57 protein-coding genes and 4 tRNA genes (2 of these 61 running past the window's edge) are annotated in these 57,671 nt (G+C 34.5%); 48 read left to right on the top strand and 13 right to left on the bottom strand.

Annotation, left to right across the window (positions count from 1 at the left end):
• The 14 genes from F1Z66_RS00855 to F1Z66_RS00790 all read left to right on the top strand — a co-directional run.
• Positions 1-29 carry the 3' portion of an urea transporter gene (locus tag F1Z66_RS00855; RefSeq protein WP_149861702.1) on the top strand. 1,108 nt of this gene lie to the left of the window's left edge, so the window shows 29 of its 1,137 coding nt (coding positions 1,109-1,137); its start codon lies off the left edge, out of view; the stop codon is at positions 27-29.
• 109 nt (positions 30-138) lie between these two features.
• Positions 139-717, top strand: a complete 579-nt coding sequence (locus F1Z66_RS00850; RefSeq protein WP_149861701.1) for a hypothetical protein — start codon at positions 139-141, stop codon at positions 715-717.
• 107 nt (positions 718-824) lie between these two features.
• The gene (locus F1Z66_RS00845; protein ID WP_149861700.1) at positions 825-1,127 is read left to right on the top strand and encodes an urease subunit gamma; all 303 of its coding nucleotides are present in this window, start codon (positions 825-827) and stop codon (positions 1,125-1,127) included.
• A 64-nt stretch (positions 1,128-1,191) separates the two neighbouring features.
• On the top strand, positions 1,192-1,569 hold the full coding sequence (gene ureB / locus F1Z66_RS00840) for an urease subunit beta (RefSeq protein WP_149861699.1): 378 nt from the start codon (positions 1,192-1,194) through the stop codon (positions 1,567-1,569).
• Positions 1,570-1,585: 16 nt separating this feature from the next.
• Positions 1,586-3,313, top strand: a complete 1,728-nt coding sequence (ureC, locus tag F1Z66_RS00835; protein ID WP_149861698.1) for an urease subunit alpha — start codon at positions 1,586-1,588, stop codon at positions 3,311-3,313.
• Between the two features lie 420 nt (positions 3,314-3,733).
• Positions 3,734-5,293: a TCP-1/cpn60 chaperonin family protein gene (locus tag F1Z66_RS00830; protein WP_149861697.1), complete on the top strand. Its 1,560-nt coding sequence runs from the start codon at positions 3,734-3,736 to the stop codon at positions 5,291-5,293.
• A 6-nt stretch (positions 5,294-5,299) separates the two neighbouring features.
• Positions 5,300-5,677, top strand: a complete 378-nt coding sequence (locus tag F1Z66_RS00825; protein ID WP_149861696.1) for a hypothetical protein — start codon at positions 5,300-5,302, stop codon at positions 5,675-5,677.
• 142 nt (positions 5,678-5,819) lie between these two features.
• Positions 5,820-6,407 (top strand): urease accessory protein UreE, encoded by a 588-nt coding sequence (locus F1Z66_RS00820; protein WP_149861695.1) that lies wholly within the window; start codon positions 5,820-5,822, stop codon positions 6,405-6,407.
• Complete coding sequence (locus F1Z66_RS00815; RefSeq protein WP_149861694.1) at positions 6,397-7,131, top strand: urease accessory protein UreF; 735 nt, start codon at positions 6,397-6,399, stop codon at positions 7,129-7,131. Before F1Z66_RS00820 ends, F1Z66_RS00815 begins: the two co-directional genes overlap by 11 nt.
• Positions 7,132-7,149: 18 nt before the next feature.
• Positions 7,150-7,806, top strand: a complete 657-nt coding sequence (gene ureG, locus F1Z66_RS00810) for an urease accessory protein UreG (protein ID WP_149861693.1) — start codon at positions 7,150-7,152, stop codon at positions 7,804-7,806.
• Between the two features lie 20 nt (positions 7,807-7,826).
• Positions 7,827-8,756 (top strand): urease accessory protein UreD, encoded by a 930-nt coding sequence (locus tag F1Z66_RS00805; RefSeq protein ID WP_149861692.1) that lies wholly within the window; start codon positions 7,827-7,829, stop codon positions 8,754-8,756.
• 90 nt (positions 8,757-8,846) lie between these two features.
• Positions 8,847-9,863, top strand: a complete 1,017-nt coding sequence (locus tag F1Z66_RS00800) for a metal ABC transporter substrate-binding protein (protein ID WP_149861691.1) — start codon at positions 8,847-8,849, stop codon at positions 9,861-9,863.
• Positions 9,864-9,910: 47 nt separating this feature from the next.
• Positions 9,911-10,651, top strand: a complete 741-nt coding sequence (locus tag F1Z66_RS00795) for a metal ABC transporter ATP-binding protein (RefSeq protein ID WP_149861690.1) — start codon at positions 9,911-9,913, stop codon at positions 10,649-10,651.
• Between the two features lie 9 nt (positions 10,652-10,660).
• The gene (locus F1Z66_RS00790; RefSeq protein ID WP_230207390.1) at positions 10,661-11,560 is read left to right on the top strand and encodes a metal ABC transporter permease; all 900 of its coding nucleotides are present in this window, start codon (positions 10,661-10,663) and stop codon (positions 11,558-11,560) included.
• Positions 11,561-11,772: 212 nt separating this feature from the next.
• Here the strand turns inward: F1Z66_RS00790 and F1Z66_RS00785 are convergent, their stop codons facing one another.
• Entirely contained in the window at positions 11,773-13,032 is a 1,260-nt protein-coding gene (locus tag F1Z66_RS00785) for an NAD(P)/FAD-dependent oxidoreductase (RefSeq protein ID WP_149861689.1), read from the bottom strand.
• 14 nt (positions 13,033-13,046) lie between these two features.
• Positions 13,047-14,396, bottom strand: a complete 1,350-nt coding sequence (locus F1Z66_RS00780; RefSeq protein WP_149861688.1) for a cytosine permease — start codon at positions 14,394-14,396, stop codon at positions 13,047-13,049.
• Positions 14,397-14,527: 131 nt separating this feature from the next.
• Between F1Z66_RS00780 and F1Z66_RS00775 the strand changes: the two genes are divergently transcribed.
• From F1Z66_RS00775 to F1Z66_RS00750, 6 genes are all read left to right on the top strand, one after another.
• A complete protein-coding gene (locus tag F1Z66_RS00775; RefSeq protein WP_195907439.1) occupies positions 14,528-15,163 on the top strand; it encodes a zinc ribbon domain-containing protein in 636 nt (211 codons plus the stop codon).
• A gap of 29 nt (positions 15,164-15,192) precedes the next feature.
• Positions 15,193-15,585, top strand: coding sequence for a zinc ribbon domain-containing protein (locus F1Z66_RS00770; RefSeq protein ID WP_149861686.1), 393 nt, complete (start codon positions 15,193-15,195; stop codon positions 15,583-15,585).
• A 466-nt stretch (positions 15,586-16,051) separates the two neighbouring features.
• Positions 16,052-16,408 carry a hypothetical protein gene (locus F1Z66_RS00765; protein WP_159357311.1) on the top strand — a complete coding sequence of 119 codons (357 nt, stop codon included), beginning with the start codon at positions 16,052-16,054 and terminating at the stop codon, positions 16,406-16,408.
• On the top strand, positions 16,409-17,152 hold the full coding sequence (locus tag F1Z66_RS00760; protein WP_230207389.1) for a 7-cyano-7-deazaguanine synthase: 744 nt from the start codon (positions 16,409-16,411) through the stop codon (positions 17,150-17,152).
• Complete coding sequence (locus F1Z66_RS00755) at positions 17,139-17,972, top strand: 7-carboxy-7-deazaguanine synthase QueE (RefSeq protein ID WP_230207388.1); 834 nt, start codon at positions 17,139-17,141, stop codon at positions 17,970-17,972. Before F1Z66_RS00760 ends, F1Z66_RS00755 begins: the two co-directional genes overlap by 14 nt.
• Before the next feature lie 122 nt (positions 17,973-18,094).
• A complete protein-coding gene (locus F1Z66_RS00750) occupies positions 18,095-18,367 on the top strand; it encodes a hypothetical protein (protein ID WP_149861684.1) in 273 nt (90 codons plus the stop codon).
• A 15-nt stretch (positions 18,368-18,382) separates the two neighbouring features.
• On the opposite strand, the gene F1Z66_RS00745 is transcribed toward F1Z66_RS00750, so the two are convergent.
• Complete coding sequence (locus tag F1Z66_RS00745; protein WP_195907438.1) at positions 18,383-19,387, bottom strand: replication factor C small subunit; 1,005 nt, start codon at positions 19,385-19,387, stop codon at positions 18,383-18,385.
• Between the two features lie 144 nt (positions 19,388-19,531).
• On the opposite strand from F1Z66_RS00745, the gene F1Z66_RS00740 reads away from it, so the two are divergent.
• The 10 genes from F1Z66_RS00740 (at position 19,532) to F1Z66_RS00695 (ending at position 30,534) form a co-directional block, all read left to right on the top strand.
• Positions 19,532-20,116 (top strand): hypothetical protein, encoded by a 585-nt coding sequence (locus tag F1Z66_RS00740; protein WP_149861683.1) that lies wholly within the window; start codon positions 19,532-19,534, stop codon positions 20,114-20,116.
• 28 nt (positions 20,117-20,144) lie between these two features.
• Complete coding sequence (locus tag F1Z66_RS00735; RefSeq protein WP_149861734.1) at positions 20,145-22,241, top strand: minichromosome maintenance protein MCM; 2,097 nt, start codon at positions 20,145-20,147, stop codon at positions 22,239-22,241.
• Positions 22,242-22,358: 117 nt separating this feature from the next.
• A complete protein-coding gene (locus F1Z66_RS00730; protein ID WP_149861682.1) occupies positions 22,359-22,949 on the top strand; it encodes a hypothetical protein in 591 nt (196 codons plus the stop codon).
• A gap of 1,504 nt (positions 22,950-24,453) precedes the next feature.
• Positions 24,454-24,885 carry a translation initiation factor IF-2 subunit beta gene (locus F1Z66_RS00725; protein WP_149861681.1) on the top strand — a complete coding sequence of 144 codons (432 nt, stop codon included), beginning with the start codon at positions 24,454-24,456 and terminating at the stop codon, positions 24,883-24,885.
• Between the two features lie 134 nt (positions 24,886-25,019).
• A complete protein-coding gene (locus F1Z66_RS00720; RefSeq protein WP_149861680.1) occupies positions 25,020-25,697 on the top strand; it encodes a nucleotide exchange factor GrpE in 678 nt (225 codons plus the stop codon).
• Complete coding sequence (gene dnaK / locus F1Z66_RS00715; protein WP_149861679.1) at positions 25,698-27,623, top strand: molecular chaperone DnaK; 1,926 nt, start codon at positions 25,698-25,700, stop codon at positions 27,621-27,623.
• A gap of 32 nt (positions 27,624-27,655) precedes the next feature.
• Positions 27,656-28,786, top strand: coding sequence for a molecular chaperone DnaJ (gene dnaJ, locus F1Z66_RS00710; protein ID WP_149861678.1), 1,131 nt, complete (start codon positions 27,656-27,658; stop codon positions 28,784-28,786).
• A gap of 32 nt (positions 28,787-28,818) precedes the next feature.
• A complete protein-coding gene (locus F1Z66_RS00705; protein WP_149861677.1) occupies positions 28,819-29,745 on the top strand; it encodes an ABC transporter ATP-binding protein in 927 nt (308 codons plus the stop codon).
• Positions 29,746-29,796: 51 nt separating this feature from the next.
• Positions 29,797-29,911, top strand: a tRNA-Leu gene (locus F1Z66_RS00700).
• A gap of 506 nt (positions 29,912-30,417) precedes the next feature.
• Positions 30,418-30,534 (top strand) — tRNA-Met (locus F1Z66_RS00695).
• Here the strand turns inward: F1Z66_RS00695 and F1Z66_RS00690 are convergent.
• Entirely contained in the window at positions 30,532-31,905 is a 1,374-nt protein-coding gene (locus F1Z66_RS00690) for a tRNA(Ile)(2)-agmatinylcytidine synthase (RefSeq protein WP_149861676.1), read from the bottom strand. The genes F1Z66_RS00695 and F1Z66_RS00690 overlap by 3 nt on opposite strands.
• Positions 31,906-32,098: 193 nt before the next feature.
• On the opposite strand from F1Z66_RS00690, the gene hisI reads away from it, so the two are divergent.
• The 4 genes from hisI to F1Z66_RS15740 all read left to right on the top strand — a co-directional run bounded on the left by hisI (position 32,099) and on the right by F1Z66_RS15740 (position 35,980).
• Positions 32,099-32,428, top strand: coding sequence for a phosphoribosyl-AMP cyclohydrolase (hisI, locus tag F1Z66_RS00685; RefSeq protein WP_149861675.1), 330 nt, complete (start codon positions 32,099-32,101; stop codon positions 32,426-32,428).
• Positions 32,429-32,514: 86 nt separating this feature from the next.
• The gene (gene thrC, locus F1Z66_RS00680; RefSeq protein WP_149861674.1) at positions 32,515-33,741 is read left to right on the top strand and encodes a threonine synthase; all 1,227 of its coding nucleotides are present in this window, start codon (positions 32,515-32,517) and stop codon (positions 33,739-33,741) included.
• A gap of 39 nt (positions 33,742-33,780) precedes the next feature.
• The gene (locus F1Z66_RS00675; RefSeq protein WP_149861673.1) at positions 33,781-35,127 is read left to right on the top strand and encodes a ThiF family adenylyltransferase; all 1,347 of its coding nucleotides are present in this window, start codon (positions 33,781-33,783) and stop codon (positions 35,125-35,127) included.
• Positions 35,128-35,200: 73 nt separating this feature from the next.
• Positions 35,201-35,980, top strand: a complete 780-nt coding sequence (locus F1Z66_RS15740; RefSeq protein WP_195907437.1) for a hypothetical protein — start codon at positions 35,201-35,203, stop codon at positions 35,978-35,980.
• Between the two features lie 21 nt (positions 35,981-36,001).
• On the opposite strand, the gene F1Z66_RS00665 is transcribed toward F1Z66_RS15740, so the two are convergent.
• The 4 genes from F1Z66_RS00665 to F1Z66_RS00650 are packed head-to-tail and all read right to left on the bottom strand — an operon-like array spanning position 36,002 to position 39,903.
• The gene (locus F1Z66_RS00665) at positions 36,002-36,889 is read right to left on the bottom strand and encodes a DNA glycosylase (protein ID WP_149861672.1); all 888 of its coding nucleotides are present in this window, start codon (positions 36,887-36,889) and stop codon (positions 36,002-36,004) included.
• Positions 36,890-36,949: 60 nt separating this feature from the next.
• Positions 36,950-38,212: an MBL fold metallo-hydrolase gene (locus F1Z66_RS00660; RefSeq protein ID WP_149861671.1), complete on the bottom strand. Its 1,263-nt coding sequence runs from the start codon at positions 38,210-38,212 to the stop codon at positions 36,950-36,952.
• Between the two features lie 42 nt (positions 38,213-38,254).
• Positions 38,255-39,070: a class I SAM-dependent methyltransferase gene (locus F1Z66_RS00655; protein ID WP_149861670.1), complete on the bottom strand. Its 816-nt coding sequence runs from the start codon at positions 39,068-39,070 to the stop codon at positions 38,255-38,257.
• Entirely contained in the window at positions 39,070-39,903 is an 834-nt protein-coding gene (locus F1Z66_RS00650; RefSeq protein ID WP_149861669.1) for a class I SAM-dependent methyltransferase, read from the bottom strand. Before F1Z66_RS00650 ends, F1Z66_RS00655 begins: the two co-directional genes overlap by 1 nt.
• Positions 39,904-40,040: 137 nt before the next feature.
• Between F1Z66_RS00650 and F1Z66_RS00645 the strand changes: the two genes are divergently transcribed.
• From F1Z66_RS00645 to F1Z66_RS00620, 6 genes are all read left to right on the top strand, one after another.
• Positions 40,041-40,262 carry a hypothetical protein gene (locus F1Z66_RS00645; protein WP_149861668.1) on the top strand — a complete coding sequence of 74 codons (222 nt, stop codon included), beginning with the start codon at positions 40,041-40,043 and terminating at the stop codon, positions 40,260-40,262.
• A 100-nt stretch (positions 40,263-40,362) separates the two neighbouring features.
• The gene (locus tag F1Z66_RS00640; RefSeq protein ID WP_149861667.1) at positions 40,363-40,656 is read left to right on the top strand and encodes a 4Fe-4S dicluster domain-containing protein; all 294 of its coding nucleotides are present in this window, start codon (positions 40,363-40,365) and stop codon (positions 40,654-40,656) included.
• Positions 40,657-40,728: 72 nt separating this feature from the next.
• Entirely contained in the window at positions 40,729-41,139 is a 411-nt protein-coding gene (locus F1Z66_RS00635; protein WP_149861666.1) for a transcriptional regulator, read from the top strand.
• Between the two features lie 52 nt (positions 41,140-41,191).
• Entirely contained in the window at positions 41,192-42,520 is a 1,329-nt protein-coding gene (locus F1Z66_RS00630) for a phosphomannomutase (RefSeq protein ID WP_149861665.1), read from the top strand.
• Positions 42,504-43,520, top strand: a complete 1,017-nt coding sequence (thiL, locus tag F1Z66_RS00625) for a thiamine-phosphate kinase (RefSeq protein WP_195907436.1) — start codon at positions 42,504-42,506, stop codon at positions 43,518-43,520. The genes F1Z66_RS00630 and thiL overlap by 17 nt, the downstream gene beginning before the upstream one ends.
• A gap of 38 nt (positions 43,521-43,558) precedes the next feature.
• Entirely contained in the window at positions 43,559-43,963 is a 405-nt protein-coding gene (locus F1Z66_RS00620; RefSeq protein ID WP_149861663.1) for a 30S ribosomal protein S11, read from the top strand.
• Between the two features lie 64 nt (positions 43,964-44,027).
• Here F1Z66_RS00620 and F1Z66_RS00615 read toward each other — a convergent pair.
• Positions 44,028-44,101 (bottom strand) — tRNA-Pro (locus F1Z66_RS00615).
• Positions 44,102-44,202: 101 nt separating this feature from the next.
• Between F1Z66_RS00615 and map the strand changes: the two genes are divergently transcribed.
• A complete protein-coding gene (gene map / locus F1Z66_RS00610; protein ID WP_149861662.1) occupies positions 44,203-45,096 on the top strand; it encodes a type II methionyl aminopeptidase in 894 nt (297 codons plus the stop codon).
• Between the two features lie 2,105 nt (positions 45,097-47,201).
• On the top strand, positions 47,202-48,692 hold the full coding sequence (locus F1Z66_RS00605; protein ID WP_149861661.1) for an FAD-binding oxidoreductase: 1,491 nt from the start codon (positions 47,202-47,204) through the stop codon (positions 48,690-48,692).
• A gap of 190 nt (positions 48,693-48,882) precedes the next feature.
• Here F1Z66_RS00605 and F1Z66_RS00600 read toward each other — a convergent pair whose 3' ends face one another.
• The gene (locus F1Z66_RS00600) at positions 48,883-49,290 is read right to left on the bottom strand and encodes a VOC family protein (protein WP_149861660.1); all 408 of its coding nucleotides are present in this window, start codon (positions 49,288-49,290) and stop codon (positions 48,883-48,885) included.
• Positions 49,291-49,478: 188 nt separating this feature from the next.
• On the opposite strand from F1Z66_RS00600, the gene F1Z66_RS00595 reads away from it, so the two are divergent.
• Positions 49,479-49,991: a hypothetical protein gene (locus F1Z66_RS00595; protein ID WP_159357309.1), complete on the top strand. Its 513-nt coding sequence runs from the start codon at positions 49,479-49,481 to the stop codon at positions 49,989-49,991.
• A 1,308-nt stretch (positions 49,992-51,299) separates the two neighbouring features.
• Here F1Z66_RS00595 and F1Z66_RS00585 read toward each other — a convergent pair.
• Positions 51,300-51,428 (bottom strand) — tRNA-Trp (locus F1Z66_RS00585).
• A gap of 349 nt (positions 51,429-51,777) precedes the next feature.
• Here F1Z66_RS00585 and F1Z66_RS00580 point away from each other — a divergent pair.
• Together F1Z66_RS00580 and F1Z66_RS00575 are read left to right on the top strand one after the other, a co-directional pair.
• On the top strand, positions 51,778-53,421 hold the full coding sequence (locus F1Z66_RS00580) for a nitrite/sulfite reductase (protein WP_438502932.1): 1,644 nt from the start codon (positions 51,778-51,780) through the stop codon (positions 53,419-53,421).
• Positions 53,418-54,281, top strand: coding sequence for a sulfurtransferase (locus tag F1Z66_RS00575; RefSeq protein ID WP_230207384.1), 864 nt, complete (start codon positions 53,418-53,420; stop codon positions 54,279-54,281). The genes F1Z66_RS00580 and F1Z66_RS00575 overlap by 4 nt, the downstream gene beginning before the upstream one ends.
• A 15-nt stretch (positions 54,282-54,296) precedes the next feature.
• On the opposite strand, the gene F1Z66_RS00570 is transcribed toward F1Z66_RS00575, so the two are convergent.
• Positions 54,297-54,683, bottom strand: a complete 387-nt coding sequence (locus F1Z66_RS00570; protein ID WP_149861656.1) for an RNA-binding domain-containing protein — start codon at positions 54,681-54,683, stop codon at positions 54,297-54,299.
• Positions 54,684-54,690: 7 nt separating this feature from the next.
• On the bottom strand, positions 54,691-55,260 hold the full coding sequence (locus F1Z66_RS00565) for an AAA family ATPase (RefSeq protein WP_255437872.1): 570 nt from the start codon (positions 55,258-55,260) through the stop codon (positions 54,691-54,693).
• A gap of 127 nt (positions 55,261-55,387) precedes the next feature.
• On the opposite strand from F1Z66_RS00565, the gene thpR reads away from it, so the two are divergent.
• The 3 genes in view from thpR to F1Z66_RS00550 are tightly spaced (each overlapping or abutting the next) and all read left to right on the top strand, a layout consistent with a single transcriptional unit that may run on beyond the window.
• Positions 55,388-55,972 (top strand): RNA 2',3'-cyclic phosphodiesterase, encoded by a 585-nt coding sequence (gene thpR, locus F1Z66_RS00560; RefSeq protein WP_149861655.1) that lies wholly within the window; start codon positions 55,388-55,390, stop codon positions 55,970-55,972.
• The gene (cca, locus tag F1Z66_RS00555; protein ID WP_149861654.1) at positions 55,969-57,369 is read left to right on the top strand and encodes a CCA tRNA nucleotidyltransferase; all 1,401 of its coding nucleotides are present in this window, start codon (positions 55,969-55,971) and stop codon (positions 57,367-57,369) included. Before thpR ends, cca begins: the two co-directional genes overlap by 4 nt.
• On the top strand, positions 57,353-57,671 hold the 5' portion of the coding sequence (locus tag F1Z66_RS00550; RefSeq protein ID WP_149861653.1) for a hypothetical protein. 440 nt of this gene lie beyond the right edge of the window; only the first 319 of its 759 coding nucleotides appear in the window; its start codon is at positions 57,353-57,355; its stop codon lies beyond the right edge, outside the window. The genes cca and F1Z66_RS00550 overlap by 17 nt, the downstream gene beginning before the upstream one ends.

Genomic DNA, 57,671 nt, shown 5'->3' with positions numbered 1-57,671 from the left:
GGATAGGGTGGTCTAGACCCGAAGGCTAGTTTTTTCCTGGTTCTTCGATCACGATCAAGACTTATTTTTTCTCTAATTTGAAAATCTAGCCATTTGTTTTTAAAAGTAATATTTCACCTTCTATAACTTGCCTTGTTGTTGGTTGATATCGAGGGCGATTTGAAAAAGATCAAATCTGATTCTACATTGTCAGATACACAAAAGATCAAAATGTTTTGCGATCTCATGTATGAACGCAATGTAGAACCAATTATTTTGAGACTCTCTGGATACATAAAAAAGAAGCCGATGAAAGTAGACTATCTTCTAACCTTTACACCTAGTAGGATAATTCTTTTGAGAAAAAGCATAATCCGAAAGCTAGCTGATCCCGGATATGTTGCTGGTCTCGGGCCACACCTTTACTATGTATTATCTGAAAAGATCGATTATTCGGACATTAAAGGAAAAGATTCCTTCGTTCAAAAAACTTCTTTACAGTCTCCAGATGAAATATCTATAGATTATAAGGATATTAAAAAATTTGTGTTATACCCTGACGCAAAAACCTTGGTATCAAATATGTTTGGGACAGCAATAAAAGAAAATGTATTATTAATTCATACAGTGCATGAAAAATTTGAACTGATATTACCTACCGGAAAGAACGGTGATTACAACAAGACGTTTTATTGGTTAAAAATGTGTATACCTGTCAAAATTTCTAAACAATTATAGTTTTTAGTCGACATCGACTAAATCGGATCATTGTAATTGTTCATATATATTAATTATTATTTTGAATTTTAAAATAATTCACTACGCTTGTTATATTTGAATTAAACATGATGTTAGCCCCAAGAGAAATTGAAAAAATGATGATTTGGACGGCGGCTCAAATTGCCGAAGGTAGAAAACAAAAAGGAGTGAAACTAAATTATCCCGAGTCAATTGCTTATATAGCCAATTTTGTGGTAGAAGGTGCACGCGAAGGAAAATCAGTCGCTGAGCTGATGACATCTGCAAGAAATATTTTAAAAAGAACGGATGTTATGGAGGGAGTACCTGAAATGATACACACCGTACAAGTCGAAGTTACATTCCCAGACGGAACTAAACTAGTTACCGTACACGATCCAGTTCAATAGGTGAAAAATGAATGACTACTGAGTATAAATTAAATATCATAATAATCGGAGGATCTGATTAATAATGATACCTGGAGAATATGTTTTATCAGAAGGAGATGTGCTCTGTAATGAAAACAGAAAGACAATTAAGGTTACCGTAAAACATACTGGTGATAGACCATGTCAAATAGGTTCTCATACACACTTTTTTGAAATAAATAAAGTCTTAGATTTTCCTAGAGAGGAGGCATTTGGATATAGATTAAATATACCAGCTGGTACATCGGTTAGGTTTGAACCAGGCGATTCGAAAGAAGTTGAACTGTGTGAGCTAGGAGGCTCAAAGGTTTGCTTTGGATTTAATGGATTAACAAATGGAAGTATGAAATCTGGTAATATAAAAAAATCTGCATTTGAAAAAGCCAAGTTCTATGGGTTTAAAGGAATGGGTAGTACATAGGGGAGGATGATTGTAGATGGTATTAAAATTAACCAAAAAACAATATACGGATTTATTTGGAGTCACAAAAGGCGACAAGATTCGCTTAGGTGATACTGATCTCTTTGTTGAGATTGAAAAAGATTTGATTTCACACGGCGATGAATGTGTATTCGGTGGTGGTAAGACACTTAGAGATGGTTTGGCCCAAACGCCTGGTGTTACCAATGCAGCTGGTGCTTTGGACTTTGTTATCACAAATGCCGTAGTTATTGATCCTGTCATAGGAATAGTGAAAGGTGATATTGGCATTAAGGATGGTAAAATCGCAGGTATTGGAAAAGCAGGAAACCCTCTAGTAATGGATGATGTGGATAGAAACCTTATAGTTTCAGCTTGTACCGAGGCAACCGCAGGTGAGCATACAATATGTACTCCTGGACACTTTGATACCCACATTCACATGATTTCACCACAGCAATATATAGATGGAATCAGCAACGGTATTTGTAACATGATAGGCGGTGGTACTGGTCCTGCAGATGGTACCAATGCTACTACTTGTACACCAGGTACGTTTAATATAAGTAGAATGCTTGAATCGGTAGAAGATACTCCAATGAACTGGGGATTTTTGGGAAAGGGTAATGATTCTCATCCTTCGTTGGCAACTCAAATGGAACAGATCGAAGCCGGAGCTTGTGGATTAAAGGATCATGAAGACTGGGGAACTACCGCAGCAGTTTTAGATGCTTCACTGCGTGCAGCAGATTTAACAGATGTTCAGGTTGCAATCCACACAGATTCGATAAATGAATGTGCCTACTTGGAGGATACAATTAATGCTATTGATGGGAGAGTTGTTCATAGTTACCACACAGAAGGTGCAGGCGGTGGACATGCTCCAGATATTATAGCAATCGCAGCAGAACAGAATGTATTACCTTCATCGACCAATCCTACAAGGCCATTCACCGTTAATACAGTTGATGAACACCTTGATATGTTGATGTTCTGTCACCACCTTAACCCCGCAGTCGCAGAAGATGTAGCATTCGCAGATTCAAGAATCAGAGCAGAAACCATCGCAGCAGAAGATGTCATGCATGATGAAGGTGTATTGAGTATGTATTCATCCGATAGCCAAGCAATGGGTAGAATAGGAGAGGTAGTAATACGTGCATGGCAAACAGCAGATAAAATGAAGAAAATGAAAGGAAAACTAAAAGATGAAGAAGGGGATAATGATAACCTTAGAGCAAAACGCTACATTGCGAAGACCACAATTAATCCAGCAATTACACATGGTGTAGCCGATTATCTGGGTTCCCTTGAGGTAGGCAAATATGCAGATATTGTGATGTATAATACTGCTTTCTTTGCAGCAAAACCAAAAATGGTCTTTAAAGGTGGATTTATTGCATGGTCTATAATGGGAGACCCGAATGCTTCTTTACCCACACCAGAGCCAGTGTATTACAGGCCGATGTTCGGTGCCATGGGTCGAGCTGTCAAAAAAACCTCTTTTACCTTTATGTCAAAGAAATCAATAGAATTAGGCGTACCTCAGAAATTAGGTCTAGAGAAAACAACACTAGCAGTGAAGAATTGCAGAAGTATAGGTAAGAAAGATATGATGTGGAACGACAAGACTCCTGAAATAACTGTTGATCCTGAAACATATGAAGTGAAGATTGATGGACAAATCGCAACAGTGGACCCTGCAAAGGAGTTGACTCTCGCACAAAGATACTTTATGGCTTAGGCCACAACTATTTCTTTTTTTAACTTTGCAATGAGCTTGCTACAAAACCATTTAATTATTTAATGTTAACTTTTTGATGATGTCTTCTACTATTTGAAAATGACGCTTAATAAATTACGAAAAATGAGGAAACACGAGGAACATCATAATATTATGTTCTTTTGATGTCTTTTGATAATTTAATTAATATGGAGATATATTGACTATTGTGCTTTTATTGAAGAAATATCGAGTCCACTATCTTTGTGCCTGTATAGATAAACTGCTTTAATTAAGTAACTAGACAACATTGATTATAAAATTTAGTTTATTGCAGTTTATCCTTTAACTTTGGATTACTGCATTGGTTGATCAAATTTTTAAATTCTAATTCTAGACCTATCCTGAACATTTATCTCTCGGTCTCTAAATCTAAAAATTATGTCTTCACCGCAAAATTTTGGAGTTTGGAAACCAATTGCAGAAAATGTTGAATTTAATGCTTTAGAGTCTAATTCCAATGCCGTTATGGCTGTAGCTGATACCGTGAGAACAACCTTGGGACCAAAGGGTCTCGACAAACTTTTAATTGATCAAGCAATGAATAGGCATGTTTCAAATGATGGTGTTACCATTCTGCTGTCTTTGAGAGCAATTCATCCAGTTGCTAGGATGATAGTAGAAATAGCTGAAAGACAGGAGCAAAAAGTGGGTGATGGGACAACAACTGCCGTTATTCTTGCTGCCGAAATGATAAAGGAAGGCAAAAGGCTGATCCGTGAATTAGCAGTTCATCCTACTAAGGTAGTTGAAGGCATAGAAAGTGGAATAAAACATTCATGCGAATTACTGAAACAAAGCGCTCAAAAAATTAAACTGAGTGACGCAGAACTCGATCAAATTGTAAGAACTAGTCTGTCGTCCAAACTAGATGGTCGTGTATTGCATAAAATAGTAGTCGAAGCCTTACGAACAGTAGGAAAAGATGCTGTATATAACGGACAATATGATTTTGATAAGGCGGTAAAGGTAATAAGGCGAGTTGACATTGAAGATAAGATTTTCAATGGAATAGTTTTAGAAAGAAAAAGAATTGATCCTGAACTTCCGAGCAAGGTTGAAAATTCAAAAATCCTTATACTAAAATTGGATCTGAAACCAGTAAAAGAGTCCTGGATTAAAGAAAATAGTAAATATCAAGATATACTAACAATGGAGAAAGATAGGTTGGAAAAATCAAAAAGAATAGTTGATTCGATAGTAGAAACAGGTGCAAATACTCTTTTTATCGCTTCTCCTGAAGTGGATCAAATCATCGAAGATCTTTTTGTATCAAAAGGATTATTTGCAGTGCATATTTCAAGTGAAGAAATTGAATATTTGTCCAGGTATACTGGTGCAAAGCCGGTACGGTCATTAGATGATTTAAAAAATCCTGATGTAATTGGGATTTCAGAAAAAATATATGAAGATGAGGATAACGGAATTATTTATTTAGAAAAAGGTAACGGTAAGAAAATAATTACAGTATTGATTTCTGGATCCACAAAAGAAACGTCACTTGAAAGATGGCGATCAACAATCGACGGGATAAATGCTGCAGAAGCGGCTTTAAATTATGGTGTTGTTCCTGGTGGAGGAGCAGCTGAACTACATATCATAGAAAAAATTAAGCAATTAAAACTCAATGGTTTGGAGCAAGTTGGTCTTGAAGTAGTAACGGCTGCATTGGAAAGCATCATGAGACAAATTCTAACAAATGCCGGATTTAATGGCTTGGAGAAAGTAATGAATGCCAAGGCATCACCCGATGGCTACGGAGTTGATATAGATAGTGGAGAAATAGTAAATATGGTAACTAAAGGAGTCTTAGATCCCGTTTTGGTAAAAACTATGGCATTAGAAGCATCTGGGGAGATGGCAAAATCAGTTCTAAGAATAGACAAAAACCTTGCCGCGGATGATCTAAACCCACAAGCGCTTTCTGATTCAAAAAGGTGATAACTTTTGCAAATAAGACACTGTGCTGAAAAGTCTAATGTTGATGAATCATTGTTGATAATTGATCCTATACAAATTAGACATGTAATAGTAAAATCTGCAAAGCTATCTTCAATTTCAGGCTTGATTGATCCAAAGTCCCACCTTAATTTGGACTATCCTTACCATTTGGTGAAACAGTGTATAATTGCTGAAAAATTTGAAATTGGATCAAAAGTTGAAATGTCGGAGGGGGGATTCTTGTTTGCAGAAATGGATCCAAGCAACTACCAACACTATGGAAAATACGATTATACTCAAAATTTACAGAATATGATAAATGCCGTAAAAAAAATCAGAGATAATAATCCAAATTCACTAGATAACTCAAAAAAAGATCCATAACATCTAATCCTTCTTAACCAAACTATTTTCATTTTTTTCTATTAACTCCATTGTGTAAATTATCTGTCATGTACAAGATATTATGTCCTTTCAAGTATTCTGAAATTGTTTTTATGGAGTCGATCGAACACTATATCATCTAATGTTAACCGTTTCAACCATTTTGGGAAATATAAAAAATAATCCTGATCTGTATCAAAAATATGAATCTTTTTTAAAAAATAACACTCTGGAAACCATTACTATTCAAAGATCTGAGGCCGAAAAGGTCAGAATGAGAAAAGCTTCGGATAAAAAAACTGACGTAGGATTCATACTTCCATCAAGAACTCATCTCAGGGATGGTGATGTAGTATTTCTGGATGATTCTAAAATGATTATTATAAAATTATCTCCTGAGCTTGTGGCCATTCTAAACGTCAAAAAATATTCACATAATCATTCACATAGTCACGGTAATGATAGTCAAGATAATAACACCGAGAAAGTTAACCATGATCACAACTCTGATGATCTCTTAACAAATGTTGCAATAAAAGTAGGACACACTATTGGAAATTTACACAGACCATTAAAAATAGATAAAAACAACATTATTTTTCCAATTCAATCTCCAGACGAGATAAATCTATTCTTGAGACTTTTATCAGATCTAAAAGATCACATAGAAATTCGTTCGGATACACTTATTTTCGAACCTGATCAAGGATTTGACGTACATGCACACTGAGACTGGGAAAGAAAAAATAGACTCGTCGTCCATATCTATCGAGGATTTAAGCTTCTTACAATTATCTGATTCTTTCTTTCCGACTGGATTGTATACCACTTCAAATGGCTTGGAGTTATTATTTTATGATAGGAATAGAAAACTATCTTACGGGGAAATATCAGATTTTATCAAAGCATATCTCATTCAACAAATTGGACCAACGGATTGTTGTGTTGTAGGAAATATTTATGATGGCATACAAAAAAAGGACTATGATCTACTTTTGAATTTAGATAATACTTATTACTTCATGCGATTGGTAGATGAAACACGTTCAGCTTCCACAAGGTCTGGCATTCAGTTCCTTAGATGTGTATCTTCATTTATCCATGAAAATGATGTATTATCTTATTTCTCAAAAAGTATCAAAGATGGACTCGCAAAAGGTGTTTTTCCTGTGTCTTATGCAATCGGATGTCACTCCATGAACATACCGAAAGAAAGATCTGGTTTGATGCTAGTGTATGGATTTGTTGTAAGTGTTATAGGAGCTGCACTTAGAATGGGTATTCTACAACATTTTGAGGGCCAAATGATGATCAATGAAATGAAGCCTGTAATTTTGTCTACGGTATTAAAGAACATAAACCAACCAGCTGACGACATGTGGCAATTTGTACCTCAATTAGACATAATTCAAATGCACCATGAACAGATGGATTCAAAAATGTTTATTACTTGATTTTTTCCTTTAATTTTTGTGTCACTTTCAAGAATCCCCCGCATTGGTATAGGGGGACCTGTGGGCTCAGGAAAAACAATGCTGATTGAACAATTGGTTCCTATTTTAAAGAAAGAAGGCTATAATGTTGGAATTATCTCAAATGACGTAGTTTCTAGAGAAGATGCAGATAGAATGAGGAAAAACCTTGCTACAGAAAGAGGATTAATGCCTGAAGACCTTGTCATTGGTATAGCTACTGGTGGTTGCCCTCATACTGCGGTAAGAGAAGACCCGTCAATAAACATTTCCGTGGTTGAGGAAATGGAGACAAAACATCCACACCTTGATTTGATAATTATTGAAAGCGGTGGCGATAATATAACAACAACTTTCAGTCCTGCCCTCGCTGATTACTTTATTTATATCATAGACGTCTCAGGAGGTGATAAATATCCTAGAAAACGAGGACTTGGTATAGAAACCTCTGATTTGCTGGTCATAAACAAAATAGATATTGCATCATTCATAGGAGCAGACCTGAACATCATGGAGCGTGATGCAAAAATTGTTAGAAACGGTAGACCATATGTTTTTGTTAACAGTAAAACAGGTGAAGGAGTTAAAAAAGTTGCTGAACATATAGTAAAAAATGTTTTATTCGATGCACCTCCAAAATCGGTGGCTGTCAATTAATATAATATTGTGATTTGAGCGTGTATAATCTTTCATACTGCACACCCGAAAAAATCCCTACTGAAGTGCTGAATTATGACAGTGCTTTGGAGCAAATGGGGGTAGGACAAGCAGGCAAATTAGGAATATTGCATTTAAGATTTGAAAACGATCCAATTGTTCATAGGACTACAATTAAACATCAATACTATAAAGTTCCACTTTGCATAAAACGGGCAATGTATCTTGAAGAAACTTGTCCTGAAATGGCTTATGTGTACATAATTTCTCCATCTGGAGGGGTTCTACAAGGTGATAGATACAGAACAGATATTAATCTAACAAATTCTGCAAAAGCTCATGTTACAACTCAAAGTGCTACCCGAATATACCGCATGAATAAGAATTTTGGGACCCAAATCATTAATCTTGAGGTTGACAAAGACTGTTACTTAGAATATATTCCAGATCAAATAATACCTTTTAGGGACTCTAGGTTTTATCAAATTACAAACATTAGAGTTCATGATGAGGGAACCTGCGTCTATTCTGAAATATTAACTCCTGGTCGAGTTGCAAGCAAAGAGGCTTTTGAATATGATATCTGTTATATGAAGGTAAAATCTGTAAATCAGAAAGAAAATTTGAGATTGATTGATATTGCCAAGGTACAACCCAAAAAGGAAAATGTAAAATCCTTTGGAATATTGAATACTTATGACATGTTAGGTAACATCTATATCCTTACACCCAAAGAAAAAATAAACCAAATTCAAAGTGAGGTGCTGGAAATATTTGACAATGTAAAAAGTGTGATTGGAGGATGTACTAAATTACCTGATGGGAATGGATTACTTATCCGTGTTTTAGGTTCGTTTGTGGACGATCTAAAGAACATTATTTACTCTATAGTAAGAATTGTGAGAGAAAATGTATTGAATGTATCTTTTAGCGGGATCCGAAAAATCTGAATTTTTTTACTAGTATAAATGTGTTTTATGACACATTCTATCAATTATGCCAATGAAAATAATTAATAAAATTATTAGTAATATAATGGGATGTTAAGATTTTCCATTAACAATTCAAGATTAATAACGGGAGGAGTGTCATTTGCAATAGTTCTGTCATTATTGCTAATTCCAGCAGCCATTGATTCTCAAGCCTCTTTTGCTCAAAATGAAACATTGAATGTAGTTACTTCAGTCTCTCCAATTACAAATATAGTTAAAAATATCGGTGGAGACAAAATTAATCTCACAGGCTTAGTTCCAGAAGGAGTTAACTCGCATACGTTTGAACCTGTTCCGTCAGATATCGTGAAACTAGGTAAGGCGGATCTTGTGATTATCAGTGGTCTCTATCTTGAAGACCCTATGGAAAAAGTAGTAAATGCATCTCTAAAGACTAATCCTAATATTCAGTTACTAAAATTGGGTGACAATACTGTAACTCCTGCAGATTGGATATTTGACTTTAGTTTTCCTAAGGATGCAGGTCATCCAAATCCACACTTGTGGCTCAATCCAGTTTACGCAATGAAATTTGCCAATCTGACAAAAGATAAACTCATTGAAATGGACCCAAATAATACTGCTTATTATACCAAAAATGCTAACAAGTATATCACTTTATTAAAAAAATTAGATGAAGGAATTAAACAAGCAACGCAAACCATACCTCCAGAACAAAGAAAACTGATAACATACCATGATTCATGGGCATACTTTGCACCCAGATACAACATGACTGTGATAGGTGCGGTACAGCCCTCTGACTTTTCAGAACCATCTCCACTTGACGTAGCAAAATTAATTGATCAGATTAGAGCTGAAAACGTTCCAGCAATATTTGCTTCTGAAGTGTTTTCAAACAGAATCACAAATCAGATAGCCGATGAAGCTGGTGTAGAAATAGTACAAACCCTCCGAGATGACGCATTGCCAGGTGATGTAACTAGTCCTAATCACACTTACGTTGGAATGATGCTTGAGAACATGGAACATATGATCGTCCCACTGGGTGGAAATGTCAGTAGTCTTTCAGGTATAAATCCTGCAAATACCTACACACCCTAATTTTTTACTCTTAAATATTAATAAGTTACCTTAAGTGTATCACATACATGGGCTCTTTCGAATATCTAAAGATAACTGGTTTGTCCTATGGATTTGCCTATCATACTTTTGTTATTGAAGGAGTCAATCTGACCATTCCAAAGGGCCGATTCGTTTCCATCGTTGGTCCAAGTGGATCTGGCAAGACCACTTTACTGAAACTATTATGTGGGATTTATGAACCTTGGAGTGGAGACATTGAATATATTTGTAATGACTGCGATTCTATATTTTATTATCCATCAGTTGGGTATGTTCCACAAATAGAAACTATTGATTGGAACTTTCCAGTTTCTGTACAAGAAGTCATAGCAATGGGGTCATGGAATTACAAGAGTTATCTTCCATGGATTGACAAGAAACTAAAAAACCAAATTAAGGATGTTTTGAAAATGTTGGGGTTGAGTGGATATGAAAAACGCCATATCCGGGCCCTTTCTGGTGGTGAGCAACAACGAGTGTTTTTGGGAAGGGCATTAATCAGAAACCCTGATGTGCTTATTTTGGATGAACCGACCACAGGGCTTGATTATGTGTCAAGAGAAAAAATCTTTGATATATTAAAAACTCTAAATAATAGTGGTATAACCATTATTTTATCCACTCATGATATTACTCATATAGCAAATCGTTCTCCGTGGGTGATATGTTTTAATAAATATGTTATTGCCGAAGGTTCCCCACAACATGTATTAAAAGAGGATAATCTACTAAAAACATATGGACTTGCAGATTATAGAATCAAGTAGAAAGACTACATGATTGAGTTTCTGTTACCATTTCAATATGATTTTTTTATTAAAGGTATACTTGTATCTGTATTGCTTGGTGGTATATGTGGATTAGCAGGCGTATATATTATCCTTAGAGGATTGAGTTATGTTGGTCATGGACTTTCTCATGCTGCATTTGGAGGAGCTATAGTTGGGAATATAGCTGGAATGAACTATTATGTAGGAGCAATAATTTGGAGTTATTTGGCATCATTTGTTATCTATGAAATAAGCAAAAGAAACAAGATTAAACCTGATGCTGCTATTGGATTAGTTACAACAGCAATCTTTGCATTTGGCGTTTTACTTGTAAGCATGACTAACAGGTACACCAGAAATTTTGAATCTCTTCTTTTTGGTAATATCTTGGCTATTACTGAACAGGATCTCTATATTATAGTATCGGTTACAATATTATCCGGGGCATTTTTCTTTCTGCTACATAAACGACTGGTATTCTCATTTTTTGATAACGAAAGTGCCAAGATTAGTGGGATTAAAACATCTTATATTGAATTATTATTTTCCTTTGTTTTGGCAACGATCATTATTGTTTCAATGTCGTCTATAGGAGTAACATTGCTTGCATCCGTAATAGTTGGTCCTGCAATTTCGGCTCGTATGCTTTCAAATAATTTTTCTAATGTTGTATTTTTATCTATAGTTATAGGTTGTGTAGCGTCGTTTTCTGGTATGTATGCTAGCTTTTTTTTGGATTCTTCATCTGGTCCTACAATAGTCATGTTTATTACTTTAGCTTTTGGAATAACTGCGATTTATGCACTAATCAAAAAGATTTTCCACACTCATAGTCACGGAGGAATTTCTCATTCTCATCCTCATATACACACTGATGAGCATAGACACGAGCATACTCCCCGCTAATAAACTATATTGTTTAAATTGCAACACTATTTTGATATTGAGTATTTGTGACCAAAAAAGTCTTTATTGACTACATCCCATAGTTATTTGTTTTTTTGTTTGTACAGGTCTAATCGTTACTTATAATTTGCAATTGCATAAAAGTAAAACATAGTTAAAAAAATTTTGAGAAGAGATTCGCACATCAAATCTTGACTCTTGCAATTAAAAGTCTATGCCAGTTTTTCTAAACCTTTGAAAAACGTAAATCCTGCAAAAGTAATACCTGCCATGACCTGAGAGAAAAAGTCGTTATCATAAAGATTACCGGATATGTTCTTTCCTCCTGACTTTAATGATTTCATGTAGGTTTGCTTGGTAAATTCATCGATCATTTTTGCTAAATCTCCGCTTACCAAATAGTTATTTAATAATCCAACATACTCGTCACTACCGACAGAAATTATTTGCGCTTTAATTTCGTAGTCAAATTTCTCTTTTGGATGTTTGCCTTCAATATAGAATTCCGCAATGTTATCTGCCAAATAGCGCGCCTGTCTTACAGCTATTTGAGCAAGCGGCGGATACAGCGTTCCCTTTGAATTTTTCATTGCAGCCAAATCGCCAATCGAATAGATATTCTTGTATCTGCCTGTTTGGCAATATTCATTTACTATTATTCTACCATCATTGGTTTTGTCAATAGTTGGTTCAATGTCGATATTATATCCTCGAACACCTGCGGTCCATATAATCAAAGAAGAGTTAATTTCTAATCCATCTTTAAGAAATAAAGTGTGTTTCTCGACTCTTTCAACAAGTGAGTTGTGAAAAATTCGAATTCCTTTATCTTTGAGGATCTCTTCTGTTTTATTTTTAACTCTAACATCCCACCCAGGTAAAATTGTCGATGTTGCCTCAATTATGTTTATTTTAATGTTGTTCTTGTTAGGTGATGCATTTATGGTTTCTGCTAATGCGCTACCCAAACTTATACCAGTAGCTCCTGCTCCTACGATTACTATATTATGCTTCTTATTTTCTGATGCCTCCTCTATTATTCTTTGAATGTGATCATGGATAATTGAAGCATCATAAATCGATCTAATTGGTAGAGTATAGGTATCTGCCCCAGGTATGTTGAAATATTTAGTTGAAGATCCTAAACAAACTATTAATTCATCATATTTGATTTCACCTGACTTTAATACTATGGTTTTTTGTTCAGCATCTATTTTTTCTATACTTTCTTGGACGAACTGAATATCTTTACCCTGAATCAATGAGGAAATGGGTATTTTCAATTGTTCTGCAGTTCTGTATCCTGATGCAACCAGATGGATTTCTTGCATCAACTGATGATAATTATTTCTATCTATCAATATTATTTCGGTTGAATTCTTATCTAATTTTGAAGATAAATTAGTACTAAGAAATATTCCAGCATATCCTGCACCTAGAATTACTATCTTCTTTTTTGTTGATGTCGACATTTTACCTCATCTTCTTACTCAATTTTGTTGTCTGTAGAATATTCCTTATTTTTAAATTTAACTTTTTTTATTAAAAATTCTATTACTAAGAAGACTAAAATTGAAATGGCCATGCTTGGAATCGTAGAGCCGATATTTAAAGCCATATCAGCAGCATGAAACCAGGAGATAGGGGATAATATTAGGTAGGTGATACAGCCGACCAAAAAAGCAAAAAATGACGAAGCTTTGACTTTATTGGCTTGTTCATAAAAGTTTTCAACCATGATCTGTCTTTTTCTTACCACGTAATAGTCTGTTAGAACTATTGCAAAAAGTGGTGCAAAAAGTGCTCCTATAATTAACAGAAAATTCTCATATTGCTGAATTGGAATCAAATTTGCTAACAAAACTCCTAACCCGGTGAAAAAAATGACCAGATACTTATAGTTTATCTTGTTGCAGATATTTTTAAACGACATTGCTGATGAGAAAATATTTGCAAAAACGTTATCTATTTCATCAACGATTAATACCAGAAGCACTAATCCATAAAAGAATGTTTGAATAGTAATCAGAATTTCAAATACGTCATTAATGCCCAATAATAATCCGATTATGTAGAATAGCGAATTTGTAATTGAAAATCCAACGAATGTTCCAACAAAAGCATTTTTTCCATTTTTGGCAAATCTGTTATAATCTGCGACGAGGGGAAGCCACGACAGCGGCATAGCAATAACTAGATCTAGGGAGTTAAAGAAACTCAAACCTGAATCTGTGCTTGCAGTAACACTTATGTTGGTATCTAGTACATTGCCTAAACCCATTCCATTTATTGTGAGTATGATATTTGCGAGCATGAACAGTGTAGATCCGTACACTATCCATACTGCGAATTTAGTAAGCCATTGTTTAACAATTTTTAGTGGTCCTAGAATACAAAATAGTATTATTATAATCCCAAAAATTATTGACCAAACATGAAAATCTACAATCCCATTAGTAAAAATATTGGCTGCCTTTGATAATATCGTAATTTCAAAGGTCGACCAACCTATTAGCTGAAACATATTTAGTATTGTAAGCAAATATGACCCATGCAAACCAAATGCAGGTCTCATGCTAACGATGGATGGAACTGAATGATCACTTCCTATCTTGCCTGCTAATGCTAACAATACTGATCCGACAATTGAACCAACAATGATAGCTGTGATGGCTTCAGTCATGTTTGATGATGATATAAATGAGCCAGCCGAGATTACCAAGAGGCCTATGCCTAAACTAGACCACAAAACAAAAAAATTCTTTCCCGATAATACTTTTTGTTTTTTTTCTACTGGATTTATCCCAAAATCCGATAAATTTTCTAAAAACTTCATAATAATTCCCTGAATTTTTTTATATCAAGATAGTATTGTAAAGTAATATTTCATTCAATATTTATCTAATAAACGATTTATTCCATAAATTTAAATTTGTTTTTATTCAATTGCAAGTCATGTCTTTTGGGGTGGATACACTTGGTGGCTTGATCGAAAAGATGAAACAATTGGTCAATGACACTCAAAATAATTATGAAACTTTCTTCGATTCTACTCAATTATTTAAACAAGGTAAAATGGATAGTAACGAATATTTTTCAAAAATGGGTGAATTTCTCGTATCCTCAACAGCGTTAAATTTTCTGTCTTGTAGAGTTATTTTAGAACTAAAATCTGCTATGGATAAGAATTCTTCTGGTAGAACTAAAGGCGGTAGTGATGGTTCATCTACATCTACTATGCCTTCAAGTGCTGGTAACGATATGGGGAGCTTGGGAAGTAATAATGGAAGGGGTGGATTCGGAGTTGAAGGATTTATATCTACTGCTGGAACCTTGGGATCTTCCTCCTCCACCCCCTCCTCCACCCCCTCCTCCACCCCCTCCTCCTATCACTCTACTTCTTATCCTAGTCCGTCATCAAATGATGGATATGACTTGCCAATGCCTCAGGAAGCCCCTACATTCAAACCAGTAGACATCGTCATAACAAAACAAGATTCTTCCTCTTATTCCAAAAGCAGTCAAAAAAAAAATTGTATTGTCTGCGGCGCAATGATACCCAAACAAGCAAAATTTTGCAACAAATGTGGAAATTCACAATAATTAAAAGTCACAAATTTGCATAAAGTTTTATGAAAATCTTTAACGGGCGAATGGCAACAGAAGATTATATGTCAACGCATTCCCTGACCTTTTCAACTCCGGAAATGACACTAAAAAAATTTGCGTTATGGTTGGGAGAAAGTGTAAAAGATTCAAAAACAAATTCTTCTATCCCTCGATTATTATTATATATTGAAAATAAATCCGACTCAAGTACAAATTCTTCCACCCAATCAAAATATCTTCCAGATGTAGACGAGACCTTCAAACCCACCGGTGCTATTGCTGATTTTTACAGCACCCAAGGTGATCTTTCAAGGACGAAAGACACATCAGTAGAAAAAAAATACTGTATAAATTGTGGTAACAGTATAAAATCTTCATCAAAATTTTGCAATAAATGCGGTTCTATTCAGGAATAATTTTATTTTTTATTTTTTGGTTCATAGGATATTATCTTTGGATTTTTCCTTCAAAATCAAAAAACATTCATTGCAAATTGTATCAGAAAATAGATAATTTATTGAATAGAATTTTACTCTGTTACATAGCTTACAAGATTTCATTATATTTAATAAGATTCCTTTGCTGATAAATATTAAACAGTATTATGTTTACTTATTAAATTATATACTATTGACTCATCCTTTAGTATGAATGACTAGGGTCTTTTCATTCATGTTTTTTTTCATTTCAGTGTGGTTTGGCTTATCTTCAATTCTGTCCCATATTGTATATATATATAATTTTAGTTATTTTTTTTATTATGTTATTTGGGTTGGCTGTTTTATCATTTCGCTATCACTTTTCATAAAGCCTTTGCTGAAAATGCGACGTGTATTTCGACAACGAGTCTCAACTAGTTTCTCTTGGCCATTGGTAATAAAGTTGTTAAATGGGTTAACGTGGGCATTACCCTTTGTGTTTATACCATTTTTTCACAAATATTACCCATTTTTGTTACTTACTGGTCTGTCATTGGGTAACATTTCTACATTTATCTTTTTAAAGAAATATTCTAAAATATATAGCATAGAACAGGTTATCACGGGATCATTGGTTCTTTCGTCTTTATTTTTTATTTTGATCTATTACAATTATACCGATAACTATGAACTAATCCTTTTCTTGACTCGAGTGATGATTTCTATTTCGTATGGAATAGGTGGACTGGTAGGCTATTTCAAAAATTCTGATCTAACTACATCGTCAGGTTTACATACCGAACGAAATAAATTATCGTAAGTGAGAGACAAATCTAATTCTATAACAAACTTTTCTGAAACTGTTTGCATTTTTAGTGGAGGATTAGATTCTGTCAGCACCGCAGCATATATGAAGAAGATGGGTCTAAAAATCAACCTAATATCCTTTGATTATGGACAACGTGGATCAAACGAACTAAGAATAGCAAAACGCCTTTCTAAATCCTTAAAAAGTAGCAGGCACGAAATTGTGGATATTTCATTTTTAAAGTCTTTACTTGGAAAAACAAATATTCTAACTTCCTCTAATTCAAAGATTCCCTCGACATTCGATTATAGTATGGTGGTTCCATTGAGAAACACTGTTTTTTTAACTATTGCTTCTATATGGGCTACATCTTTGGGCATTTCGCTTGTGGTCTATGGTGCCCATTCTGGTGACACGCGATATGCTGATTGCCGTCCTTCTTTTACACGTTCTTTAGAAAAAATACTTAATCTATCTGAAATTGATGGAATTGCGGCTGGATTAAGAAAGAAACTTCATATTTGGTCACCTGCTATTAATAAGCTAAGTAAATCGGAATTGCTTTTGATTGGATACGAAACATTAGGCAATAAAATTTTTGAGACTTGGAGCTGTTATTTAGGTGAAAGTGATAATACTAAGAGGGCAAAATCTGCTCCTCTAAAACAATGTGGGATCTGTGAATCTTGTATTAATCGAAAGCAAGCATTCATGAAAGCCGGAATCGAGGATAAAACACAGTATGTCAACAACTAGCTCTGAGGTTGATATCAATAACGAAATTGATAATAACGCTAATTATATTATTGGAGGCAAACTGCATGGTAGAAATAATATGCCTAATTTAGAGGAACACGAACAAGTTCAACTAAATGAATTGTTTGTTAGTATTGAAGGTGAGGGCATATTTGCAGGGACAAAAACTTTGTTTGTGAGGTTTTCTGGTTGTCATCTTAGGTGTTATTGGTGTGATACCAAGTATTCTCTATCGCCTTCAAGTGGAAAAAGCTATTCTATTAATGATGCTAAAAATCTTATAACCAAATATCTACAACCAAATATATATAAAGTCAATTTTACTGGCGGGGAACCATTACTACAACCTGTTCCGTTAATTGCTTTAGCTGATTTTGTTAAAAATGAATTAAATATTAGAACTTATTTGGAGTCTTCTTGTTATGATTGGAAAAGATTTGAATCAGTTTTGCCTTATTTTGATATTTGCAAAATTGAATTCAAAACTTCGGATTCAAAAGTAATAGACCCTGAATACTACGATAATCTACTACAAAATGAACTAAAATGTTTGGAATTGGCTCTTAGCAAAACATCCAAAATTACTTTTATAAAGATAGTATTTACCAATTCTACAACAGTTTCTGAAATCAGAAATTTGGCCACCAAAATATTCCGGTGTCCTAATATCAATAATTTAAGAGGTGTAACGCTTCAGCCTAGTTATCAGTTTGACTCTCCAACCAATGATAAAGTATTAAAAATGTATGATGAATTGTATAAGTTTTACAAGGACGTAAGAGTGATTCCACAAATGCATAAACTATTAGGTATGAGTTAATATTGGTATTTTGTGACCTTTGACTCCTGTTTGTTTGTTTGATTATTTCCCAACCGACAATCCTTAGGTTTATAAAAAGATAAGGATTATAATAAAGACCGATTCTTATAGGTAAAATAAGTATGGTGAACACAATCTTTCGGGTACAGTCTCATAAATTTACTCAGGAAAATATACAAACCACTCTTGTTTGTTCTAATTGTGATGAGGTTTTCACCAAAGAATTTCTTTTAGACCTCGAAGGTCAAACAATAGAGTTTAAGTGTCCAGTTTGTGGAAATCTAGGAGAAGCTGATATTCCATACAAGACTGCGGAAGAACGTGAGGAATTCGAAGAAGATTTTGATGAAGTGTCCGAGGAAGATGGTGGAGAAGAATTCGAAGATGATTTTTAAAATTGTCTAGATAGCTTATTTTTTTCTACTCTTCAAGTTTAATCTGCCAAGTTGAGCCAGAAAAGCCGCTAGTTGTATTTCAGGATGTGCCCCGTTTGCTAGTCTGTAGTCATATTCTGCAAGAATCGTTGAAACCTCATAGGGATTTTCCAGATCTCGTTTATAAATCTCTTCATTTGCATATCTAAGGAAATCAGTTTCTGAAACTCCATACACATTTAGTAATTCTAATAATTTTAATCTAGAATCATTAAACTTGGAATCTATTGCCAAGTCAATTATTTCTGAAATCTTGCTTCTCCCCGATATCCCTATCGCATTTTGTACTTGTTGAACGCTTACATTTCCACTTGCCGAAGCAGCTTGTAAAATATTGATGGAATGTCTCATATCTCCATTTGTTTGTTCATAAATTTTGTGGAGGGCCTTGTCATCCACTTTGACTCCCTCGTTTTTACAAATATTCTTCAAATACTCTACAACTTCATCTTCAGACACTTTTGAAAATCGAAAAATTACACATCTACTTTGTATGGGTTCTATAATATGTGAGAGATAATTACATATGAAAACAAATCTAGTGGTTTTTGCACTGTCTTCAATTATTCTTCTTAGGGCTGTCTGTGCCTCTGAGGTCATTTCGTCTGCTTCATCCAATATAATAATCTTAAATGGTCTTTCATCCGCTTGCTGATTAATTGACAATTTCATTATAGAAGCAAATTCCTTTACTCTTTCACGAACCATCTTGATTCCTCTCTCATCTGAGGCATTTAGCTCTAAAGTATCTCTTTTCCAGTTTTCGCCTAACAATTGTCTGGCTAAACATATTGCCATTGTTGTTTTTCCAACACCAGCAGAACCTGTGAACAATAGGTGTGGAAGTTCGTTTGGTTTTTTTAACAGGTTTTCTAGGCCTTTTACAATCTCTTTTTGATTAATTACTTGGTCCAACCGTGTTGGCCTGTATTTTTCCACCCACATTATGTCTGAAACCAATGGCTTCTGCTGTTTTTCCATTCATCTCTATTGTCTATCTTTTAGCAATTTAAAATTATATGATGTATTTAGCTTCTGCCATTTGTTATATTTTCCATACCTCAATCTCTATCTCTAGTATAAATCTTTGAAATTTTATAAAGCAAAGGTCATCATTATTTATCTGTGAAATCAGTACCGGAATTACCTCCAACAGGTATGGATGTCGATATTTCTAAACTATTCTTGGACATGGATGAAATTACCATGCTTTACACTTATTCCTCACTCGATTATCTCTTAAAAGATGTACGTGTAATTTATTTGCGAGATTTTGAGTTGTCATTGCGACCTCTTGTTTTTATCAGTGCAAAGGAGGGTGATATGACTTCAGTCCCTAGATGGATTTCAATTATTTTGAGCCAACAAAACGTAATAGAAATCCATGATGAGGATCAATTATCCTATATAAAAAGAGCCCTAAACAGAGAACGAATAGCACAAAGTCATATGTTGTCTACAATTGAACCTGATTTTTATGCACGAGTAAACAATTATCTACAAAATATTGAAGATAAGGAGAGAGATTCATTGATAGTATCTTTAAATCCTTTCATAGCTTCAAGGTTACAAAAAATCGCAAAACTTTCAGCTTCATCACCTTTGATTCCTGAACTTGAAGAAAAATTATCAATTGAAGAAAGACTACTTTATGAGAATTTTTATAACATGACATCTCAATTTAGGAAATTGGTGTTAAAAATTGAGTAGTGCTGATCCCTCTAATCCGTCAACTGATATGCAGGATCAAGACCAAGAGCAACAAACTATATCCGCATTATCCAACGAACTAGAAATCTTTTTGCGTTCGTATAAGGATCGTGAGGGAAATTACAAGTATTTTGATAAAATTAATAATATGATGGCTACATCTTCTACCTCTATTACCGTTGATTACATAGACTTTGATAGCTTTAGTCCGGCTCTCGCAAAGGATATCACTTATCATCCGGATGAAATGTTTTCTGCTTTTAGTGAATCTGTTACTTCTATTCTACTAGAAATTCATCCAGACTATGCGCATGAAATTAAGGATCATGTGAAAGTACGTATTGGTAATTATGCTGTTCAGAAGGGATTGAGAGATATAAGTGCAGACGTTATCAATAAATTACTAGGTGTTTCTGGGATGGTAGTGCGTTCCTCAGAAGTAAAACCATTGGGAAAGCGGTTGGCTTACCGATGTCTTAATTGCAACCAAATTAGCTTCTCACAATTAAAGGGATTATCTCTAAAAAAACCAATGCGATGCACAAGTTGTGCCGAAAAAGAACTGGAAATGGACATTGAGAACAGCTTATTTATTGATTTTCAGTTAGTTAGACTTCAGGAATTACCCGAGGATTTGCCGGCAGGACAGTTGCCGCATTATATAGAAGTAACTATTTTAGGAGATTTGGTTGATCAATGCAGACCTGGAGATAGAATTATGTTGACCGGTATAATAAGGATAGATCAGGAACCTTCTTTTGGTGGTACCTCTGCCTTACAAAAAACATCATTATTTAGGTTGAGAATGGAGGGTAACAACATTGAATATCTTGGTGGTCGGGCTGGAGATAAGAAAACCCGATCAATGGAGAGAATTTCAATAAGCGCTGAAGATGAACGGCAAATTCTAATGCTTTCAAATAAACCCGATATTTATGATAAACTAATATCCTCATTTGCACCTCACGTATTTGGACACGAAGTAATTAAGGAATCCATATTATTGTTGATTGTAGGTTCAGTTACCAAAAAACTAGATGATGGATCGACAAGGAGGGGGGACATTAATGTTCTACTCGTTGGTGATCCGGGAACCGCAAAATCTGAAATGCTAAAATTCGCTGCAAAAGTTGCTCCTAGAGGCTTGTATACCTCAGGCAGAGGTTCGACTGCGGCTGGTTTAACCGCTGCTGTTGTAAGGGATAAGTCAGGCATAATGATGCTTGAGGCTGGTGCCGTTGTTTTAGGAGATCAGGGATTAGTATGCATAGATGAATTTGATAAAATTAAGGCCGAGGATCGTTCTGCACTTCATGAAGTAATGGAACAACAAACTTGTTCCGTTGCGAAAGGTGGTATTGTAGCTACCTTAAATGCTCGTACATCTATTCTATCTGCAGCAAATCCCATGTATGGAAAGTACGATCCTTATAAAAATATCACTGAAAACGTAAATCTTCCTATCCCGCTACTTACAAGATTTGATCTCGTATATGTAATACGTGATCTTCCGGAGAAGGATAAAGATAGTAAGATAGCTAGTCATATTTTAGAAATCCATAAGGATGTTCAAAAATCATCTCAGGGAGCCATCAACATAGATCTTTTTAGTAAATATTTAGCCTTTGCCAAGCAAATTGTAGAACCAGAACTCACACGTGAGGCAATTAATATTATTCGAGATTATTATATGACAATGAGAAATGTCGATTCAGACAGCATGATTACAGTAACTCCTCGACAGTTAGAGGGTTTAGTAAGGCTTGCAACTGCTCGTGCGAGATTACTATTGAAGGAGCGGGTTGAACAAGAAGATGCTGAAAGAGCACTGTTCTTAGTACAAAGAATGTTGGAAACAGCCGGTGTCGACGTTAATACCGGTAAAGTCGATTTGGGTGTATTACATGGTAAACCTTTTAGTGAAATTTCGAAATTAAAACTCTTTATGGAAATCTTTTTGAGCATATCTGGAGAAGAAAAGAACGATGTAGAGGAGAATGTGTTTATAGGTGAACTGGTAAAAACTGGTAAATTTAACGATTCAGATGCTAGATCCTACATCAAAAAAGCAATGAATGATGGTCAAATCTATGAAAGGAAACCTGGATTTTATTCAAAAGCGTAGTATAATAATTAATGTACTATTTGTTATAAATTCGATAGGAAATAGTGCCAGCAATTATTATTCGTATTAATACTATCACTCATAAAATATTTATATCTATAAAACTTTTTTACTGACTTGACCATAACTTCTGATTCTTATATGGGATTTTTCTTACCAGTCGATATAAGCGAAAGAATACTCGAGTTCCTCAATGGCAGTCTACAATTTCCATTTGTATCCAATAACGAAATTATGGGAATTTTTTTTCTATTTGGAAAAAAGTTTGGAGTAAATACCTCATTAGATATTTTGTCTGCTAAAGACATTTCTCGCAAGACTATTGATCAATTAAAACGTCAAATATTTATATCAAAAAACAAGTCTCCTTCTGATAGTGATTCGATTAGAGAACAGTATCAAAGAAGGGTTCTTCAAGTTTATGTAGAGATACAAAATAGCCCTGCCCTGGCACAAAAGGATATTAAAGAAAGAATTAGCCGAGACCCTACACTACTAATGTATTGTTACTCGCATCATATTTCTTATTATAAACAAAAATGTTTCTTTGAGATTTACGAACCCTTAAAAAAGGAGCAATTACATAAGAAACTGCATGATCGGTTAGTTAATCGTATGATAATGTTAAGCTATAATGTAGAAAAATCAACCGATTTACCATTTTCTGCAATGACTCCTTTTGCCAAGTGGTTAACCTCAGAGCAATAAAAGTTAGAAATAGTAGACCTCTTATTTACTTGAATTTTGAAATATCGTGTATGATAATTTTGGGTCGATATGAGTTAATGTATGCATTTACAATTATTACTTTATTATTTTATGTTTGTTAAAGGGCTGGATTATCGCTAATCTGTATGACGTCTTAAAATCAGTCATAATGCTTTGTAATTTGATTCACAAAGCAGGTAAATGCAGTTTTCCTAACACTGCAGTTCCATCGAAGCTCACATCGCCTATCTTGAGTGACATATTAGTATATGTTTAAAATTAATGATTTTTATATACGGGTGTTATAGCGAAGTTAAGAATGACCATTGTTAATTGTGTTACCAAATCTTTTATTAATTTACTTCTTGTGCCCTTATGCTATGTTATAAAAAGTAGTAGCACTTAAAATTGAGATATTTTATACTTTGGGTAATAAAGAGTTGTTTTATTTATTTTCATCAGATCTAGATATATCTAGATGGTTATCAGTGTGCAAAGGATTGTATTAGTTTAGAATCTTTAACAACCTTGCTAGTGGCCTATCTGTATGTAAATTGTGATCATATCTTTATTTAGAAAAATGAAATCTAGGTAGTGAAAGTGAAAGTGAAAGATAAAATCTATGATTTTTTTATATAGCATACGAATATAGAAGATAATTTGTCAACGCATATTGATTGTTTGAGACGGTTATTGATATAAAGAATGTGGATAGCTATATCTTTCAAATGGTTTTATTTTCTATAGACTGACTTCCCATAACCTAAATCTTGAAAAAATTCCTTTGAATTGGACAAGTATAACGCTGTATTAGATGATATTTGATAATCAAAAGAGATTGGCAAAATAAAGTATTTTCCAATTTTCTGGGGATTGTAGAATAAGACCAAAGACTAAAGACCAAGAAAGAAGAGAAATCCATTTACAAGATCTGTAAAGATAATTATCCAAATTACTGGAGAATACGATGTATATATGATTGAGAGTAGAAGAATTCTCATGTAAAAAGATTGCCACTAATAATGCCATCCATATTGGTCAAATGGGTGGATTATGAACTTAGATAATGTGAAGCAACAAAAAAAGATAATCCCGAATTTATCAAAAAAAGAGCATCCATTGAACATTCAAACATGCCATTCATGACAAATTGTAGAAATTCATAATATAACAAATGCTATATGGAAAATGCTTACGAAATATCCTAAACAAAGTGTTTATTCAGACTTCTGAGGGCCTCCTGTGACTAAATAATTAGTAATTGACAAATGTTAGTCGAATCACAAGTAGATCGATAAAAAGACACTTCTAAGATATTCTAGTTATACAAGATCTAATACAACGCTAGGTACGGAGAATCATAAATTAAGTATAACTTTTAAGATACTATCGATTTTCATAATTCTTATTACTTGCATTCACAAATTCAGTGCGAGTATTTCGATTCTTGTTAGACATGTATATTCACAACGTAAATTAAATGGTTTGTAGTATCCTTTAGCATATGTCAATCCAAGACGAAACCGGGTACCTGGCTTTGCTCGATAGATTACAAAATAAACTAGGAAATGTCGTCAAAAAGGAGGTTTCCAGACTTGAAGTTCCTACACCACGTGTAATATGGGTTGGCCAGAGAACCATCTTTAGAAACTTTATGGATTTCCCCAAGGCTCTTCGACGTGATCCCGAAAAATTATTGCTTTACCTTAACAAAGAACTAGCATCAGCAGGCTACATCACTGGTGAGAGAGTTATTTTTTTGGGCAGGAAACCTGTCTCTTCCTTCGCTGGTCTTATCGACAGATACGTAAAAGACTATGTAATATGCCCTGTTTGTGGTAGTCCAGATACCCGAACTGAAAAAGTTAAAAAACTAGGGTTTATGATTTGCGAAGCGTGTGGAGCTCGGTCATCGATAAAAAGTAATTATGCCTAATTGACTTTTTTGTAGCGGTCACTTTCTTTTGCTTTTAGTTAGACCTACATTATGTGATAAAACTCTAACATGGATTTCTGTGACTCAACCAGTAATCGATATGTAATTATTAGATTTATCTAAATTTAATACCGATGGATAAAACCGAAAGAAATGATCGGGGAAAAGATGATCCGGATAATGATCCTGCATTATTAGATGATGACGATGATAATAATACCAATTTAAATAAAAACAAATTAAATTCCCATGATGATTTTTCTGTAGAGGAACTGGCCCTTGAACTCAAGGAAGCACGAGATGATTTAGAGCATTATCGTAAATTATATGATGATACTTTTAATAAACTAAAGTATAGTTTAGCAGATTTTGATAATTACCGAAAGAACGTTGAAAAACAAAATAATCTGAGATTGATTGCTGCAAAAGCTGAGATGTTGTCCACAATTATCAATTTACGTGAGGACTTTGTACGTGCATTAGATACGTTGAAGCATCATAAAGTGGAAGATTCGATACTTGAAGGATTATCCAACATCCTTAAAAACATTGATATTTCCTTGGAAAAAGAAAATGTTAAGGAAATAAAGGCTGTAAATAGTATCTTTGATCCCAATTTTCATGAAATTATTGGTTTTTCGTACGTTGAAGATAAAAATGCAAAAGAAAATATGGTTACTAAGGAAATTAGAAAAGGTTATTTGTTAAATGATCGTGTTCTGCGTCCTAGCTTAGTAGAAGTTTCCAAAAAGATAATTAAAAATATCGATACTGATAATAAAGAGAATACAAAAGGAGAAGAAGAAGACTAAATGGGTAAAATAATAGGAATTGATTTAGGAACAAGTAATTCTGCTGCTGCTTCTATGAGTGGTGGAAAGCCAGTTATAATACAAGCCGCTGAGGGTGCATCAATAGGGGGAAAATCTTTTCCTTCAGTAGTTGCCTTTGCACAAGATGGCCATCTACTTGTTGGTGAGCCAGCAAGACGTCAAATGCTTTCAAATCCAGAGGGAACCGTTATCGCTGCCAAAAGGAAAATGGGTACCGATTACAAGTTTAAGGTTTTTGGAAAAGAATATACCCCCCAACAAATATCCGCATTTATTCTTCAGAAAATCAAAAAAGATGCTGAAGCATTTCTTGGCGATACTGTCGATAAAGCCGTAATTACCGTTCCTGCATACTTTAATGATAATCAGAGACAAGCAACCAAGGATGCAGGAGAAATTGCCGGATTAGAAGTTGTAAGAATAATTAATGAACCTACTGCTGCTTCTCTAGCTTTCGGACTCGATAAAGTCCAAAGTGATTTAAAAATTATGGTATTTGACTTTGGAGGAGGAACTTTGGATGTCACCATAATGGAAATGGGTGGAGGCGTCTTTGAAGTAAAGAGTACCTCCGGTGATACTCAACTGGGTGGCACAGATATGGATAACATATTGATAGATTACCTTGTTAATGAATTTAGGAATCAATCCGGAATAGATGTTAAGAATGATAAAGCTGCTATGATGCGAATTAGAGAAGCTGCCGAAAAAGCAAAAATTGAGTTATCTAATATTGTAACAACAGAAATTAACTTGCCATTTTTGGCTTATGATCAATCAACTGGACCAAAGAATTTTGCTATTCCTTTAAACCGCGCAAAATTAGAGGAGCTCCTTCGACCAGTAGTCGAAAGATGCCGAAATCCTATGCTGCAAGCGATAAAAGACGCAAAATTGTCTGCCATTGATATAGATAAAATTGTACTAGTTGGAGGTCCTACTCGAATGCCCATAGTCCGAGAGTTTGTAAAATCTGTAATGAATAAAGAACCCGAACGTGGAGTAGACCCAATGGAAGCAGTAGCTTTGGGAGCCGCAATCCAGGGTGCAATTATTTCTGGAGAGGTTTCAACTGATATTCTTTTGGTGGATGTTACCCCCTTAACTCTGGGAGTTGAAGTAATGGGTGGACTTAAAGAAACACTGATCGAAAGAAATACTACTATTCCAACTAAAAAAAGTAAGGTATTCACAACAGCAGCTGATTATCAAACAGCGGTAACAATACATGTTGTACAGGGAGAAAGAGCCATGGCAGCAGATTGTGTTTCCTTAGGAATGTTTAATCTTTCAGGTATTCCTCCCGCACCTAGGTCTGTGCCTCAAATTGAGGTAACATTTGATATAGACACAAATGGAATTTTGAACGTAACTGCAAAGGATCTTGCTACGTCTAAGGAATCTAAAATTACTATATCTGCAAGTTCCAAATTGTCCAAAGAGGAGATTGAAAAATTGAAGAAAGATTCAGATGCATTCGCAGAAGTTGATAAGAAGAAAAGAGAAGAAGCAGAGATTAAAAACGAATCAGATAACCTGATATACTCTGCAGAAAAGTTGGTTAATCAAGATCTCAAAGATAAAGTAACTACAGAACAAAAAGAGAAGGTTAACAAATCAGTTCAAGAACTTAAGGATTCTATTGCCACCAATAATATAGATACTATTAAAACAAAAATAACTGAACTAAAAAATATCCTAGCCGAAATAAGTACAGCAGCATATCAATCAGTCCAACAAAATGCTTCTGGAACCTCCACTCCTGGTGAAGCAGGGCCTGATGGATCATCAAATACATCCTCACCGCCCCCACCAAATGAAGATTCTTTTAGTCAAACATCAAGTGGGCCTTCATCATCGACTTCTACAAATTCAGAAACAAATAACAAATCAAATAGTGTTTGAAAGCCAACTTTTTTTCTTTTTTGTGATTTGAAATGAGTAAAAGAGATTATTATGAAGTACTTGGTGTCCAGAAATCTGTTACTAATGATGAGTTAAAATCTGCATATAGAAAATTAGCTTTAAAATATCATCCTGATCGTAACAAGTCACCAGACGCAGAAGAAAGATTCAAGGAAATTTCAGAAGCATATGCTGTACTGTCTGACCAAGAGAAACGAAAACGATATGACACTTATGGACATGTTGGTAGCGAGGAAGTATTTAGAGGTTCTGAGGATAACTTCGCTGAAATATTCAAGGATATGGGATTTGGTAACGTAGGTGATATCTTTGAACAAATTTTTGGCCGCATGGGTGGAGGTAGAAGTGGATTTAGTGGTGATCCGTTTAGTTTCAACTCTAGGTCTTCAAATAGAATGAGACGAGGGCGGGATTTATTGTATGATGTAACAATGACGTTGGAAGAAGTAGTGAAAGGCAAAAAGGAGAATGTTCAAATTCCTACTATTGAAAATTGTTCTACATGTTCAGGAACAGGTGCAGCTCCAGGGACCAGCCCAAAAATTTGTCCAACTTGCAATGGACAAGGCCAAACTAGGAGAGTTTACAATCAAAATCAATTCTCTACTTTTATTTCTTTAGATACATGTAATACATGTCATGGGGAAGGGAGGATTTTAGAGAAACCTTGCAATGTTTGTCATGGAAACGGCAAAATTAGAAAATCAAATGATTTAAAGATTGATATCCCCGCGGGAGTTGAAGATGGCGTAACCTTACGGATTTCTGGAAAAGGTGAGAGCGTCCAAGGTGGTGTAAATGGGGACTTGCTAGTGAGAATTCATGTATTGCCTCATCAGCTTTTCAAGGTTCTTGAGGATGGAGATTTGATGTATAATTACAATATTTCATTTATCGATTTGATATTGGGAACAGAAACAAAAGTTCCAACTATCGATGGAACTGAAAAACTCAAAATACCTCAGTGCACACAAGCTAATGCGATTTTCAAACTAAAAGGCAAAGGTTTGCCAAGGTATGGGAAGTTTGGAAGAGGAAGTCAGTATGTAAAAGTAGAGGTGAAACTTCCAGATAAAATTAACGATAAACAAAAGAATCTGCTAAAGGATTTGTCTAAGGAATTTAAGAATAAATGGTTCTAAACACAGTTCAACATCAATTTTTTTAGTCTCAAATGTTTGCTATCGAATCATCAAATGTAAGCAAGATCTATAAAAACTCTGACAAAAAAGCGCTAGACGATATCTCCTTACAGATCAAAGAGGGACAAATCTCTACTTTGTTGGGACGTAATGGCGCGGGTAAGACTACCTTCATTCGCATCTGTTCAACTCAGCTATTACCTACCTCAGGAAAAGTAGTTGTATTTGGAGACGATGTGACAAGATATCCTGAAAGGATACGACAAAAAATTTCTATTGTTCCTCAAGAGGGTAGACCTTTAAGGGCATTGACACCATGGGATCATGTTTATAATTGGTTAAAAATAAACGGTGAAAAAAAGGACGTTGCGGCACAGAAAACCACAGATATACTTACTAGACTAGAATTGTATTCCGTCAAGGATATTCCAGCTTTAAATTTGTCTGGAGGTATGAAACAAAAAATTCTAGTGGGAATGGCAATGGCCACAGAAGCTCCTCTACTTTTTTTGGATGAACCTACCATTGGATTAGACCCGGTATCTAGGCGTCAAGTGTGGTCTATTATTAAGGATTGGAAAAATAAAGGAATTTCAATTGTTTTGACTACCCATTATATGGATGAAGCTGAAATATTGTCTGATTCTATTTTTATCATTGACAAAGGTAGAGTCATAACAAAAGGAAATATGGCTGATTTGAAAGGTACTTTAAACTATCATACTAGGATCGATGTACATACCTCCAAAGATATCAATATTTCAGATTTAAAGGATCTGTTCGGTTCATATGGGAAAATTGTTAATTTAAGTTCTGACTCTGTAAGGTTATTCACATTTGAGAATACCGTCAGAGAATTATCAGATACATTGGTCCATAAAAATTTGTCTTTTTCTGTTACTCCTATAACTCTTGATGATATTTTTGTTAATTTAGTTGGAGATAGGGATTTGGACTGATGTTTTCCTTTTTTATTAGAATATATGTTGGACTTTTCAAAAATATTTTATGCGGGAGTTGCCAAGCCTGGTCAAAGGCGTGAGTTTAAAAACACGATGCTCAGAAACCAGGGATTGAGATACCTCATCTCTTAGGGGTCCGTGGGTTCAAATCCCACCTCCCGCATGTGATTATGTTTTGATAATAATTTGATTAAATTAAAATTAATTTGTATTTAGGTAACTGTGCAGAGGAGTAAAATGGGGTTTTCATTTGATTTTTTTCAATTAACTTGATTTTTGGATTCTTTGCCTAAATTTGATTAGTTATCTGTGAAGACAGCTCATGGATAACTCTTGTATTTTACATTTCAAAAGATTAAATCTTAAATATAAAACAGTCGGTAAAAACTAAAAAAAGTATTTTCCTTCATCAGAATTACAATGTTAAAATGTACGTATACATAGGCCAATGCAGGCATATTGAGGCCATATCTATTTCACCTCTGGTGCACTTTACTTGACTATCAGATGAATCAATAAAACATAAGATCAAACCGGATTTCATAATATCATCTCTTGATTTTTTAATTGAAATCAAAAATGAAATTTTTCAAGGTAAAAAACAGGCTGAAAAATCTTTTTCAGGGCGATCTATACCGTATATATACTCCTTGTATTAGAATATTAGTTAGCGGGGTGGGGAAGCCAGACCTTTTTAGGGGCTAGGTTATCCCGGCGGGCTCATAACCCGCAGAGCGGTTACTGCGTTTTATAAACCAGCCGTATGTTCAAATCAACCCCCCGCTACTTTTCTATCCATTTTATGGTTTTGATTATATTCAAAATCTCTAATCTGTCAAAAGATTTTTCCATCCCATACCTATTGATGGGTTTTGTTAAATGACGATGGGCAATTGGTTCTGGAATGTATAAACCACATCCAATTTTTCTTTCTGTTTCTATGTATAGCTTTTCTTTACTTCTATTTTTTGATTTGCATCTTTTACACTGATATCCCTTGTTCATACCTTCCGATTTCATATTTTTTAGACACTTATTACAAATCGGATTTTTTTCCTCATACGTCTTTACAAGTTCTTTAATGATCAAATATTCCAAGTTAAGAGTTAGCTGGTTTTCTGATTTTAGATGTACGCCATATCCTACTTCTATTCTATCTCCTGGATGTAACAAACTTACAAGCTTGGTCAGGCCTGTAGGTTGATAGACTGCAACTGGTAATACTTTGTTAAACTTGTCTTTTATCTTAAAAATCACATGGCCACCCTTGATTGTCAATGGAGTTGAGATTACTTTGCAATTGATAACTCCTGACATAAAAGGCATGATTTCTTGCACACTTTTTTCCCTTGTCAGATGTAAATTTGTACCTTGATTTGTTCTAAATATCATATATCCATCTAACTGCTCTTTAATACACAAATTCTTCAGAAAATAGGACGTGAGTAGAGGATCTTCTCCCCTGATGCCGCAGAATACAGGATCCGGGCCATGCGGAGTGATCAATACTCTAAAATTTTTTTGGTCAAAATTGTTATAGGTATATGGATATGTTTCTTCGCTTAATTTTTTTACTCTGAGCCAATCTGTATCCCTATGTGTACCTAAATTTTCTTCACTTCTGTATGCGATTGTTTCAAATGTGTGATCAGAATTCAACGTACACCCTACGGCTGCGAGGGCTCCTACAAGCCCATACTCTTTTCCAAAACCTATAAATTCTATATTATTGTTTTTGGCTATTTTTATGGCCAATTGTTTGCTGAGAATGGAATCCATTGCATTTTCACTAAATTGAATCAAATCATTACTTATGGTGTCATTTTCGTAAAACACTATTCCTGGATTTGCTCCGTTGCCTATTTCTGAGTAGTTTTCTATCATCTGTGCTATTTCTGCTCTAATTCTTTCATGATGCGTTTGACTTCTTCCTCTGATCCTTAAACAAACAGCTCCGTTGCCTCTTGTTTTTAATGGAACATTTGGATTTAGTCGAACTAAAAGGGGTAAATCCAAAAACTCGACTTGAAATCTTTCTAAAAGTGTTTTTGTTATTAGATATGATAAATGGGTAGTACATCTACCATTTACCGAATCAGTGTCATCAAAACCAATATGCAAAGGTTTTACGTTGGTCTTATTGCTATAGCCATTCATTCGTAGGGACGTCTTTATTGTTATTTGCTTTTTGCGCTATATAATTAAACCTTCTTTCGCAAAACTTCATCCTAAATCAAATAAATTCATACTAATCTGCTCATGCTGAGCATTACTGATTTGACATATTATATTAGGGTAGAATATTACAGTTTCAAAATTTTTATATCGTTTTGTCCCTACCAATTCTAAGGTGCTAAAAACCATTGACAAAATTGACTTTGAGAAACGAAATGGTATTATTCCTGTAATCGTACAAGATGTAAAAACTAAAGATATTTTGATGTTAGGATATGCAAATAAACTTGCCTTACACAAAACAGTTGAAACAGGAAATGCTCATTTTTGGAGCACCTCTCATAACAAGTTATGGATGAAAGGTGAGGAGTCTGGTAATATCCAACCTGTGGAGAAAATACTGGTTGATTGTGATTCTGATGCCTTGTTATATCTTGTTAATTCATTAAAACCTGCTTGCCATACGGGGGACCGCACATGCTTTCACAATGAATTGAAGCAGTAATTACTGCCATACACACATAGTTAAGTAATACTAAATATTATTTAGAGAAATTTATCTATTATATTATTAATAATTAATTGTAAATAATGGGAATTATAAGCGCACTAAAGTGTAGAGAATGCAACAAAGAGTATTCCCCTAGATTTTTATATATCTGTGAGGATTGCTTTGGACCATTAGATGTCCAGTATAAAGTAGATAATAGTATTACCAAACACACGTTTGAAAGTAGATCTGATCTAACTTATTGGAGGTATTTTGAAGTTCTTCCTATAGAAGACAAAAAAAATATAGTTAGTCTAAATGGTTCAATTACCCCTTTACAAAAAGCAGATAACCTGGGTAATAGTCTTGGTGGCTTTAAGAACTTGTATATAAAGAATGATTCTGTAAACCCTACTTTTTCATTTAAAGATAGACCCGCAGGTGTTGCAATATCAAAGGCTAAAGAAATGAATTTAGCTGCAGTAGGGTGTGCATCTACAGGAAACCTTGCATCTGCTACTGCTGCTCATGCTGCGAGAGCAAATTTACCCTGTTATATTTTTGCACCCTCGGATATTGAGGATGTTAAAATAGCTCAGGCATTGTCATATGGAGGTAAATTTGTAGCTGTTGACGGCACATATGATGATGCAAATAGAATTGCTTCAGTAATTGGAGATTCAAATGGCTATGGAATTGTAAATATCAATATGCGACCATACTATGTTGAGGGTTCCAAAACTTTGGCTTTTGAAGTGTTAGAACAATTGAATTGGACCATTCCGGATGTACTTGTTATTCCAGTAGGAAGTGGTGCTATGTTAAATGCAATTTGCAAGGGGTTTGAAGAAATAATGAATCTTGGATTAATTGGTGATATATCTAATTTGAGAATCATTGCTGCACAGCCAAATGGGTGTGCGCCGATTGTAGATGCATTCAAAAATAAATCTAACGAGGTGATTCCAGTAGAAAAGCCTGAGACAGTGGCAAAGAGTTTGGCGATTGGCGACCCTGGTGATGGATTATACGTATTAAAACGTCTTAAACAATTCAATGGACTAGGAGAGAAAGTTACTGACGCAGAAATCAAGGATGCAATATTATTACTTGCAAAATCTGAAGGAATATTTACTGAACCAGCTGGCGGTGTAGCCGTAGGTGTTTTAAAGAAACTGATTGAGGAAAACAAAATAGAAAGAGATGAAAATGTAGTTTGTTACGTTACTGGTAATGGTCTTAAAACTACAGAGTCTATAATGGATTTACTCTCTGTTCCAAATTCTGTAAAACCCGATATTAGGCTCGTATCAGCCATCATACGTTGAACAAACGGATATAAATCGAAAAATAACGGTGAATATTAGTTGACAACAGTTGAATTTGTAGTTCCTTCTGTACTAAATAAGGGAGCAGGAGAAAAAAAAATGTCAATAGATGCTTCTACACTTGATGAAGCTTTCAATATTGTGTCAGAAATTATGGGCGAAGACTTTAAGCGTCGAGTAATTGATATTAACGGCAAACCTAGAGCCTTAATTAATATTTATATTAATGGCAAAAATATGCGATTTAGCAATGCTGGGATGAATTCTAGTTTAAAGGAAGGGGATTCAATTTATATTTTGCCCGCAGTTGCAGGTGGGGCTGAAATAACCAGTCAGGATATGATTAGATACTCTAGGCAGATTATGCTAGAAGAAATTGGATATATAGGAATGGAAAAACTCAAAGATGCCAAGATATGTGTAGTTGGAGCTGGAGGTATAGGTAATCCTGTATTGAATCAGCTGGTCGGAATGGGGATAGGAACTATCCGAATAGTGGACAGAGATGTAGTAGAAATTTCAAATCTCCATAGACAACACTTGTACACAGATGTAGATATTGGAAAGGTGAAAGTCGAGGCTGCTTTGGAGCGCTTACAAAAAATGAACCCTGATGTCAAAATCGAAGCAATTCCGATTTCTGTTACTAAATATACTGCAGAGAAAATAATAAAAGGCAGTGACATAGTGATTGATGCTTTAGATAGTATTGATGCTAGGTATGCTCTAAATGATGCCTGCTTAAAATTGGGGATCCCATTTATCTATGCAGGCGCCTTGGGAATGGTGGGCTCTGTTTGCACTATTATTCCTAATCAAACAGCATGTCTTAGATGTATTTTCCCTGAATTATCGGAGGATGAAATGCCTACTTGTAGCACAGAGGGAGTACATCCGTCTATTCTCTATCTTGTTGCTGGAATTCAGGTTTCAGAAGCTGTAAAGATTACCATTGGACAACCACCATCTTTAGCAAATAAACTATTGTACGTGGACCTTAATGATTTGGTATTTGACAAAATTCAAATGAATCGACATGATGAATGTCCATCCTGTGGATTGAACGTAAAATTCCAAGACACCAATGTTCCTTCCATTATGGTAGAAGAGTTATGTGGAAGAGATAGAGGAAAAAGGACATACACGGTAACTCCTGCACAAATTACAAATGAAATTGATTTATCAAGGATTCTAAAAACCGCTGAATCAAATGGCTATGTGCTTAAATCTAAGGGTAACTTGGGACTCACTGTATCTAATCAGGATAAACTCCTCATTAGCTTTCTTACTAGCGGAGCTGCAACAATAGTGGGCGCTAAAAGTGAAAAAGAAGCCTTATCTATTTACAATACTTTTACTGAAGAATTGAAACCAAAGGTTAGCTAGTATTTTTTTATTTTTTTGTAATAAATAGTAGAGATCACTTTTAATATTTGATATTGGAATTCTCTGTACATACATGTCTTTGGAGATACAATATTATCCTGTTCTTATAAATAAGAAAGAGATCTTAATCAGATCTGCTGATGCTGATGATGAACGTATTATAAAAGTAGAGAATGACACTTTAAATTCTACAAATAAAGAAGAAAATAAAGATGATGAAGAGGAATTAGAACTAGAAGAAGATGATGAAGAGGAATTAGAACTAGAAGAAGATGATGAAGAGGAATTAGAACTAGAAGAAGATGATGAAGATGATGAAGATGATGAAGATGATGAAGATGATGAAGATGATGAAGATGATGAAGATGATGAAGATGATGAAGATGATGAAGATGATGAAGATGATGAAGATCTGGAACTAGAAGATGAAAAACCCCGGCGTGTACAACGTGCACAGAGGAAAGATGCTGTAAAAGGTTCTGATTATAGAAACATTGACTTGTCTCCAATAACCAAGAACTTGGAAACCATCAATAAGAATGTGGATAAACTCTTTAAAGAAATCCAGAAAATGCAGAAGATATCTCTGCCTTTGCAAAAAGGCCTAAAGTCCATTGAAAAACAAACCATTTCCTTAAAGCAAACCCACTCATCGCTCAAAGAAATTGAAAAGAAGATGACGAGAATAGAAAAAAGCGTCATTGCCAAATCGTCCTCAAAGAGTACTCCCTCAAGCTCCAAATCTACCGCCTCCAAATCGTCCTCAAAGAGTACTCCCTCAAGCTCCAAATCTACCGCCTCCAAATCGTCCTCAAAGAGGGCATCTGACATTAAGAAGAAGAGAGGTAAATAGACAAAATCTATTTACTGATTTTTACCACTTTCTGCCATTTCGTTCTCTAATGCTGTAATATAGAAACTGTTGGGCATATCCGGAATATTTGCCATAGTGATCTCTGATTTTTTTTGAAATAACTTTATATTGATTAGGAGATAACTTGCTGTTTATTTTCACATCTGGACTTGCAACTAAAATATTATTCAAGTATTCTTGAAGTAGTTTTACGATCCAAGTATCAATTGGAAATGCATCTAGCTTGTCTAACGAGAATAACAATATGCAATCTGCTATTTTTTCACCTACTCCACATAATTTCATTAACTCTAGTTTTGATTCTGTGTAATTGGCCTTTTCGATAATTTTCATATCAACATCCTGATTTAAAATGGATTTCACAGTATTTTGAATGTAAACTGCTCTATATCCTAATCCACATTGTAGTAATTCTGCTTGTGATGCAGAGGATATGCCTGCCAAAGTTGGGAATGTATGAAATGTGTCGCCTTTCCATTCGATTGTTTTTCCGAATACTCTGGAGAGATTCCTTAGCATTAGTCTAATTCTAGGAATATTATTATTGCTAGAACACAGGAACGATATAATACATTGAATCGGCTTTTGTCTCATGATACGCAAGCCTCTATATTGTTTTGTAATTTTTTCAATCGTCAAATCCTTTTTAGATATTTCATTAATTATTTGGTCATAATTGTCATCTAGCCTAAAGACACTTTGCTCCCAATCTTCAATTTTGGGAAAGGAGTCATATTCGTAGCGAATCCTATTGTTGTCCAGAATTGGCGAAATCTTGAGGACAGTGTCTTCATATATTCCATACCATATATTTTGTCTATTTTCCCATAGAAAATATTGTCCACTATTGATAGTTGAATAAATATTTAATTGGTTGTTGTGAAACAAACGATGCGAATGATCCTCCTATAACACACAGATTTTTTCAATCTTCTTTTGTATCGTCTACTAAACTGTGTTAATTTCTCCAGCTTCTGGTGCATGTGCTTTGTATCCGTATTTTTCTGTTATTTCCTCTGCAAATTTAGTACAGGATAAATTATCCCCATGTACTGTCAATACTTGCGGGTCTCCTTTAATTTTGTTTAGAATTTCGAATAGTTCTGTCCTGCTATTGTGACCAGAAAAGTCAAATCTGTTCACCTCTGCTAAGCATTTGATAGTTCTTCCATTATATGTAACTTGTCTCTTGTCTAGTAATGATCTGCCAGGAGTTCCCTCACCCTGATAAGAAACCAAAGCAATACCGTTGTACTGACTTTTACAAATTTCTTCTATGTAAAAGACCGCTGTTCCACCTACAAGCATACCAGCAGGTGAAATTATTACGCCTGGTTCCTTAACCACTCTTTTCCTTCTATGCCAGCTTGTAATCCTTTCTACATCCTCGATAGAACTCTTAAATGTTTTGGAATCGCGGAGATACTTTGGATACCTAAGCATAATGTCGTTAGTTTTTAATGCCATCCCATCCATAGCTATTTTGTAAGGAAAGTCATATGCTTTGAGAACACAGGCAATTTCTTGTGCCCGTTCTACAGAAAAAGCAGGTATGAAAAACACCCCATTTCTCTCAACGACCTCTTTTGCGTATTTTACTAGTTCTCTCTCTGATTGATCCCTGGGAACTTGTTCGGCCTGTGAATAAGTACTTTCTATTATCAACATATCTATTTCACCTATATCTAAATCAGCTGGCCTTAGTACCTTAGATCCACGTGTATTCATATCTCCTGTATAAAACAACCTTCTTCCCTCATGCTCTACCAGAACAGTTGAACCGCCTATTACATGACCTGATTCGTGAAAAGTGATGTTGGTATCTCTAATATTATGACTACTTCTGTAATCCAGATGCCTAGCATGATTTAACATATTCATAAGGTCGTGATATTGAAATGGAAGATAGAATCCTGATATCTTTATCATGTCTTGAATCAATAGTTGAGATAGTTCAAAAGTCGGCATAGTGGCCAATGCTTCCAGATTTGTATCTTCATTGAGGAATAGTGAGGGAACACATCCTGAATGATCCAAATGTGCGTGGGTTATTACAACTGCATCTATGTCAGTCGGGTTAACTTTGATAGGAAAAAGTGGCTCCTTCTTCAGTAGAACGCCATAATCTAGTAAAATATTTGTATTATTTGAATTTACCAGGAATGCAGATCTCCCAACTTCTCTGGCAGCTCCTAATGTAGTTACTTTCAATAAAAAATAGTAAATTTGTTTATCATATTAAGTCTTTTTGAATTAAGTGTCAAATACAATATCCCACAATAAATGATTCTTGTTACCAATATTGAAGTTTTCTAAATATTTATACCCTGATTCATCCAAGACTTTTTCGAATTCATAGCCATTGTTATTTCCCTTGTTTTCTTGACTAATGTGGCTTTTTAGCCCTTTTCTGACACTTTCAACATAATTTGGCTTGGAATATATATACCATAAATTATGTGCTCCCCTTAACTCATGAAGGGAACGTCTCAAGCCCTCGGTCATGGATGAATAATATTTGTTAGTTATTTCCGTGTTGATGTCTTCCCATGAGGGTGTTAGCCAACTTGCAACTTTCTTAAAATCATGACCCTCGAACTCTGCAGCTAAACTCAATCCTTGATCTAATGTAGTGACTATAACATCTGTTTTTTCGGCAATTTTATCTCTGTAGTCGACTCCTGGTTCCATCCATCCAACAAATATGACATCATATCTTTTTTCTATACCGTTGTATGCATCTCCAATTTTTATATAATCAGGTTTGTATTTTTTTAACTTGAAAAATATGTCTGCACTCTTCTCCATCCCTTCGGCATTTGGAAGATATTGTCTTATTTTTTCCAAAAAGTCTCCATAACCACATCCAACATCTAAATAAGATGGATTATCTTTTGATACGGCATGAGCAATGGCTACTATTCTCTTAACATCTATTTTCCTATATGCAAAATATGAACCACAAAGAAAGGGAAAAATAAATCGTTCGTGGTGAGGTGATATAGCGCGTTTTCTAAATTGTTCTAACGCGTTGAAGGCAAATATTAGGTCATTTAATCCAGGAGACATTAGTTTTCAAACTCAATTTTCCATAAATTCATACCTGATCCTAATGGAAGCCTTTCGTTTACCCTGTATCCTAATTCATCAAGGATCTTCTCATGATCATATGTCGCAGTGTCGCTGATTTTGGAATCATATTCTAACAAATCTTTTCTGACACTTTCAACATAATTTGGCTTGGAATATATATACCATAAATTATGTGCTCCCCTTAACTCATGAAGGGAACGTCTCAAGCCCTCGGTCATGGATGAATAATATTTATTCATTAGTTCGGTGTTCACATCAATCCATGAGGGTGTTAGCCAACTTGCAACTTTCTTGAAGCCGTATTCCTCCATTTCACATCCGCAGTGTTTTCCGCATTGTCCACCTTGATCTAATGTAGTGACTATAACATCTGTTTTTTCGGCAATTTTATCTCTGTAGTCGACTCCTGGTTCCATCCATCCAACAAATATGACATCATATCTTTTTTCTATACCGTTGTATGCATCTCCAATTTTTATATAATCAGGTTTGTATTTTTTTAACTTGAAAAATATGTCTGCACTCTTCTCCATCCCTTCGGCATTTGGAAGATATTGTCTTATTTTTTCCAAAAAGTCTCCATAACCACATCCAACATCTAAATAAGATGGATTATCTTTTGATACGGCATGAGCAATGGCTACTATTCTCTTAACATCTATTTTCCTATATGCAAAATATGAACCACAAAGAAAGGGAAAAATAAATCGTTCGTGGTGAGGTGCTAAATTTCCGCGTTTTAAATTATCTAGTCTAAATTTATCCAACTCCCTCTTCGCAGACAATACATCATCGATCAGAAATGGCATAGTGTTAAACCGTATAACAAATGAATTGTAATTTCAATTAATGTTTTTACATTTGGTCCTGGTTTCAACTAAATAATTAGTCAGTCCTATGTTAAATTTTCAAAATATTTATAAAGTAACTAAGCGCTGGTTTTTTAATGGTAAGATCATTTGAGGAATGGTGGGCAACCGTTCCAGAAGAATTAAAAGCAAAAGCTCGCAAGGGTGATGAAGCCAATAAGGTTTTGTTGAATCAAGTAAATTATGTACTACTTCATCTTCATCTTCAAGGTAAACATGATACAAAACCATCTCATGAAGAGCTAAAAGACTGGCTTCACAGTGGTCAAGTAGACGTTATGCGTCAACTTAAAAAATAAAATCATTTCTCGATTTTTTTATCTTTTGTATAACACCGTTTTGCTATTGACAAACAGTTTAAATAGTTTTATCGTTACTAGACGATTAGTGAATTATTAGATGCCAATTGCTATACTTCCAGATGTTGATGAACAAAGATGCATTGGGTGTGCACTTTGTGTAGAGATTTGTACCGCATTAGGTCCGGATGTACTTCGTGTTAAACCTGTTGAAGGTTGGAAAAGGGGCAAAGCTTTTGTCTTTTATCCAGAAAGATGCATTTCAGACGGTGCATGTGTAGGTGTTTGTCCAACTCATGCTATATTCTGGATGAGGCCTTTAGAATATACTGCAGGTCAACCAGTTCCATTACACAAATTCGGTGTATTTAATAAAGGCTGGGAAGAGGGCTAGACTATCACCCAATTATTTTTTGTTTACTTGTTCTTTGAAATCTTTATATAATTAGAAATTCACGAAAATATTATGCTATTGCCGTCCGAAATTGAGTCTAAATCATTGATTCCTGCTATACGTGCTATATTATCAAAAAAATTGGTGCATGATTACGAACTCAAGGAGGAGACCGTTGCTAAATTACTTGGTATTACGCAAGCGGCAGTAAGTAATTATTTGAGAGGAACTAGGGGTGATCTCTCATTAGTAGCAAAATTGGAGGACAATTTCGAAGTAATGAGAATGATTAATGAAATCTCAAAAGATCTTTCTACTAATAATGCTTATTCTCCAAGTACTATGACTAAATTCATTCAGCTTTGTAATTTTATGAGATATACCTTTATCATTTGCGATGTTCATCACAGCATTGAATCAAATATTGACAAACGAATTTGCGAACACTGTGAAGTAATGCTGACTGGTTCTCGATTCACCTGATGTTTATATGCTTGCCACTTAACATAAATTATTCCGCATATATTTTATCAATGTGAAGATTTCTATCTCAGGGATTAGGGGCATATTTGGACAGGACCTGACTATAAAGGAGATAGCTCGTTTTACTAGGACTTTTGGTTCTTATTTAAATGATAATTATGATAAAAAAAAATGTGTCATTGCAAGGGATAGCAGACCGTCTGGAAAGTTGATAAATGATGTTGTAATTGGCTGTCTTTTAGAACAAGGGATTAGTGTTTATGATTTAGGTGTTGCACCAACCCCTGTGTTATTTAGAGAATCTAGGATGTATTCGGGCGGTTTAATGGTTACCGCGTCTCATAATCCATTGCCATGGAATGGACTTAAAATGCTCATAAATGGAAGGGGGCTGTTTGAAGAAGATCTGGAACGCTTACTGAAAACTCAGATTCATGATCATGTTAAAATGGGTCAATACTTTGAAATCGATCCTCATTATATGTCAGATATACTAACTCATCTTCCCCCACTTAAACAGTCCAACCCTAATTTTAAAGCTGGTATTGATTTCGGAGGTGGTGCTGCTTGCGGCTACGGCAATCAATTACTTGACCTTTATCATATTAAATATCTTGGAATTAATGATAAGGTGGGATTCTCTTCCCGAGGACCAGATCCCACCTCGGATCCTCTCGTTGATTTGTGCAGTTTGGTTAAGGTGAACAAGTTAAATTTTGGATTTGCTTTTGACCCTGATGGGGACAGATTAGTGCTAGTCAATAGGGATGGATTCAAACTTAATCCAGATCTAACTCTTTTATTTTGTATTGCAAGTGTAATCAATAATAATAAATACAAAAAGTTCACCATAAGTCTCGATACCAGTTTATCGATTGAGAAATATGTAATTGAACATGGGGGTCAGATCTTTTTCTCAAAGGTAGGTGAATCAAACGTAATCAAGCGTATGCATGAAACTGGTTCAGAGTCTGGGGGAGAAGGAAGCAGCGGAGGTTTTATCATGCCAGGTTTCAATTCATGTAGGGATGGATTATTAGCTAGTGTTTTGATTAGTTCTTTGAACAAAGAATTAGTCGACGAATGTATTTTCTTATCATCCAGACTTAAACAAATTCGAACTAAATATCCTATTGATGCAAAAACTGATAAAGAAATTTTATTCGATAAAATATTGTCAGTATTAAAACCTAGTTCGAGTGAAATTATTTCAACTGATGGTTTAAAATTTATTATTGATGAAAATTCTTGGATCTTAATACGAATCTCTAATACAGAACACGTGATTCGTATGTCTCTAGAATCAACTAGTGATGATGCAGACTCTCTCTATAAATCCTTTTATACTAAGATTGTTGACGTTTATGAAAAATCTAAATGAAAAGCAGATCTTGAACTTAATTATAAAAAAAATGGGTTCCAATAATGTCGAATCACACTTTGGTAAAGATGACATTTCATTAATCCCACTGAACTATTTCATAGGCAAGGAATCTGTTTCAGGGTCATCCCTATGTGTGACCTGTGACATGTTGGTTGAACATACTGATGTACCACCAACTATGACTTTCGAACAGATTGCTAGAAAGTCTATAGTGTCTAGCATAAGTGATCTGGTTTCAAAAGGTATAAAACCAAAATGCGCATTAGTCTCGTTAGGCCTTCCCTCAAATTTAACTGAAGGAGACATTTCAAAATTAGTAGATGGTTTTAATTTGGTTTCAAAGGAGTTCAAAATCGAAATTATTGGCGGAGATATTAATGAATCTGAGGAACTTGTTATTGATTGCTGCATGTTTGGAGTTAGCTTTCCAAACGTCTTTGTACCGCGAAGGAATGGTGCACAAATAGGTGATTACATTTTTGTCACGGGTGTTTTTGGTTATACTGCTTCTGGTTTAAAAATACTAATGCATGGTATCCCTTCTCCAGATCCCAATTTTGAGAAAGAATCTATCAATTCTGTTCTCAATCCTACCCCTGCATATGATTTTGGAATTTCCTTGGCACATTATTTTACCGCATCGACTGATTCTAGTGATGGTCTGGCCACCGCATTGTATGAAATCTCTAAGCAAAGTGGTGTAGATATGTTAATTTATTTAGATAAAATACCTATACCATCAAATCTCAAAGAGTTTTCCTTGATGAATAATCTTGGATTTAACGATCTTGTATTTTTTGGTGGAGAGGAGTATCATATTGTTGGAACAATATCAGAAAAGAGTCTATACGAAATTTCTAAAAATATAAAAGAAAATTCCAAGTTCAGTTTTTTTTTGGTGGGTAAAGTAGCTAAAGGTTGTGGAAAAGTATTTGTTATTGATACAGCAGGTCATAAAGAAATTCTTAAAAATAAAGGGTTCCAACACTTTACTTGAGAAGGTTTTTAAATGCGACACTCAAAAATTCAACATTCATGTCACAAGAAGAAGTTACTCAGTATAAATGGGGGGTAGCCCATATTTTCAGTAGTTATAATAATACTTTGGTTCATATTACTGATATAAGTGGTGCTGAGACTATTTCCATTAGTTCTGGTGGACGTCATGTTACTGCCGATCGTTATGAATCTTCTCCATATGCGGCTATGAAGTCCGCTGTTTCTGCCGCTGATGCTGCCAAAACTAAGGGAATTAACGCATTGCACATTAGAGTGAGAGCAGTAGGAGGTGTTGGTCCTAGAATTCCGGGTCCAGGAGCACAAGCTGCTATACGTGCTTTGGCAAGAGCAGGATTTCGAATTGGGAGAATAGACGATGTAACACCAGTACCACATGACACTACTCGAAAGCCTGGTGGTCGACGAGGCAGAAGAGTATAATCATTTTTTTTTATATATTTATCTACAATATAATCATTTTTTTATATATCTAAATACTTGACAATGGGACCGGCCGGATTTGAACCGACGACCTCCAGCGCCCAAGGCTGGCATCCTACCAAGCTAGACTACGATCCCTCCTAAAGAGAAACTTTTTTTTGTCTAATTTTAATCTTATTTTAATTAATATAAATCATTATTTGTATTCTTATTATACTCCTGAATGCTAATTCTAAATCATGTCTCTAGAAGATTACACTCGTGCAGGTCAGATAGCTTCCATTGTTCGGGAGAATACTCGAAAAAAAAATCACGTAGGTAGAACGCTTTTTGAGATATGCAATTCGATCGAAAGTGAAATAGAGTCTTTGGGTGGGCATCCTGCATTTCCTGTTAATATTAGTTTGAATGAGATAGCTGCTCACTATACAGCTGAACCAAATGATCAAATAGTTATAAAAGAAGATGATGTAGTGAAAATTGACTTGGGCGTCCATATAAATGGGTTTATCGCTGATACAGCTGTAACTATCTCATATGACTCTAGATATGATCAATTGATTAAAACAGCGGAATTGTCGTTATCTGAGGCTACCAAAATCGCAAAACATAACACTAAATCAAGTGATTTAGGCAAAGTTATTGAGAATACTATAACAAATAATGGATTCAAGCCAATACAAAATTTAAGTGGTCATTCGCTAGAACAATATATAATACATGCAGGAAAGTCTATTCCCAACATCAAGACATATGGATCTTCATTTTCGTTATCTTCAAACCATGCTTATGCTATTGAACCATTTGTTACAACTAAGCAAGGTTTAGGTGTTGTGTATGAGGGAAAGATTAAGAATATCTTTTCATTAATTTCTAGAAAACCCGCAAAGAATAAGGATGCAGATGAATTTATATCTTTTTTGTGGAACAAGTTTAGAACACTACCTTTTGCGCTTAGATGGTTGGTAAATGAATTTGAAGAGCCAAAAGCACGAGAGTTGTTGGATTACCTTCTTAAAAAGAAGAATATTAGAGCATATCCTATTCTTGTAGAGGGTAATAATCAAGTTGTATCACAAGCTGAACATACTGTTTTTATTGCTGAAACATCAAGTCATATAATAACAAAATAAATTTGTTGTTAAACAGTCTGTTAATAATCATGTAACTGAAAGATAAATCCATCTGTAAACTGAGCGTGCTTGTTTGGATAAGATCTATAACACATTTAGCTTATCGTCTATAGAATTTTCATTATTATGAGTGACAATTTCCTTAGATATCTCTCGAATGATAAATGAAATATGTTGTATGATATGATTGCTGGTAAGTATAAAGGGAATCAGGTTGCAGTACAAGAACATTTCGAGTAAAGATGATGTCTATACTGTTCTAGCAATGAGAATGCGGTCAACCTACAATCATGATATTAATAAGGATGTGGAGAACACACACTAATCCATGAGCTGCGTGTTAATGGAATATCCAAATTACACAGAGAGGGTCAATCAAACTGACTGTAGAAATTGAGAAAAAATATTAAAATATCAACCAAAAAAAAGTTGTGGACTATCTTTCTAGACATGGTTGTTAAAGCTGCTGACAGCAGAAAGTGTGTATCAAAGAAACTATACTTTGTGACTTCTACAAGTCACACCGAGATTAGGCATACTTTTCAAGCATGGGATAGGATACAAATACCAAATATTGTTCTGAGATTACCATATACTGAATATCATTTGAAAAAAAATTTGAGATACAATACGGCTATTTACTAACGGGCTCTATCCTTATTTATGAAGTTCAGAATGGTTCAGTAGTAGTCAGGGCTTACAGTAATACCTCTCGATCATCTACACAATATGACTCAAAAGATAAAATATATTCTGAATTTGTATCGGTTTATGATCATTAACTAGCTAGATATGAACACACGGTTACAAACAAAAGACGGGTAAACAGTTTTTAGATTTTATAAAAAGAGTTGACAAAAAATATGACAACCGTATCAAATACCTTTTCCTCGGATTAAATGTTGAATCACTACACATATCAAACAAGGTAAAAGACACCCTTGCCAGGCTTTCCAAAATTCAGTTTATATTTCTTTCAACAAAATCATCTGCATCCAGACTGGTAATGCATGATGGTTATGGATGCACAAAAGATATAAGCATATTAAAAGATCTTGATTTATTTAAAAGACTGGTTAGACTTCTGCTATGATTATTTTCCCCATTGGAAAAGAATGTTGTCTTCAAAAATTTGTATCAGAATCGTTATCTTCTTTTACTATTAATAAACCGTGCCAGAACAGTACTTTTTAGATCGACTGCCAGTAGAAAGGTTTAAATATCTTGTATGCAAATATATTAAATATTAAAGAAATTTTATCCAAACTATTGGATTTATTTGCGTTTTATTTTTTAAAGGAAATTACCTGTGTCACTTGAGACACAAAAGTAGAATTAATCTACCTTAATATATCTATATAACAAACAATATATAAACAGTTTTACAAGAATTGATAAATTAGCAGAATTTAGTCTTTAATTACTTGTGTATTATACTTATTGCAATAATGAGTGACAAAAATTCTCCCGATTCAGGAGAACGAACGTGTATATATTTTCTTTTTAATGACGTCTAGAATAATAGTTAGATTCATCAGTCTACCTTATTTTATCGGTTGTTTTATCGTGATGCTCTCTCTGCGGTACCGTGGATAGGTAGTTGAAATTAGAAATGTAGTTAAGCAAATTTATGTCTCAAATTTGAGAAAGTTGATGTATTTTCACCATGAATTTTAAGTAAATATGAAAGGTACCTTCTAATTTCTGAAATCTAATTACTCTGGATTTTTTAAAATATGAAAATCGGATAACTTTAACTTTATGGAAGAAGTGGCAATCTAAAGTCAAATGTGTTTAGGAGCACTTGTTGCTGTCTAATCCAACAAATGCATTGATATCTTTTTCCATTTGATGTATCTCTAAATACAAAATTTCAGGATTCACTTCCACTTTTTTAGATCTTTTATTTATCTTAAATTGCAATACCTTAGTAGCATTACTTTGAAAATCCTACAGAATACAAATACTGATCATCGGCTCGATATACATAATATTTAATTCTTTTATCAAACATATCAGAAATAGCATAGCAGATTTTACTGGTTTCATGCCGTTAAGTTGACAAAGCCATTAAACATTATATTCTTTTTATATGTCAGTTAGATGTGAGCGTCTTTGACGGAGTAGATTTTAACCACCGCTGTGAAGTAACCACCGATCCGTGGACTAGAGAATATTACTCGGTTGATTCTAGCCATCATCAAATCTATCCAGAAGCAGTGTGCTTTCCAAAATGCAAAGAAGACATCAAAGAGGTACTTCATCTTGCTTCCAGAAAAAAATTACCTGTATCGAGTCGCGGCGCGGGAACGAGTTTACTTGGACAGAGTCTATCGGCTGGATTGATATTGGATTTTACTAAATATATGAATAAAATTCTTGATCTAGATTTGCAACTGAATACCGTGCTTGTTCAGCCTGGGCTAGTTAAGGGATTATTGGAAAAAGAGCTTAAAAAACATAACAAGTTTTTACCACCAAATCCTGCTAGTGGTAATTATTGTACAATCGGTGGAATGGTGTCAAATAATTCTTCTGGTCCCTATGGGTTGGGATATGGAAGTATTCTTGAATACCTGCAACGTATTGACTTGGTTTATTCGGACGGAAGTGATGGTTTCGCAGAAGGACGCGATTGTGATCCTCGATTGCGAAGAACTCTATCGTCATTTATTTCATCTAGTCGCGATTTCTTAACCTCTTATCCTGACGTTAGCAAGAATTCATGTGGGTACCGATTAGATGCTGTTTTTACTCGTGGATTTGACTCCCAAAATATCTTTGCGGCTTCAGAGGGCACCTTAGCTATATTAGACTCGATAAAACTCAAGATCAAAGATCTACCTTTGTTTAGGTCCTTATATATGGTACATTTTCCCAACGTCCTAAGTGCATGTTCGTATGCCAAAAAAATACTTCGCACTAATCCAGTCGCTTTAGAACTTTTAGATGAATCCGTAATGGACGCTAACATAAAGTCTACAATTGCGACAGAAAACGGATGTCTTTTATTCATAGAGTATTTTTATCAAACCGAAGGCGAGATAGATAATCTTCAGAGAACCTTAACAGATACAATCCAGTTGGGCGGTAAGATAATTGATGATGCACATGACCTAATTTCGATAAATAATTTGTGGAATTCCAGGAAGAATGCATTAAATACGGCAATCAAGCATACGGTAGGCAATAGAAAACCCTTAACCCTTTTTGAAGACACTGCTGTTTCAATAAATTATATCTATGATTATGTTACTCATATTCTGAAACTATACAAGGAACATAACTTGTCATATGTTATTTATGGTCATTTAGGCAATGGAAATCTTCATACCCGTCCTATTACAGGAGATGATATTTTCATAGATAAATGGTCGCATAGAAAACAATATGAGGCAATGGAATCTCTCACACTTTCGTTATTCACTAAGGTTTATGATCTTAGAGGAACAATTACAGCTGAACACGGTGATGGTATATCTAGAACCCCCTATATCAAAAATGTGTACAATGAACATGTAGTTAATTGCTTCAGGCAGATAAAAAGTTCATTGGATCCATTAAACATTCTAAACCCTGGTAAAATCGTAATGTGATTTTTTAATATACGATCTAATCAATTCTGTTTATGGGTCAATTTGTTCGATTAATAGACAATCTGTCTAATAAATCAAGACGCATATTGCCAAATTCCAATCATCTTATAGATTTTAAATGAGATACTTGAAGGTGGTCAGTATATTACAAAATATTCCGAAATGGATGTATGAATATATGTAAGTAAATTTATTCTGCTCCTACAAGACCTAAGAAATCGAATCCGTCGTTTTCGCTTTGATTTTCTTTTAATTTCACTATTGAAATTAGGTGGCCGTCAGGATCCTCAATTATTGCATGTTTTCCAAAACCTTCGTCTTTTGCATTCTTAAAAAAGACTATGCCCTTCTCTTTTAAACTATTTACTGTTTGATCGAAATCATTAGCAGTAAATCCTATGAGAATATGTTGTCCTGATTTTAAATTCTCTTTATGTTTTGCAGGATGCAAAGCCAATACTGTTTCCTTATTAAAAAATTCAGTCCATTCATCAGATTCTTTTTTAATCGGTAGATTGAGGGTTTCCTTGTAAAACTGAATAGATCTGCGCATATCTGAGACTAAAAGTATTACAGCACCTAATTTTCTAAATGACATTTGATTTGACTATATTGCTTCTAAATTATGAACTTTTTGCATTGCCATTGAATTTGCCGTGTCAAAAATTTTATTTGTGTATGTGTTATGTCCTAACTACATTGCAGGATAAACTTTTTTTTATTTATGTTTCAAAAGATGAGGAGTGGAAGAAACGTTATCAGGAGGATTGGGATTATGTTTCCTCCATGACCCGATTTTTTAAATGGTGGATTAAACACGAATTTAACGAGGATTTATCTGTGGATGTTGATATATTACCAGTAATTCCGGGAAAGCTATTTGATAGAGTTAATCTTGCTTATTTACTGAGGGATCATAAGGAAAGAGGGCTTTCGATATTTCATTTTTATCTTGCATATTTCAAGTCTTGGTGGTCAGATTGTCATACGGAAGGGTATCACAGTAACAACTTTGGACTAGTAACATGGTTTAGACCAAAGACTTTTTCCTCTGACTTTAAGAATGAAAAATATTTTGCAAACAACAACTGCGCTAAAATTTCTCACGTTTTGTGTCATGAACTTATAAGACGTAAAGGAAAGAAGAGAAAAATATACTTTGATCAGGTGCATAATGTTTGGGATATGCATGTAAAAGAAGAAATGCCATTTTTGTATTATAACAAGCAATTCAACAGGGTTTCACGAGATAGTGAATACAAATATGTCACTATAGACACATCTAAGATCGAATATTAAAATTATCTACAGTGCTCATCTAATATGACTAGCTCGCAGAAATACCGCCGGATTATAAAACTTGGTGCGATTATATCTACAGTAGGTGTTGTAATGATTATTTCATTTGGCTTAACTCTATTATTATTTCCTGTTACAAAAATTTGTGATGATAAGTGTAATTATATATTGGGCGCACCTGATCTTCTTAAACGAATTGTAAATCCGTTATTCCTTTTTGTTTCCTTGATACTTATATCTCTAGGCGTTTTTCTCATTAGAATTGGTAATAGACAAATCTACAGAAAACCATGATTTATTGAAACCTTATCTTCGTTAATCATTTTTTCATATAACTCCATTAAACTAAAATGTCTGTTTGTCTTATTATTATCTACTTTATGGCTAATCCTTTAAAAAAAATAATTTCTCCTTTTATCTCCAATCCATTTAGAAAGTGGAAGCCTAAAGGGAAGATATACAGCTTCAAGTGCACACAGTGTGGGGACGTTTTCATATCTAGTCATAACCTCGAAGCTCCGTTATGTAATAAATGCATTCAAAAAATAAAATCATTAGATTCTACCGTAGATAATGAAAAAAAGTGCTCAGAATGTGGGAATTTGGGTGTAATATATGGTAAGGATAGATGCCATTCTTGTTACTTTAGCTTTAAAAAAAACTAAATAGTTTTAACTACAAATTTTGAACTTGTTGTTATTGTTACTATGGTCAGAACCTCTATTATTTGTTGTTAATAGTTTGTAGTCAACTTGAATAAAATAATTTAATATTGACAACAGGGAATTTAATGTTTTTAAAATATGGATCAAAGGGCATTATTGGTGGGTATAATGCCTTGAATCGAGACAAGTGATGACTGCCTGTAGTTACTCAAAGATAAGATCTTTACTTTTAGAAATATTTCACCATAGCTATTTGTATTTAATGTTTTTTCTTATTTTAACGATATAATTTCTCCTTTGATCTTCCATTTTGACAATGTAATTGGATTTTTTGTTGTACAAGTTAGTTTATTATAATTTTTAAAATTTAAGCGATAATAATAATGTTAATAATAATAATAAATTAGTTTCTTCTCAAATCGCACTGTTAATATAAAATAAATGACAATTTTTATCAAAGGTGATCGATATCGATGCATTACTAGAGCATATATTGAGCATATTTTTGCTAACGATGTCCTATAACGTTTCTAGTTATGTTCAGAGATATATTGGTAAATCCGTAGCAAATTGTTCGTAATTGACTTTTTCGATTCTTATCTTCTTTGATATCTTGCATATTTTTTGTATTTAAATTGAAAGATGGGGCCGAAGGGAACTGTTCTAATATATTTCGCATATATTATTTGAACCCCTGATCCACGGGTTTCTTCAATAATTGCCCATTATTTGATCTGGAGCCCGTTGCGATGCCTGGCTTCGCTACGACCCCACCTGCATATTCTTTTTTGGAATATAACTATAAGTTTTTCTAAATTAAACGGCTTTATTTACTGCATAAATTGATTAAGATGTGTTAAAAATGCACGTTCCATAAAAAATATAAGGTTTGTTAATTCATTATATTACTAGCATTGGCAAAATCGATTGAATATGATGTACTTTCCTCATCTAAAAAAAAGGATCAAGATACAAATGAGAAATGGGGGTTAGCAGAAGAATCTGAATATTTTGCTAATAAGGTTAAACTTTATCGTCAGGATAAACTGAATGCTGATGAATTTAGGCGCTTTAGGTTACAAAACGGTGCCTATGGTTCTAGATTGAACAGCGAATTCAGCATGATAAGAATCAAGGTTCCAGGTGGAGATATCACTCCAAGCCAAATGGAGAAAATAGCTAGTTTATCTGAATCATTTTCAATCGGATCTGCTCATGTGTCCACTCGACAAAACATTCAGTTACATTGGGTTCAGTTGGAAGATGTCAGTGAAGTTTTTAGAGGCCTAGCAGAAGTTGGATTAACATCAAGAGAGGCCTGTGGGAATACCATTAGAAATGTAATGTGCAGTCACTTTGCAGGTGTGTGTCCTAATGAGCCTTTTGACACCACTCCACATGCCAAAGCAATAGCAAGATTCTTCCTGAGAAATCCGATATGTCAAAATCTTCCTCGAAAGTTTAAGTTTAATTTTTCATGCTGCGCAGAACATGGGTATGTCAGGATTGCAGATGTAGGTTTAGTTCCAACGATTAAGGATGGTATAAGAGGTTTTCGTATATATTTGGGTGGCGGCTTAGGCGCTGCTTCTTTTATTGGACACCTGTTGGAAGAATTTACGCCTGAATCAAGACTTTTGTCTACCTCCATAGCAACTATTAGACTTTATGATAGACTCGGAAATAGAGAAAACCTCGCAAGAAATAGGATGCGTTATTTAGTTAGCGAAATTGGTTGGGAAAAATTCCAGGAATTGTTACTAAAGGAACGTATTTTGGTGGAGGCAACAATATCTATTCCTACAAAAACTACATTTGATGGCTTTTTAAGATCCTCATCTAAAGCAGGTGATCTTGCCATCAATCAATCTACCCTTAACAGTAGGGGAAAAAAATTACCTGTAATTAACTCTGGTTCTTCTAATTCCCCCTATGATAGATGGCTTAATACGAATGTTGTTGCCCAGAAACAACCTGGTCTTTACAGTGCGTATATTACACTCGGTGCTGGAGATATTACAGCAAATCAATTACGAGTCCTAGCAGAGTGTCTGAGAGAGTTTTCAATGGAAAAGAAAGCTCGAACCACTCCTCAACAGAACTTTCTAATTCGCTACATAAAGGCTGATCAATTGCCAAAAATATATAACCGACTTTCTGGAATTGGCTTGGGAAACCCTGGTGCGAATACTATAGTATCTACTGTTGGCTGTTCTGGAACTACTTCTTGTAATCTTGCTATTACAAATTCACATAGGCTTGCTAAGGAAATTCAAAGCAAGTTCTTGGAACTAAATATTGATACCGATCATGATTTTGTAGATTCTACTATCAAAATAAGCGGATGTCCAAATTCTTGTGGACAACATGAAGTGGCAACAATCGGCTTTTATGGTGGTGCTTCTAGGATTGGAACTTCCATGGTTCCAATTTATACAATGCTTTTCGCTGGTAGCACAGGTGAGTCTGGAGAATTGGGAAAGGCTGTGATGCGAGTTCCATCTAAAAAAGTAATAGATGTTGTGATGAAAATTATTGAAATCTATAAGAAGGAGAAAACAAATGGGGAAAAACTAAATGAGTGGATTCATAAAGTATCTGTAGGTAGCGGAACTAATGGAGTCAAAAATATGGAGGATATGAAAAAGATTCTGTCGCCAATAATTGAATTGCCACCTTTAACCTCTGCTCCTGAATTTTACAAAGATTATGGTAACGACACTAATTTTGTAGCAAAGACCGCCAGAGGCGAATGTGCAGCTTGAGTAAACCTTTGAGGCAAAAGATTGATAGGACAAAGACTATAAATAAACCTGCAAAAAAACCATCGTTACCACCTCTAAATAACATTTGTGATATTGATACCTTAAGGACTCTTATAAAGAAGAATAAAGTTAGAATTGTAGATGTAAGGAAAAAGGAGGATTACTTGAAAGGACACATAAAAACAGCGGTGTCACTACCATTAGCAGAATTGCTGGCAAATGATGATCCTGAATCAATTATTGCCATACTAAACAAACTGGGGATCTCTGAAAACATTCCTGTAGTGATATATGATGATACTTTTGGTGCCCTTGCTTCAAGAGTGGCATGGTCTTTTAAATTTGTAGGTCATGAAAATGTTGCATTATTGGAGGTAACTTATGATACTTGGAGAAAGCTTGGTCTAGAAATTGAACGAAAATCCAACAAGTATCCTAAAACATCTCACCCTCTGAAAGTTGATTATTCTATATTTGCGGATGCTGAATACATTGAAAAGGCTCAAAATGATAAAAATAAGATCATAATAGATTCTAGAGAGCGACTAAATTTCCTCACAGAACATATACCTAATTCAAAGAACATTCCATATACTATGTTACGTTCTGAAAACTCTATACTTAGAAGTCCTTTGGAACTAAAACGATTCATAGAAAACAGAGGTATTGACTCAAATAATGAAATAATTACCTACTGTGGAAGCGTTGGAACGCTGTCTGGATTAACTTTTTTTGCATTAAAAACCGCCGGTCTTTCAAATGTAAAGCTTTATCCAAAATCTTTTAAAGAATGGAAATCACTCGGGAAACCTAAGACTGAATTTAAAGATGCAACGTATTGGGATCTTTCAGCCGAGTAACAATACCATGATAAATCAATTTTCTAACCAATGATTAATTTTTTCCAGATCATATCCTTTAATAGTTACTTTTATTGGGCCTAAAGGAGATTCATCTTCGTTCTCTACTATAGAAACAACATCTGAAAACGCAGCCTGCTTGTTTAACAGAAACCATGTATTATTCATATTATAGTTATTATAAAGAATTCTTTGCAAAACTGCCATTGATTTTCTTGCTTTTACCTTATCCTTAATCTTTTTCAAAACTTTGAAATCCGTGTTGGTTATATACAAGTTATTCTTTTTTTCCAATAGTTCTGCATCGGGAAATAGATTCTTGACAGCAAAGATTACTTTTACCTTATCCTCGGTCATTTTTACAGGTGTTATTACTGTGATCTCTGAATTAATATTGGCCATTCTGGATCTACTTTGAAACGTTGTTATTTATATTGGAGTTATTGTATTCATGTAACCACTTTTCAATGATCGTCTCAACCTGTAGTTTTAGTTCATTTATCGTTAGATTGTTGTTAGAGATCGATTCATCAGCCAAGGCAATTGCTTTACTAATTCCTACGTTCATTTCTCTATCATCTCTCTGCAAAAAACTTTCATGATTTGCGGGGGTATCGGATCTTTCTCTATTAATTATATGTCCATATCTTATATTTGAAGCAGCATGAATAGCTAACAGTTTTACAAATCCGGTGCTTTTTAATACTTTAAATTCATCGTAACTTCTAATCCCGTCTACCACTACTAAACATTTATCCTTTAATTCCTTGATTCTTTTCATTGTTAGATTTGCTATGATATCATTTCCATGAGTTCTTCTAAAGTCTTTCATCAGTTCGCCTAAACTTTTATCGTCCAAAGGAAGGTTTTTTTCTTTCGCTTTCTCTCTGATCACATCTCCCATAGTGATTACGAAGAATCCTTTTTCTTTTAAGAAAGCAGCGACCGTGGATTTTCCAGCACCTGGCATGCCGGTCAAACAAATTACAAATTGACTTGAGGCAAACGACAACTGTGTATTGATAAATTATTTTTGTTATTTATTTTTTGATTATTGATTATACTATGGGCGAATTAATATATCTTGAATTAGAAATAAATAATTTATGCGAACCTTTGTTGCTATAGATCTCCATAACACCGAAAAAATTGTTGACATTCAAAATAGGATTGTAAAAGAACATAATTTCAACGTAAAAGACATTAGGCCAATACACAAGGATAACTTACATCTTACATTAAAGTTTCTTGGAGAAGTTTCGGATGATCAAGTTAAAGAAATTATTACCACACTACAAAATCTGAGGTTTGTATCTTTTGAAGCAAGATTTATTGATATAGGTTGCTTTCCAAATTCTATTGAGCCGAGGATTATATGGTTAAAACTTGATGATCGGTGCATAAAGCAAATTGATAGCCTGTACCACGTTGTCACTAAATTACTTAATTCTGTCAAAGATATTAAAATAAAACAAAGTTCTGGTGCAGATGAAAAGTTCGAATTTACTCCTCATCTTACAATCTTTAGAGTTAAACATCGTCAACGGTTTGAAAAACCTCTGAACTTTGCACATGATAATATCTCTTACAGCACTGAAATTGACCGGATTAAGTTAAAAAAAAGTATTCTTACATCCGGAGGCCCTATATATTCCGATTTGATTACTATTGAAGCGACTTCAAGAACATGAATAATTTATCTGTCCAATCAATATTAGAGGAAATTTCCAAAAGATGTATTCCGACTCTAAGTGAAGTACATGAAATAACCGAATGTGCAACAAAAGTAAAACAAATGATAGAGTCTTTTGTTGGGGAACATAAACTCAAAGGAATGGTGAAAGAAATCGTTTATGGAGGATCCTTTGCTAAAGGAACATGGCTCAAAAATGAAACTGATATTGATATATTTATAAAATTCTATGATTCCATCGATTATGATCAATTTGAAAAATATGGGAAACAAATCGGTATGCTGGCTTTACAAGAATTCTCGCCGTATCTTAGGTATGCTGATCATCCTTATGTAGAAGCAATTGTGGAAGGCATCAAGGTAAATGTAGTTCCATGTTATGATGTACCTTTTGGAGAATGGAAGAGTGCAGCAGATCGTTCTCCATATCATACAAATTATATCGTTAACAAACTTGATCCTAAACAGAAAAACGAGGTAAGGATATTAAAAAAATTCATGAAATCTATTAAAATATATGGTGCAGAGATATCCACTGAAGGATTTAGTGGATATGTTTGCGAGGTACTGATTTTAAAATTTGGTTCATTTTTATCCACTATTCATTTTTTTTCTGAATGCTCGAGTGAGAAAATTATGATTGGGATAGACGAATCATTAACGCCTACAGGAGAACACTTTGACCGGTTTGATAGCTTTATTGTAATATTGGATCCAATTGATACAAATAGAAACTTAGGTAGCGCTATATCTATTCGTGCAGCTTCAACTCTTATACAAGGCTCAAGAAAATTCCTGTGCAATCCAAGCGATATATATTTTGTATCAGAAATTGAACACCCAATAGACCCTTGCTTTACGGATCAGTTATCTTCATTCATCTTGATAATCGAATTCCAGTACGCTGATAGGCCATCTGATGTTATTTGGGGACAACTAAAAAAACTTGTGAAATCGATCATCAAATTTTCAGAATCATGCGGATTTACTATTTTAAAATCTGCGTGCTCTGTAGTTCAGGAGGAAAAAAGTTGCATTATTGCGTTACTCTTAGAATCTACAGTAATCTCGCCATTATTTTTGAAGAAAGGACCCGAAATTTTTAGAGGCGCTGATCTGAAAAAGTTTCTAGAAGTTAATAACGCATCCCTATTGAAATGGCTGGATAATAGTTCTAAAACCAATTGTCTGCTTCTTAGAAAACACACGAATATTCAAGAGTACTTGAGATCTGTCCTTAACAGTAATCCTGGCTTAATAGGGATTCCGAAGGGGATAAAATCCGATTTTCTAAAATCTTATGCGATATTTACTTTGTCACAAATCGAGAATTTTGATACACATATAAAAAATGCGGTTTCTGAACTATTGTATACTGATGACAGAGTATTCTAACAAATTTGTTGTTACATCTTGCATCTTAGCCGATCTGTTCTGTTATCCAAAATATTGTCCTTATGATTATTTTGAAAAGTTAAACGAACTAAGATCATTAGGTATAAAATACGTAATATTGGAAGGCAATACTAAATTAAATAACGAATGCGTCTTGGGAAAAGGCAGCGAAGGATTAGTACTTAAAGTACAGGATCATTGTAATGAATTCAAGGCAGCAAAGATTAGAAGAACAGATTCAAGTAGAGTAGACGTCAAAAATGAGTTTAGTCTTTATCAATACGTAAACCTGTATGGCATTG

The organism is Candidatus Nitrosocosmicus agrestis (assembly GCF_008389435.1).
GTDB lineage: Archaea > Thermoproteota > Nitrososphaeria > Nitrososphaerales > Nitrososphaeraceae > Nitrosocosmicus > Nitrosocosmicus agrestis.
This window is presented reverse-complemented; position numbering and strand designations above follow the sequence as displayed.

What these genes read in the sequence shown, in the direction of transcription:
- F1Z66_RS00845 (WP_149861700.1), top strand. Translation starts at nt 825, where the DNA reads ATGATGTTAGCCCCAAGAGAAATTGAAAAAATGATGATTTGGACGGCG.
- ureB (WP_149861699.1), top strand. Translation starts at nt 1,192, where the DNA reads ATGATACCTGGAGAATATGTTTTATCAGAAGGAGATGTGCTCTGTAAT.
- ureC (WP_149861698.1), top strand. Translation starts at nt 1,586, where the DNA reads ATGGTATTAAAATTAACCAAAAAACAATATACGGATTTATTTGGAGTC.
- F1Z66_RS00830 (WP_149861697.1), top strand. Translation starts at nt 3,734, where the DNA reads ATGTCTTCACCGCAAAATTTTGGAGTTTGGAAACCAATTGCAGAAAAT.
- F1Z66_RS00820 (WP_149861695.1), top strand. Translation starts at nt 5,820, where the DNA reads ATGTTAACCGTTTCAACCATTTTGGGAAATATAAAAAATAATCCTGAT.
- F1Z66_RS00815 (WP_149861694.1), top strand. Translation starts at nt 6,397, where the DNA reads ATGCACACTGAGACTGGGAAAGAAAAAATAGACTCGTCGTCCATATCT.
- F1Z66_RS00800 (WP_149861691.1), top strand. Translation starts at nt 8,847, where the DNA reads ATGTTAAGATTTTCCATTAACAATTCAAGATTAATAACGGGAGGAGTG.
- F1Z66_RS00795 (WP_149861690.1), top strand. Translation starts at nt 9,911, where the DNA reads ATGGGCTCTTTCGAATATCTAAAGATAACTGGTTTGTCCTATGGATTT.
- F1Z66_RS00790 (WP_230207390.1), top strand. Translation starts at nt 10,661, where the DNA reads ATGATTGAGTTTCTGTTACCATTTCAATATGATTTTTTTATTAAAGGT.
- F1Z66_RS00785 (WP_149861689.1), bottom strand. Translation starts at nt 13,032, where the DNA reads ATGTCGACATCAACAAAAAAGAAGATAGTAATTCTAGGTGCAGGATAT.
- F1Z66_RS00780 (WP_149861688.1), bottom strand. Translation starts at nt 14,396, where the DNA reads ATGAAGTTTTTAGAAAATTTATCGGATTTTGGGATAAATCCAGTAGAA.
- F1Z66_RS00770 (WP_149861686.1), top strand. Translation starts at nt 15,193, where the DNA reads ATGAAAATCTTTAACGGGCGAATGGCAACAGAAGATTATATGTCAACG.
- F1Z66_RS00755 (WP_230207388.1), top strand. Translation starts at nt 17,139, where the DNA reads ATGTCAACAACTAGCTCTGAGGTTGATATCAATAACGAAATTGATAAT.
- F1Z66_RS00750 (WP_149861684.1), top strand. Translation starts at nt 18,095, where the DNA reads ATGGTGAACACAATCTTTCGGGTACAGTCTCATAAATTTACTCAGGAA.
- F1Z66_RS00745 (WP_195907438.1), bottom strand. Translation starts at nt 19,387, where the DNA reads ATGGAAAAACAGCAGAAGCCATTGGTTTCAGACATAATGTGGGTGGAA.
- F1Z66_RS00735 (WP_149861734.1), top strand. Translation starts at nt 20,145, where the DNA reads ATGCAGGATCAAGACCAAGAGCAACAAACTATATCCGCATTATCCAAC.
- F1Z66_RS00725 (WP_149861681.1), top strand. Translation starts at nt 24,454, where the DNA reads ATGTCAATCCAAGACGAAACCGGGTACCTGGCTTTGCTCGATAGATTA.
- F1Z66_RS00720 (WP_149861680.1), top strand. Translation starts at nt 25,020, where the DNA reads ATGGATAAAACCGAAAGAAATGATCGGGGAAAAGATGATCCGGATAAT.
- dnaK (WP_149861679.1), top strand. Translation starts at nt 25,698, where the DNA reads ATGGGTAAAATAATAGGAATTGATTTAGGAACAAGTAATTCTGCTGCT.
- dnaJ (WP_149861678.1), top strand. Translation starts at nt 27,656, where the DNA reads ATGAGTAAAAGAGATTATTATGAAGTACTTGGTGTCCAGAAATCTGTT.
- F1Z66_RS00705 (WP_149861677.1), top strand. Translation starts at nt 28,819, where the DNA reads ATGTTTGCTATCGAATCATCAAATGTAAGCAAGATCTATAAAAACTCT.
- F1Z66_RS00690 (WP_149861676.1), bottom strand. Translation starts at nt 31,905, where the DNA reads ATGAATGGCTATAGCAATAAGACCAACGTAAAACCTTTGCATATTGGT.
- thrC (WP_149861674.1), top strand. Translation starts at nt 32,515, where the DNA reads ATGGGAATTATAAGCGCACTAAAGTGTAGAGAATGCAACAAAGAGTAT.
- F1Z66_RS15740 (WP_195907437.1), top strand. Translation starts at nt 35,201, where the DNA reads ATGTCTTTGGAGATACAATATTATCCTGTTCTTATAAATAAGAAAGAG.
- F1Z66_RS00655 (WP_149861670.1), bottom strand. Translation starts at nt 39,070, where the DNA reads ATGTCTCCTGGATTAAATGACCTAATATTTGCCTTCAACGCGTTAGAA.
- F1Z66_RS00650 (WP_149861669.1), bottom strand. Translation starts at nt 39,903, where the DNA reads ATGCCATTTCTGATCGATGATGTATTGTCTGCGAAGAGGGAGTTGGAT.
- F1Z66_RS00645 (WP_149861668.1), top strand. Translation starts at nt 40,041, where the DNA reads ATGGTAAGATCATTTGAGGAATGGTGGGCAACCGTTCCAGAAGAATTA.
- F1Z66_RS00640 (WP_149861667.1), top strand. Translation starts at nt 40,363, where the DNA reads ATGCCAATTGCTATACTTCCAGATGTTGATGAACAAAGATGCATTGGG.
- F1Z66_RS00635 (WP_149861666.1), top strand. Translation starts at nt 40,729, where the DNA reads ATGCTATTGCCGTCCGAAATTGAGTCTAAATCATTGATTCCTGCTATA.
- thiL (WP_195907436.1), top strand. Translation starts at nt 42,504, where the DNA reads ATGAAAAATCTAAATGAAAAGCAGATCTTGAACTTAATTATAAAAAAA.
- F1Z66_RS00620 (WP_149861663.1), top strand. Translation starts at nt 43,559, where the DNA reads ATGTCACAAGAAGAAGTTACTCAGTATAAATGGGGGGTAGCCCATATT.
- map (WP_149861662.1), top strand. Translation starts at nt 44,203, where the DNA reads ATGTCTCTAGAAGATTACACTCGTGCAGGTCAGATAGCTTCCATTGTT.
- F1Z66_RS00600 (WP_149861660.1), bottom strand. Translation starts at nt 49,290, where the DNA reads ATGTCATTTAGAAAATTAGGTGCTGTAATACTTTTAGTCTCAGATATG.
- F1Z66_RS00595 (WP_159357309.1), top strand. Translation starts at nt 49,479, where the DNA reads ATGACCCGATTTTTTAAATGGTGGATTAAACACGAATTTAACGAGGAT.
- F1Z66_RS00580 (WP_438502932.1), top strand. Translation starts at nt 51,778, where the DNA reads ATGATAAGAATCAAGGTTCCAGGTGGAGATATCACTCCAAGCCAAATG.
- F1Z66_RS00570 (WP_149861656.1), bottom strand. Translation starts at nt 54,683, where the DNA reads ATGGCCAATATTAATTCAGAGATCACAGTAATAACACCTGTAAAAATG.
- thpR (WP_149861655.1), top strand. Translation starts at nt 55,388, where the DNA reads ATGCGAACCTTTGTTGCTATAGATCTCCATAACACCGAAAAAATTGTT.
- cca (WP_149861654.1), top strand. Translation starts at nt 55,969, where the DNA reads ATGAATAATTTATCTGTCCAATCAATATTAGAGGAAATTTCCAAAAGA.